Origin of the sequence: Salipiger marinus, assembly GCF_035481585.1 — a bacterium.
In the GTDB taxonomy this organism is placed as follows: domain Bacteria; phylum Pseudomonadota; class Alphaproteobacteria; order Rhodobacterales; family Rhodobacteraceae; genus Salipiger; species Salipiger marinus.
The window spans coordinates 569,709-624,904 of record NZ_JAYKSL010000001.1 but is presented as its reverse complement, the minus strand read 5'-3'; the positions used below and the strand labels follow the sequence as shown (position 1 = coordinate 624,904).

At 67.3% G+C, this 55,196-nt stretch carries 54 protein-coding genes and 1 pseudogene; 22 read left to right on the top strand and 33 right to left on the bottom strand.

Annotated elements, in window-relative coordinates:
• Positions 1 to 99 precede the first annotated feature (99 nt).
• Positions 100 to 549, top strand: a complete 450-nt coding sequence (locus VK682_RS03035; protein ID WP_230795111.1) for a DUF302 domain-containing protein — start codon at positions 100 to 102, stop codon at positions 547 to 549.
• Positions 550 to 714: 165 nt separating this feature from the next.
• Positions 715 to 1,191, top strand: coding sequence for a fasciclin domain-containing protein (locus tag VK682_RS03030; protein ID WP_230795109.1), 477 nt, complete (start codon positions 715 to 717; stop codon positions 1,189 to 1,191).
• A 109-nt stretch (positions 1,192 to 1,300) separates the two neighbouring features.
• Here VK682_RS03030 and clpB read toward each other — a convergent pair whose 3' ends face one another.
• Positions 1,301 to 3,916: an ATP-dependent chaperone ClpB gene (clpB, locus tag VK682_RS03025; RefSeq protein ID WP_230795108.1), complete on the bottom strand. Its 2,616-nt coding sequence runs from the start codon at positions 3,914 to 3,916 to the stop codon at positions 1,301 to 1,303.
• 200 nt (positions 3,917 to 4,116) lie between these two features.
• Here clpB and VK682_RS03020 point away from each other — a divergent pair, with 200 nt between their 5' ends.
• Positions 4,117 to 4,398: a hypothetical protein gene (locus tag VK682_RS03020; protein WP_089847788.1), complete on the top strand. Its 282-nt coding sequence runs from the start codon at positions 4,117 to 4,119 to the stop codon at positions 4,396 to 4,398.
• Between the two features lie 75 nt (positions 4,399 to 4,473).
• On the top strand, positions 4,474 to 5,169 hold the full coding sequence (gene pyrF / locus VK682_RS03015; RefSeq protein ID WP_230795106.1) for an orotidine-5'-phosphate decarboxylase: 696 nt from the start codon (positions 4,474 to 4,476) through the stop codon (positions 5,167 to 5,169).
• Here pyrF and VK682_RS03010 read toward each other — a convergent pair.
• Together VK682_RS03010 and VK682_RS03005 are read right to left on the bottom strand one after the other, a co-directional pair.
• Complete coding sequence (locus VK682_RS03010; RefSeq protein WP_230795103.1) at positions 5,166 to 5,438, bottom strand: NfeD family protein; 273 nt, start codon at positions 5,436 to 5,438, stop codon at positions 5,166 to 5,168. The two genes, pyrF and VK682_RS03010, sit on opposite strands and share 4 nt — an antisense overlap.
• Positions 5,438 to 6,330 (bottom strand): annotated as a pseudogene (locus VK682_RS03005) (SPFH domain-containing protein). Before VK682_RS03005 ends, VK682_RS03010 begins: the two are co-directional and overlap by 1 nt.
• Before the next feature lie 181 nt (positions 6,331 to 6,511).
• Between VK682_RS03005 and VK682_RS03000 the strand changes: the two are divergent.
• Positions 6,512 to 6,826: a hypothetical protein gene (locus tag VK682_RS03000; RefSeq protein ID WP_230795099.1), complete on the top strand. Its 315-nt coding sequence runs from the start codon at positions 6,512 to 6,514 to the stop codon at positions 6,824 to 6,826.
• A 31-nt stretch (positions 6,827 to 6,857) separates the two neighbouring features.
• On the opposite strand, the gene VK682_RS02995 is transcribed toward VK682_RS03000, so the two are convergent.
• A complete protein-coding gene (locus tag VK682_RS02995; protein WP_324781387.1) occupies positions 6,858 to 7,247 on the bottom strand; it encodes an NUDIX hydrolase in 390 nt (129 codons plus the stop codon).
• Between the two features lie 67 nt (positions 7,248 to 7,314).
• On the opposite strand from VK682_RS02995, the gene VK682_RS02990 reads away from it, so the two are divergent.
• Positions 7,315 to 8,568 (top strand): DNA polymerase IV, encoded by a 1,254-nt coding sequence (locus tag VK682_RS02990; RefSeq protein WP_230795097.1) that lies wholly within the window; start codon positions 7,315 to 7,317, stop codon positions 8,566 to 8,568.
• On the opposite strand, the gene VK682_RS02985 is transcribed toward VK682_RS02990, so the two are convergent.
• The 5 genes from VK682_RS02985 to VK682_RS02965 form a co-directional block, all read right to left on the bottom strand.
• A complete protein-coding gene (locus VK682_RS02985) occupies positions 8,565 to 8,894 on the bottom strand; it encodes a DUF3775 domain-containing protein (protein ID WP_230795096.1) in 330 nt (109 codons plus the stop codon). The genes VK682_RS02990 and VK682_RS02985 overlap by 4 nt on opposite strands.
• A gap of 69 nt (positions 8,895 to 8,963) precedes the next feature.
• Positions 8,964 to 10,085, bottom strand: a complete 1,122-nt coding sequence (locus VK682_RS02980) for a DNA recombination protein RmuC (RefSeq protein WP_230795095.1) — start codon at positions 10,083 to 10,085, stop codon at positions 8,964 to 8,966.
• A complete protein-coding gene (gene mutL, locus VK682_RS02975) occupies positions 10,082 to 11,947 on the bottom strand; it encodes a DNA mismatch repair endonuclease MutL (protein ID WP_324781386.1) in 1,866 nt (621 codons plus the stop codon). Before mutL ends, VK682_RS02980 begins: the two co-directional genes overlap by 4 nt.
• A 31-nt stretch (positions 11,948 to 11,978) precedes the next feature.
• The gene (locus VK682_RS02970; RefSeq protein WP_089847770.1) at positions 11,979 to 12,356 is read right to left on the bottom strand and encodes a YigZ family protein; all 378 of its coding nucleotides are present in this window, start codon (positions 12,354 to 12,356) and stop codon (positions 11,979 to 11,981) included.
• A 9-nt stretch (positions 12,357 to 12,365) separates the two neighbouring features.
• Positions 12,366 to 13,454, bottom strand: coding sequence for a bifunctional transcriptional activator/DNA repair enzyme AdaA (locus VK682_RS02965; RefSeq protein ID WP_230795091.1), 1,089 nt, complete (start codon positions 13,452 to 13,454; stop codon positions 12,366 to 12,368).
• Positions 13,455 to 13,607: 153 nt separating this feature from the next.
• Here VK682_RS02965 and VK682_RS02960 point away from each other — a divergent pair, with 153 nt between their 5' ends.
• On the top strand, positions 13,608 to 13,982 hold the full coding sequence (locus VK682_RS02960; protein ID WP_230795090.1) for a rhodanese-like domain-containing protein: 375 nt from the start codon (positions 13,608 to 13,610) through the stop codon (positions 13,980 to 13,982).
• A gap of 44 nt (positions 13,983 to 14,026) precedes the next feature.
• Here the strand turns inward: VK682_RS02960 and VK682_RS02955 are convergent, their stop codons facing one another.
• Together VK682_RS02955 and VK682_RS02950 are read right to left on the bottom strand one after the other, a co-directional pair.
• Entirely contained in the window at positions 14,027 to 15,427 is a 1,401-nt protein-coding gene (locus VK682_RS02955; protein ID WP_089847764.1) for an aspartate aminotransferase family protein, read from the bottom strand.
• Between the two features lie 70 nt (positions 15,428 to 15,497).
• A complete protein-coding gene (locus VK682_RS02950) occupies positions 15,498 to 16,151 on the bottom strand; it encodes a GntR family transcriptional regulator (RefSeq protein ID WP_230795089.1) in 654 nt (217 codons plus the stop codon).
• 155 nt (positions 16,152 to 16,306) lie between these two features.
• Between VK682_RS02950 and VK682_RS02945 the strand changes: the two genes are divergently transcribed.
• Genes VK682_RS02945 through VK682_RS02925 form a run of 5 tightly spaced genes read left to right on the top strand, consistent with a single transcriptional unit; the run spans position 16,307 to position 21,620 of the window.
• Entirely contained in the window at positions 16,307 to 17,392 is a 1,086-nt protein-coding gene (locus VK682_RS02945; RefSeq protein ID WP_230795088.1) for a polyamine ABC transporter substrate-binding protein, read from the top strand.
• 58 nt (positions 17,393 to 17,450) lie between these two features.
• Positions 17,451 to 18,572 (top strand): ABC transporter ATP-binding protein, encoded by a 1,122-nt coding sequence (locus tag VK682_RS02940; RefSeq protein WP_230795087.1) that lies wholly within the window; start codon positions 17,451 to 17,453, stop codon positions 18,570 to 18,572.
• 3 nt (positions 18,573 to 18,575) lie between these two features.
• Entirely contained in the window at positions 18,576 to 19,466 is an 891-nt protein-coding gene (locus tag VK682_RS02935; protein WP_089847756.1) for an ABC transporter permease subunit, read from the top strand.
• Entirely contained in the window at positions 19,463 to 20,281 is an 819-nt protein-coding gene (locus VK682_RS02930) for an ABC transporter permease (RefSeq protein ID WP_089847754.1), read from the top strand. Before VK682_RS02935 ends, VK682_RS02930 begins: the two co-directional genes overlap by 4 nt.
• 22 nt (positions 20,282 to 20,303) lie before the next feature.
• Complete coding sequence (locus tag VK682_RS02925) at positions 20,304 to 21,620, top strand: NAD(P)/FAD-dependent oxidoreductase (RefSeq protein ID WP_230795085.1); 1,317 nt, start codon at positions 20,304 to 20,306, stop codon at positions 21,618 to 21,620.
• A 314-nt stretch (positions 21,621 to 21,934) separates the two neighbouring features.
• Here VK682_RS02925 and VK682_RS02920 read toward each other — a convergent pair whose 3' ends face one another.
• From VK682_RS02920 to VK682_RS02905, 4 genes are all read right to left on the bottom strand, one after another.
• Positions 21,935 to 22,852 carry a DMT family transporter gene (locus VK682_RS02920; protein ID WP_089847750.1) on the bottom strand — a complete coding sequence of 306 codons (918 nt, stop codon included), beginning with the start codon at positions 22,850 to 22,852 and terminating at the stop codon, positions 21,935 to 21,937.
• A 56-nt stretch (positions 22,853 to 22,908) separates the two neighbouring features.
• Complete coding sequence (locus tag VK682_RS02915; RefSeq protein WP_230795084.1) at positions 22,909 to 23,301, bottom strand: hypothetical protein; 393 nt, start codon at positions 23,299 to 23,301, stop codon at positions 22,909 to 22,911.
• A gap of 12 nt (positions 23,302 to 23,313) precedes the next feature.
• Positions 23,314 to 24,090: a DUF6478 family protein gene (locus VK682_RS02910; protein ID WP_230795083.1), complete on the bottom strand. Its 777-nt coding sequence runs from the start codon at positions 24,088 to 24,090 to the stop codon at positions 23,314 to 23,316.
• A gap of 64 nt (positions 24,091 to 24,154) precedes the next feature.
• A complete protein-coding gene (locus tag VK682_RS02905) occupies positions 24,155 to 24,754 on the bottom strand; it encodes a dihydroxy-acid dehydratase (RefSeq protein ID WP_230795082.1) in 600 nt (199 codons plus the stop codon).
• 208 nt (positions 24,755 to 24,962) lie between these two features.
• Between VK682_RS02905 and VK682_RS02900 the strand changes: the two genes are divergently transcribed.
• The 3 genes from VK682_RS02900 (at position 24,963) to VK682_RS02890 (ending at position 28,136) form a co-directional block, all read left to right on the top strand.
• Positions 24,963 to 25,829: a CPBP family intramembrane glutamic endopeptidase gene (locus VK682_RS02900; protein WP_230795076.1), complete on the top strand. Its 867-nt coding sequence runs from the start codon at positions 24,963 to 24,965 to the stop codon at positions 25,827 to 25,829.
• Positions 25,830 to 25,911: 82 nt separating this feature from the next.
• Entirely contained in the window at positions 25,912 to 26,862 is a 951-nt protein-coding gene (gene accD / locus VK682_RS02895; protein WP_089847740.1) for an acetyl-CoA carboxylase, carboxyltransferase subunit beta, read from the top strand.
• A 35-nt stretch (positions 26,863 to 26,897) separates the two neighbouring features.
• The gene (locus VK682_RS02890) at positions 26,898 to 28,136 is read left to right on the top strand and encodes a bifunctional folylpolyglutamate synthase/dihydrofolate synthase (protein WP_230795132.1); all 1,239 of its coding nucleotides are present in this window, start codon (positions 26,898 to 26,900) and stop codon (positions 28,134 to 28,136) included.
• A 334-nt stretch (positions 28,137 to 28,470) separates the two neighbouring features.
• On the opposite strand, the gene zapE is transcribed toward VK682_RS02890, so the two are convergent.
• Positions 28,471 to 29,532, bottom strand: a complete 1,062-nt coding sequence (gene zapE, locus VK682_RS02885; RefSeq protein ID WP_230795074.1) for a cell division protein ZapE — start codon at positions 29,530 to 29,532, stop codon at positions 28,471 to 28,473.
• A gap of 137 nt (positions 29,533 to 29,669) precedes the next feature.
• Between zapE and VK682_RS02880 the strand changes: the two genes are divergently transcribed.
• Positions 29,670 to 30,908, top strand: coding sequence for an MFS transporter (locus VK682_RS02880; RefSeq protein WP_230795072.1), 1,239 nt, complete (start codon positions 29,670 to 29,672; stop codon positions 30,906 to 30,908).
• 55 nt (positions 30,909 to 30,963) lie between these two features.
• Here VK682_RS02880 and VK682_RS02875 read toward each other — a convergent pair whose 3' ends face one another.
• Genes VK682_RS02875 through VK682_RS02855 form a run of 5 tightly spaced genes read right to left on the bottom strand, consistent with a single transcriptional unit; the run spans position 30,964 to position 34,048 of the window.
• A complete protein-coding gene (locus tag VK682_RS02875) occupies positions 30,964 to 31,584 on the bottom strand; it encodes an HAD-IA family hydrolase (protein ID WP_230795070.1) in 621 nt (206 codons plus the stop codon).
• Positions 31,585 to 31,587: 3 nt separating this feature from the next.
• On the bottom strand, positions 31,588 to 32,034 hold the full coding sequence (locus tag VK682_RS02870) for a YaiI/YqxD family protein (RefSeq protein WP_089847733.1): 447 nt from the start codon (positions 32,032 to 32,034) through the stop codon (positions 31,588 to 31,590).
• Positions 32,031 to 32,861: an S-formylglutathione hydrolase gene (gene fghA / locus VK682_RS02865; protein ID WP_230795068.1), complete on the bottom strand. Its 831-nt coding sequence runs from the start codon at positions 32,859 to 32,861 to the stop codon at positions 32,031 to 32,033. Before fghA ends, VK682_RS02870 begins: the two co-directional genes overlap by 4 nt.
• 54 nt (positions 32,862 to 32,915) lie before the next feature.
• Positions 32,916 to 33,842 (bottom strand): AEC family transporter, encoded by a 927-nt coding sequence (locus VK682_RS02860; protein WP_230795067.1) that lies wholly within the window; start codon positions 33,840 to 33,842, stop codon positions 32,916 to 32,918.
• Positions 33,843 to 33,868: 26 nt separating this feature from the next.
• On the bottom strand, positions 33,869 to 34,048 hold the full coding sequence (locus VK682_RS02855; protein WP_089847727.1) for a zinc-finger domain-containing protein: 180 nt from the start codon (positions 34,046 to 34,048) through the stop codon (positions 33,869 to 33,871).
• Positions 34,049 to 34,123: 75 nt separating this feature from the next.
• On the opposite strand from VK682_RS02855, the gene VK682_RS02850 reads away from it, so the two are divergent.
• Positions 34,124 to 35,050 (top strand): ABC transporter ATP-binding protein, encoded by a 927-nt coding sequence (locus tag VK682_RS02850; protein WP_089847725.1) that lies wholly within the window; start codon positions 34,124 to 34,126, stop codon positions 35,048 to 35,050.
• Between the two features lie 71 nt (positions 35,051 to 35,121).
• Here the strand turns inward: VK682_RS02850 and VK682_RS02845 are convergent, their stop codons facing one another.
• From VK682_RS02845 to VK682_RS02815, 7 genes are all read right to left on the bottom strand, one after another.
• Entirely contained in the window at positions 35,122 to 37,281 is a 2,160-nt protein-coding gene (locus VK682_RS02845) for an esterase-like activity of phytase family protein (protein WP_230795066.1), read from the bottom strand.
• 141 nt (positions 37,282 to 37,422) lie between these two features.
• The gene (locus VK682_RS02840) at positions 37,423 to 37,896 is read right to left on the bottom strand and encodes an Hsp20 family protein (protein WP_230795065.1); all 474 of its coding nucleotides are present in this window, start codon (positions 37,894 to 37,896) and stop codon (positions 37,423 to 37,425) included.
• A gap of 138 nt (positions 37,897 to 38,034) precedes the next feature.
• Positions 38,035 to 38,850 carry a trypsin-like serine peptidase gene (locus VK682_RS02835; RefSeq protein WP_230795059.1) on the bottom strand — a complete coding sequence of 272 codons (816 nt, stop codon included), beginning with the start codon at positions 38,848 to 38,850 and terminating at the stop codon, positions 38,035 to 38,037.
• Between the two features lie 5 nt (positions 38,851 to 38,855).
• Complete coding sequence (locus VK682_RS02830; protein WP_230795131.1) at positions 38,856 to 39,635, bottom strand: trypsin-like serine peptidase; 780 nt, start codon at positions 39,633 to 39,635, stop codon at positions 38,856 to 38,858.
• 71 nt (positions 39,636 to 39,706) lie between these two features.
• Positions 39,707 to 40,996, bottom strand: a complete 1,290-nt coding sequence (gene glcF / locus VK682_RS02825) for a glycolate oxidase subunit GlcF (RefSeq protein ID WP_230795057.1) — start codon at positions 40,994 to 40,996, stop codon at positions 39,707 to 39,709.
• Positions 40,997 to 41,006: 10 nt separating this feature from the next.
• Positions 41,007 to 42,101: an FAD-binding protein gene (locus VK682_RS02820; RefSeq protein ID WP_230795056.1), complete on the bottom strand. Its 1,095-nt coding sequence runs from the start codon at positions 42,099 to 42,101 to the stop codon at positions 41,007 to 41,009.
• A gap of 78 nt (positions 42,102 to 42,179) precedes the next feature.
• Positions 42,180 to 43,628: an FAD-linked oxidase C-terminal domain-containing protein gene (locus VK682_RS02815; RefSeq protein WP_230795053.1), complete on the bottom strand. Its 1,449-nt coding sequence runs from the start codon at positions 43,626 to 43,628 to the stop codon at positions 42,180 to 42,182.
• A 118-nt stretch (positions 43,629 to 43,746) separates the two neighbouring features.
• Here VK682_RS02815 and VK682_RS02810 point away from each other — a divergent pair, with 118 nt between their 5' ends.
• Both VK682_RS02810 and VK682_RS02805 read left to right on the top strand, forming a co-directional pair.
• Entirely contained in the window at positions 43,747 to 44,157 is a 411-nt protein-coding gene (locus VK682_RS02810; protein WP_089847712.1) for a CopD family protein, read from the top strand.
• A gap of 15 nt (positions 44,158 to 44,172) precedes the next feature.
• The gene (locus VK682_RS02805) at positions 44,173 to 44,871 is read left to right on the top strand and encodes a DUF599 domain-containing protein (protein WP_230795051.1); all 699 of its coding nucleotides are present in this window, start codon (positions 44,173 to 44,175) and stop codon (positions 44,869 to 44,871) included.
• Here VK682_RS02805 and VK682_RS02800 read toward each other — a convergent pair.
• The 4 genes from VK682_RS02800 to VK682_RS02785 are packed head-to-tail and all read right to left on the bottom strand — an operon-like array spanning position 44,868 to position 51,566.
• The gene (locus VK682_RS02800; protein ID WP_230795049.1) at positions 44,868 to 46,925 is read right to left on the bottom strand and encodes a glutamine amidotransferase; all 2,058 of its coding nucleotides are present in this window, start codon (positions 46,923 to 46,925) and stop codon (positions 44,868 to 44,870) included. The two genes, VK682_RS02805 and VK682_RS02800, sit on opposite strands and share 4 nt — an antisense overlap.
• Positions 46,922 to 49,693: a DUF4159 domain-containing protein gene (locus tag VK682_RS02795; protein ID WP_230795047.1), complete on the bottom strand. Its 2,772-nt coding sequence runs from the start codon at positions 49,691 to 49,693 to the stop codon at positions 46,922 to 46,924. The genes VK682_RS02800 and VK682_RS02795 overlap by 4 nt, the downstream gene beginning before the upstream one ends.
• A complete protein-coding gene (locus VK682_RS02790) occupies positions 49,690 to 50,568 on the bottom strand; it encodes a DUF58 domain-containing protein (protein ID WP_089847704.1) in 879 nt (292 codons plus the stop codon). The genes VK682_RS02795 and VK682_RS02790 overlap by 4 nt, the downstream gene beginning before the upstream one ends.
• Positions 50,565 to 51,566: an AAA family ATPase gene (locus VK682_RS02785; RefSeq protein WP_230795045.1), complete on the bottom strand. Its 1,002-nt coding sequence runs from the start codon at positions 51,564 to 51,566 to the stop codon at positions 50,565 to 50,567. Before VK682_RS02785 ends, VK682_RS02790 begins: the two co-directional genes overlap by 4 nt.
• Positions 51,567 to 51,634: 68 nt before the next feature.
• On the opposite strand from VK682_RS02785, the gene VK682_RS02780 reads away from it, so the two are divergent.
• The gene (locus VK682_RS02780) at positions 51,635 to 52,225 is read left to right on the top strand and encodes a DUF1285 domain-containing protein (protein ID WP_230795043.1); all 591 of its coding nucleotides are present in this window, start codon (positions 51,635 to 51,637) and stop codon (positions 52,223 to 52,225) included.
• A gap of 6 nt (positions 52,226 to 52,231) precedes the next feature.
• Here VK682_RS02780 and VK682_RS02775 read toward each other — a convergent pair whose 3' ends face one another.
• The gene (locus VK682_RS02775) at positions 52,232 to 53,050 is read right to left on the bottom strand and encodes a sulfotransferase family protein (protein ID WP_230795041.1); all 819 of its coding nucleotides are present in this window, start codon (positions 53,048 to 53,050) and stop codon (positions 52,232 to 52,234) included.
• 141 nt (positions 53,051 to 53,191) lie between these two features.
• On the opposite strand from VK682_RS02775, the gene VK682_RS02770 reads away from it, so the two are divergent.
• Together VK682_RS02770 and VK682_RS02765 are read left to right on the top strand one after the other, a co-directional pair.
• The gene (locus tag VK682_RS02770) at positions 53,192 to 54,769 is read left to right on the top strand and encodes a DUF5928 domain-containing protein (RefSeq protein WP_324781385.1); all 1,578 of its coding nucleotides are present in this window, start codon (positions 53,192 to 53,194) and stop codon (positions 54,767 to 54,769) included.
• Between the two features lie 9 nt (positions 54,770 to 54,778).
• Positions 54,779 to 55,147: an HIT domain-containing protein gene (locus VK682_RS02765; protein WP_230795038.1), complete on the top strand. Its 369-nt coding sequence runs from the start codon at positions 54,779 to 54,781 to the stop codon at positions 55,145 to 55,147.
• The last annotated feature ends 49 nt before the right edge of the window (positions 55,148 to 55,196 follow it).

Sequence of the window (55,196 nt, the reverse complement as noted above, 5' to 3'; positions counted from 1 at the left end):
GCCCCTCTACATATTCATTGAACTGCATCAGTCATATCGTCAGGATAGGGCGACACAGTGACAACCGCCGCACGGATCGGCAACCAAGGGAGGAATATCATGAAAAATCTTTTTGCAGGGCTGGTGGTTGCGGCGCTTGTCGCAGGGCCGGTCGCGGCGCAGGAAGCGGTGATCACCTATGACACCGACCAGAGCTTCGACGACGTGATCTTCGGGCTGGAAAACGCCATCCTGGACGAAGGGCTGGTGGTCGATCACATCAGCCATACCGGCGACATGCTGGAACGCACCCGCGCCGATCTGGGCTCTGACGTGGTGCTGTTCGAACAGGCCGACATCTACAGCTTCTGTTCTGCGCAGCTGTCGCGCGAGGTGATGGAGGCCGATCCGATGAACATCGTCTACTGCCCCTACCACATCTTCGTCATGGTCCGGCCAGAGTCCCCCGATACCACCACCGTGGGTTTCCGCAGCTTTCCCGAAGGCGAGATGAAGAAGATCGAGGCGCTGCTGGACGGCATCGCGCGCAGCGCCGTGGGGCTGGAGTGATAACGACCCGCTGACGCTGCGTCACGAAGACTCTATTGGACCCGGCGCAGGGCTGCGGCTTAGCGCGGCGCCTGCCCCGGTCAAGACCCTCTGCTGCGGGAATTGCGATGATCCGTCCCGAAGATGCCGCCGTAACCCCGGTACCTTCAACCAAGGAGATCACCCATGTTCCGCAGAACCTATCTCGCCCTGACCGCAGCAGCCTTCATCGCGACCCCGGCTTTTGCCCAGAGCGACTCCGACATCGTGGAAACCGCACAGGCGGCAGGCAGCTTCTCGACCCTGCTCGCCGCAGCCGAAGCCGCAGGCCTTGTGGACACGCTGAAGGGCGACGGCCCCTTCACCGTCTTCGCGCCCACCGACGAGGCCTTCGCCGCCCTGCCGGAAGGCACCGTCGACACCCTGCTGCAGCCTGAGAACAAGGATCAGCTGACCTCCATCCTGACCTACCACGTCGTGCCGGGCAAGGTGATGTCCACCGACCTGACCAACGGCATGGAAGCCGAGACCGTTCAGGGCTCCATGGTCACCATCATGACCGAAGGCGGCGTGACCGTGGACGGCGCCAATGTGGTGACGGCGGATGTCGAAGCCTCCAACGGCGTGATCCACGTGATCGACGCCGTCATCATGCCGGAGTGATCCCGCCCTTCGGATCCGGGCGGGCGCGCACCGCCTCCGCCCGGACCCCGAAACAGCAGAAAGGCCCGCCGGTTGGCGGGCCTTTCCCATGTCTGGCATGGTGTCAGGGTCAGTGGACCACGGCATCATCCGGGCGGGGGCGGTTGCTGGCGCCCAGCCGTTCCCCGATCACCAGACCGTCGGCGCCTGCGGTCACCGGCACCACCGCGCCATCCAGCAGATCCCCGGCCAGGATCATCTCCGCCAGCGGATCCTGCAGCGCGCGCTGGATCACCCGCTTCAGCGGACGTGCGCCAAAGACCGGATCATAGCCTTCCTCGGCCAGCCATTTCCGCGCCGCATCGTCCAGATCCAGCCGCATCTTGCGGGCCGCGAGCCGTTTCAGCAGCCGCGCCATTTGGATGTCGACGATGCCGGACATATCCGCCCGCTTCAGCCGGTCAAAGACGATGATCTCGTCCAGCCGGTTGAGGAATTCGGGCCGGAAATGCGCCCGCACCGCATCCATCACGTCGCGCCGCGCGGCGGCACTGTCGGATCCTTCGGGCAGCAGGCTCAGCGCCTGCGACCCGAGGTTGGAGGTCAGCACGATCAGCGTCTGCTTGAAATCCACGGTGCGGCCCTGACCATCGGTCAGCACGCCGTCATCCAGAACCTGCAGCAGCACGTTGAACACGTCGGGATGCGCCTTTTCAACCTCGTCGAACAGCACCACCTGATAGGGACGGCGCCGCACGGCTTCGGTCAGCACCCCGCCTTCGTCATAACCGACATAGCCCGGAGGCGCGCCGATCAGACGGGCGACGGAATGCTTCTCCATGAATTCGGACATGTCGACCCGCACCATGGCGCTGTCATCGTCGAACAGGAACTCCGCCACCGCCTTCGTCAGCTCGGTCTTGCCCACGCCGGTCGGCCCAAGGAACAGAAAACTGCCCAGCGGGCGGTTCTCGTCATTCAGCCCGGCCCGCGCCCGCCGCACGGCATTGGCCACCGCAGTCACCGCCTGATTCTGGCCGACGACCCGCTTGTGCAGGCCCTCTTCCATGCGCAGCAGCTTCTCGCGCTCGCCTTCCAGCATGCGGCTGGTCGGGATGCCGGTCCAGCGTTCCACCACCTCGGCGATCTGCTCGGGGCGCACGGCCTCTTCGACCATCACGTCGCCCTCGGCGCTTTCCGCCTCGGCCAGCTTCTTCTCGATCTCGGGGATGCGGCCATATTGCAGCTCCCCCGCCTTGGCGAAGTTGCCCTCGCGCTTGGCGATCTCCAGATCGGCGCGCATCCGGTCCAGCTGTTCCTTCAGCTCGCGGGCCGCAGACAGCTTGTCGCGCTCCGCCTGCCATTGCGCGGTCATCTCGGCGGACCGTTCCTCGACCTCGGCCAGTTCACGCTCCAGCTTGTCCAGCCGGTCCTTGGAGGCCTGATCGTCCTCCATCTTCAGCGCCTCGACCTCGATCTGCATCTGCAGGATCTGCCGGTCAAGCTGGTCCAGTTCTTCGGGCTTGCTGTCCACTTCCATGCGCAGACGGCTGGCCGCCTCGTCCATCAGGTCGATGGCCTTGTCGGGCAAGAACCGGTCGGTGATGTAGCGATGCGACAGCGTCGCCGCCGCCACCAGCGCGGAGTCAGAGATCCGCACGCCGTGGTGCAGTTCGTATTTCTCCTTGATGCCGCGCAGGATGCTGATCGTATCCTCCACCGTCGGCTCCTGCACCATCACCGGCTGGAACCGCCGGGCCAGCGCCGCGTCCTTTTCCACATGCTTGCGGTATTCATCCAGCGTGGTGGCGCCGACGCAATGCAGCTCCCCCCGCGCCAGAGCAGGCTTCAGCAGGTTGGACGCATCCATCGCGCCTTCCGCCTTGCCCGCGCCAACCAGCGTGTGCATCTCGTCGATGAACAGGATGATTTCCCCCGCAGCCGAGGTCACCTCGTTCAGGATCGCTTTCAGCCGTTCCTCGAATTCACCGCGATACTTGGCGCCCGCGATCAGCGAGCCCATGTCCAGCGCCAAGAGCCGCTTGTTGCGCAGGCTTTCCGGCACATCGCCATTGACGATGCGCAGCGCCAGCCCTTCGGCGATGGCGGTCTTGCCCACGCCCGGCTCGCCGATCAGCACCGGGTTGTTCTTGGTCCGGCGGCTGAGCACCTGCATGGAGCGGCGGATTTCCTCGTCGCGCCCGATGATGGGGTCGATCTTGCCCTCGCGCGCCGCCTCGGTCAGGTCGCGGGCATATTTCTTCAGCGCGTCATACCCTTCCTCGGCAGAGGCGGTGTCGGCGGTGCGGCCCTTGCGCAGATCCTCGATCGCGCTGTTCAGCTTCTGCGGGGTCACGGCGCCCGCTTCCAGCGCCTCCTTGGCGGCGGATTTCTCGATGGCGAGCGCCATCAGGATCCGTTCCACCGGCACGAAGCTGTCACCCGCCTTCTTGGCGATCTTTTCGGCCTCGTCCAGAACGCGAGCGGTGGCCGTGTCCAGATAGATCTGGCCGGAATCGCCGCCCACCTTGGGGATGCGCGCCAGCTTCTGCGCCAGCATCTCGGTCACGCGCGCGGGCGCGCCGCCAGCCCGCGTGATGAGATTGGAGGCAAGCCCCTGATCGTCATCCATCAGCGCTTTCAGAATATGTTCGGGCGCCAGCCGCTGGTGGCTTTCCCGCATGGCGATCGTCTGGGCGGCCTGGATAAAGCCGCGCGACCGCTCCGTGAACTTGTCCAAGTTCATCGTCTCTCTCCTTTGACAAGCGCCCGACCGGGATCCGGGATGCCTGCCTTGCAGCACATCCCATCGTCGGGCCTCGCAATGGAAAATGGTCGTGCTAAGCTGGCGCTTCAAGAGCATGTGACCGGGAAAAACGCGCAAGGACAGGGAACAACACACCCTCTTAATGCGTTTGCGCTACGGTTCGGGAAGGAGGGCAGATCATGGAAACTGAACGCGCCGTTTATGACGGCATCGACACCACCGCAGACGATGGCATGGGCGCTGGCAGCGTGTCGCTGACTGCCCGCAATGGCCGGATCCTGATCACCCGCACGGCGGGTGCGGCGCCGGATCCGTGGCATCTGGCGCAGCACCGTCAGGTCCTGGCCCGCGCCATCAAGCAGGTGATGCGCCGCCCGGATCAGGCCCCCGCCAAAGCCAGCAGCGCCGAAGACCTGAACTTCGACCCCGCGCTGGCGGAACGGACCCGGCCACAGCCGTGATCCCGGCCACAATGGGTTGACGCAGGCCATGCCTGCCCGCAAGAGGGGCGCGTCCCAAACCCGGAGCGCCCCCAGATGTCTGATGACCGCCTGATTGTTGCCCTTGACGTGCCCAATGCCCTGCAGGGGCTCGCCGTTGCCGACCAGCTGGGGGATGCCGTGTCCTTCTACAAGATCGGGCTCGGGATGCTCACAGGTGGCGGTCTGGCACTGGCCAACGAGCTGAAGCAGGAGCGCGGCAAGCGCATCTTTCTGGACATGAAGCTGTTCGACATCGGCCAGACCGTGGAAAACGCCGTGGCCGGGCTGGCGCAGTATGACCTTGATTTCCTGACCGTGCATGGTGATCCGCATGTGGTCCGCGCCGCCAAGGAAGGCGCGCGCGGCAAGGACATGAAAATCCTCGCCGTCACCATCCTCACCTCGCTCGACCGCGCCGATCTGGATGCAAGCCTGATCCGCGAGGGGGCTATTCCCGATCTGGTGGTGGAACGCGCCGCCCGCGCCTTCGAGGCGGGCGCCGACGGCATCATCGCCTCCCCGAACGAGGCGGCGGCGATCCGCGCCCTGCCCGAAGCGGCGGGCAAGCTGATCGTCACCCCCGGCGTGCGTCCGGCAGGCGCGGCGGATGACGACCAGAAACGCATCGCCACCCCGGCCCGCGCCATCGCTGCGGGGGCCGATCACATCGTGGTGGGCCGTCCGATCTGGCGCGCGCCTGCGCCCCGCGACGCGGCAGAGGCGATTCTGGCGGAACTGCGCGGCGCCTAATCCTCGTTGATGTCACGGGTCACGATGCGGGTCTGCCCCTTGCGCAGACCCGTTCCGCGCCGCAGCGCCACCCATGCCAGCAGCGACACCGCCGCGCAGATCAGCAGAAGCCACGGCAGTCCCGCCTGAAATCCGGCCAGCAGCGCCAGCCCCACCGCCAGCGCCCCCACCGCGAACCCCAGCAGGATGTAGACCGGCGCCAGCATCTCCAGCGCCAGCAGCACCAGCGCCGCGCCGATCCAGATCCACCACAGCTGCGCCCAGCCCATCAGGCCCGGCCCTTCAGCAGCGAAAACGCATCCGCAAACACGTCAAGCGCGCTGGCGGGCAGCACCACGGTCTGCTTGCCCGCGCCCTGCCCCAGCGCCACCAGCGCCTCCACCTGTTTCAGCGCCACCTGATACTGCGCCGCCTCAAGGCCGTTTTCGGCGATGGCGGCGGCCACCACCTGCGTGGCATAGGCCTCGGCCTCCGCCGAGATGCGCCGCGCCTTGGCCTGCTGTTCGGCAGCGTAAAGCTGCGCATCGGCGGCCAGTTCCACGGCGCGCTTGCGGCCCTCGGCCTCGGTCACCTGCGCGCGGCGGGCGCGCTCGGCGTTGAGCTGCTGCAGCATCGCCTCGCGCGTCTGCTGGTCAAGGTTCACGTCCAGCAGTTCGGCCCGCGTCACCTCGATCCCCCAGTCATCCACCGCATCCATCACGCTGGACTTGATGGTGGCGATCAGCGCCGACCGGTTGGACTGCACCTCGTCCAGTTCCATCTTGCCAATCTCGGCCCGCACGATACCCGCCACGGTGGTGGCGATGGCCGCATCCACATCGCGGATCCGGTAGACGGTCTTTTCCGGCTCCAGAATGCGGTAGAAGACGCTGGTTTCCACCTCCACCAGCGCGTTGTCGGTGGTGATGGCATCCTGACTGGCGGTCGGCAGCTGCCGTTCAAGGATCGACACCTTGTGCGCGACCCGGTCCAGAAACGGCACGATCAGATTGATCCCCGGCCCCAGCACGGCGCGCAGCCGCCCGAACCGTTCCACCACATGTTTTCCGCCTGCGGCACGATCCGCACCCCCAGCAGAACGCACAGGATCACAAATCCCGCCAGCAGCAGGATCACCAGATTCTGCCCCAGCAGTTCCAGCCAGATGTCTTCCGGACTCATCCTGCGACTCCAATCCCTTAAGCCAAATCCAGATCATAGTATGCCGGGGGCAACAGCGCCCGGAAAGCTCTTTCATCGGCACGTTTTTCGCTTGACTTCACGGCCTCGTGCGCGCAGCCGCCCGGAACTTCTGCGTAAGGGCGCGCGTTTGGTCCATAATCGACAGGCAGGAGATCATCTCATGACCGAGAGTCAGACCCAGATCGGCGATATGCGCTACAACGCGGCGGAGCAGCGGTTCGAGGTGCTTGTTACCTTTCACACCGATGCCGGGCGCGTGCGCGTGGCCAGCAGCTTTGACGCGCCGGTGACGACGCAGCCCGATGCGGCGGAACGGGTGCTTCTGGCCCGGGCACTGGCCGCGCTGGATCAGCCCGGCACGCTGCAGTCGCGCATGACGATGGAAAACAGCAGCCAGCGCGACGTGATGCGTCCCCGGGCCATGGGTGACGAGCGCCGCAAGTCTGGCTGGCTGTCGTGGTTCCGCGCAGCCTGAGGCGGCTGCGAACCCTGCCGCCAGCGGCGGCTCAGCCCTGCGCCAGATAAAGGCGCAGGATGTCGCGGAAATGCGGGATCGCATCGTCCCTTGCGGCAAATTCCTCGGGACGCATCAGCAGCCAGCCCTCGCCCTCGCCGCCAAAACGCACCTCGCGGACCGTGGCGCCGGGCAGATGCGCGGCAACGAACCAGTTGTCCCCGTGCTGATGCCGCCAGACCAGCGCTGCATCCGGCACCACCAGCCCCACCTCCTCGCAGGTTTCGCGCAACGCGCAGGCTTCGGGCGTCTCCGCGCCTTCGCGCCCGCCGCCGGGGAAATCCAGAAAGCCGGGCCAAGGGATGCCGGGGGTATGATCCCGCCGCAGCACCAGCAGATCGGCGCCGAGAAACAGGATCAGTTTCGCTCCGGAAAAGCTCACGCGATGGTCTCCGGCCCGGAAGGGGCGTATGCTGCGCAGATAACCACTCCCGCCGGAAATGCCAGCCATGCCTGCGCTCTGCCGCGATTGTCTGACCGAATTTGATCTTGGGTCGCGCTGTCCCGCCTGCGGACGGCCCCGTATTGTGCGCCATGCCGAACTGTGGGATCTGTCCATCGCCCATATGGACTGCGACGCCTTCTATGCCAGCGTGGAAAAGCGCGAGAATCCGGATCTGGCCGACAAGCCGGTGATCATCGGCGGCGGCAAGCGCGGCGTGGTCTCCACCGCCTGTTACGTGGCCCGCATCCGGGGCGTGCGCTCTGCCATGCCGATGTTTCAGGCGCTGAAGCTTTGCCCCGATGCGGTGGTGCTGAAACCCCGAATGGCGCTTTACGCGGACGTGTCGCGCCGCATCCGCGCGATGATGGAGGATCTGACCCCCGCCATCGAACCGCTGTCGCTGGACGAGGCGTTTCTGGATCTGTCCGGCACCGCGCGGCTGCATGGCCACCCGCCCGCCATGATGATGGCCCGGCTGGTCAAGCGGATGCGTGACGAGCTGGGCGTGACCGGATCCGTGGGTCTGTCGCATAACAAGTTTCTGGCCAAGATCGCCTCTGATCTCGACAAGCCGCACGGGTTTTCGGTGATTGGCCGCACTGAGACGCAGGAGTTTCTGCGGCCAAGGCCGGTGCGGCTGATCTGGGGGGTGGGTCTTGCCTCGCAGGAGGCGCTGGAGCGGGCGGGCATCCGCACCTTCGAGGATCTGCTGCGCTGGGACCAGCGCGATCTGGTGGCCCGCTTCGGCGGCATGGGGGACCGGCTGTGGCATCTGGCGCGAGGGCAGGATCACCGCCGCGTCACCCGCGATTCCCCGATAAAATCCATCTCCAACGAAACGACCTTTGCCGAAGACACCGCCGATCCCGACCTGCTGGACGGTCATCTGTGGCGCATGTGCGAAAAGGTGTCCGACCGCGCCAAGGCCAAGGGGCTGGCGGGGCGCGTCGTCACGCTTAAGGTCAAGCGGTCGGATTTCCGCACCCTGACCCGGCGGCAGTCGCTGGCGGATGCCACGCAGATGGCCGACCGCATCTACCGCACCGCCCGCGCGCTGCTGGATCCGCTGGGCAAGGAAGGCCCGTGGCGGCTGCTGGGGGCGGGAATTTCGGATCTGGTGCCCGCCGATCAGGCGGACCGGGGCGGCGACCTGCTGGATCCCGATGCGGGCAAGCGCGCCGCCGCCGAACGCGCCACCGATGCCATCCGCGCAAAATTCGGCGACGATGCCATCGTCAAGGGCCGCGCCCTGCGTTAGCTGCCGCGGGTCAGCAGCTCGTCCTCCTCGTCCTCGGGATCATAGCCCAGGGCCTCCAGCCCGGCTTCCAGATGGTCGGCCAGATGCGGCGTGCCGATCAGGTAATCGGCGGTGGGGGTGGAGGCTTCGGAAAGTGCTGTGCCATAGGCCTCCTGCCAGTCCTCGGCCTCGAACACCTCGCGACCGACCCACATGATCGCGACCAGAGCGGCCTTTTCCTCGTCGCTCATAGACCGGATGAAGCCGCGCAGTTCCCCTTCGGCCCGGTCAAGCTCACGGGCCATCAGGATCACGGCGGCGACTTTGCGAACGCTGATTTCTTCCATGACGGGTCTCCTTTCCCCGCCACCTTGCGGGCAGAAGACGGCGCCGTCCTTGATCCTGCGCAAACGCGGTCAGACCGGGGCGGGGCGCGCCTCGGGGACCAGATCCTCGAAATCGAAGTTATCAAGCCGCTGCGCCCGGCGCCCGGCCTTTTCGGCGCTGATCCGGATTTCGGCCAGATCGCGCGCCGCCATGCCGAAATGCCGGTCAAGGTTTTCGACCCGCCCGCCCAGCCGGTCCACATCCTGATGCAGCAGCGCCAGTTCGCGCCGGATCGCCCCCGCCTGTTCGCGCATCCGCGCATCTTTCAGCACGGCGCGCAGCGTGTTCAGCGTGGCCATGCAGGTGGTGGGTGACACGATCCAGACCCGCAGGCCAAAGCCTTCGCGCACGATCTCGGGGAAATTGCCATGCAGTTCGGCATAGACCGCTTCCGAGGGCAGGAACATCAGCGCGCTGTCCGCCGTCTCTCCCTCGATGATGTAGCGGTCGGAAATGTCGCGCACATGGCGGCGCACCGACATGCGGAAGCCCTGCGCGGCGCGCTGCCGGGCCTCGGGCGTTTCGGCGCGGCGCAGCGCCTCATAGGATTCCAGCGGGAATTTGGCATCCACCACCATGGCGCCGGGGGGTCCGGGCAGCTTGATCAGGCAATCCGCCCGCCGCCCGTTCGACAGCGTGGCCTGCAGCACATAGCTGTCGCGCGGCAGCGCCTTCGACACGATGTCATTCAGCTGGATTTCGCCAAAAGCGCCACGGGTCTGCTTGTTGGACAGGATGTCCTGCAGCGACAGCACGTCGCCCGACAGGCGGGTGATGTTTTCCTGTGCGCGGTCGATGGTTTTCAGCCGTTCCTGCAGTTCCCCCAGCGAATGGGCGGTGCGCCGCGCGGTGCCGTGCAGGCTTTCGGCCATGTTCTGCTGCACCAGCGCCAGACGCTGCTCCATCAGCTGCAGCATGGCGGTCTGGCTCTGCACCTGCGCCTCGCTGACATGATGCAGCCCGCCCGCCAGCCGGTCCTGCCCCTCGGCCAAGGCCTGCACCCGCTGCGCCAGCTGGCTGAGCGGATAGCCCAGCCGGGCGGCGCGGTTGGAGGCGCGGATCGACAGGATCAGCAGCAGCGCCAGCAGCGCGCCGCCCAACCCCGCCCACAGCAGCGGGTCATCCAGCGCGATCTGCCAGCCCTCGGTCATGTGCGCCCGAACAGCCGTTCGATGTCACTGAGTTTCAGTTCCACATAGGTGGGGCGGCCATGGTTGCACTGGCCGGAATGCGGCGTCGCCTCCATCTCGCGCAGCAGCGCGTTCATTTCCTCGGCGCGCATCACCCGCCCCGACCGGATGGAGCCATGGCAGGCCACCCGGCTCAGGATCGCCTCCAGCTTTTCCTGCACCAGCTGGCTGCTGCCAAAATCGGCCAGTTCGTCAAGAATGTCGCGCAGCAGGGCGGTGGCATTGACCTCGCCCAGAATCGCGGGCGTCTCGCGCACTGCCAGCGCGGAGCCGCCAAAGGCTTCCACCGTCAGCCCCATGCGGGACAGGTCATCGGCAATGTCCAGCAGCCGCCCCTGATCCTCGGCGGACAGCTCCACGATCTCGGGGATCAGCAGCGCCTGCGCGGGCACGCCCCGTTCGGCCATCTGGCGCTTGAGCTTTTCATAGACCAGCCGCTCATGCGCGGCGTGCTGGTCGACAATGACCACGCCATCTTCGGTCTGGGCGATGATGTAGTTTTCATGCACCTGCCCGCGCGCGGCGCCAAGCGGCAGATGGCGCGGCTCTGGCCTGTCCTCTGCGGCAGGCGCGGGGGCGGGGGCGGGCGCGGGATCGACCACGCGACCGGAATAGGCGCCCGAAAACTCGGAAAACCCCTGCGGCGCCTGCGCGGCATAGGCGGCGCTGCGCGCGGCGGCAGAGGGCCGGTCCATCTGATAGACGCGCGGCGCGCCTGAAGGCGTGGCGGCAGGTTCGGGACGGAAGGCCCCCAGCGTCGCCCCCGCCACGGTGGTGGAGGCGCGGTGCCCGGCCTCGGCCAGACCATGCCGCAGCGCCGACACGATCAGCCCGCGCACCAGACCCGGCTCGCGGAACCGCACCTCGGATTTGGCGGGATGCACGTTCACATCCACAAGATGCGGCGCGCAGTCGACAAACAGCGCCACCGCCGGATGCCGGTCGCGGCTGAGGAAATCGGCATAGGCGCCGCGCAGCGCGCCATAAAGCAGCTTGTCCTGCACCGGGCGGCCATTGACGAACAGATGCTGCGCCACCGAAGATCCGCGCGAATAGGTGGGCAGCGCCGCATAGCCGGTCAGCCGGAACCCGTCGCGTTCGGCATCGATGGGCAGGGCGTTGTCGGTAAAGTCTGCCCCCAGCACCTGCGCCAGCCGCCCGCGCAGCGCGTCGAACAGATCGCCCGGCACCGCATCGGCCCGGAAGCTCACGCGGTCGCGCCCCTCGGACACGTCGCGCAGGGTGAAGCCCACCGAAGGCTCGGCCATGGCCAACCGCTTGAGCCCTTCGGCCACGGCCATCATCTCGGCCCGGTCGGTGCGCAGAAATTTCAGCCGCGCGGGTGTGGCGAAGAACAGATCGCGCAGCGTGACCACCGTGCCCTGGTTCAGCGCGGCGGGCCGGATGTCACCCACGACACCGCCATTCACCGTAATCTCGGCGCCGTCCAGCCCCTCGGCGCGGCTCTGGATGGTCAGCCGCCCCACCGCCCCCAGCGAGGGCAGCGCCTCGCCACGAAAGCCGAAGCTGTGGATGGCCAGCAGATCGCTGCCGTCAATCTTGGAGGTGGCATGCCGCGACAGCGCCAGCGGCAGATCCTCGGGCGCCATGCCGCAGCCGTCATCCGTGACCCGGATCAGCGTCTTGCCACCATCGGCAATATCCACGGTGATGCGCCGCGCGCCCGCGTCGATGGCGTTTTCCACCAGTTCCTTGACCGCAGAGGCGGGCCGTTCCACCACCTCGCCCGCCGCGATGCGGTTGACGGCGGCCTCGTCCAGCTGGCGGATGACAGGGCGCATGTTGGGGCTATGGCTATTCATGCCACCAGACCTAGCAGAGCTGCAGCGATTCTCAAACGGGCTTTCCCCCGCTCTCCTCGGTGGTCCGCGCGTCGAGATACAGCCGCACCGCGTCCTGCACATGGCGGAACCGGTCGCCGCCCAGATGCTTGCCGCCATACCAGCGTGTCACCACCACGATATGGTCGCGCAGGCCCTCGCGTTCCAGCATGCGCAGGATCACCATGCCCGCGCCGCTTTCGCCATCGTCATTCTTCAGCGGCACGTCGCCCAGCAGGACCGCCCATGTGTTATGCGTGGCCTTGGCGAATTTCTTGGCGCGCTTCAGATCCTTCAGAAAGGCGCGCGCCTCTTCCTCCGAGGTGCAGGGCCCGCCAGAGACGGCATAGCGCGAGCCGCGGTCGCTGATGATGTTCTCAAGGATGCGCATGGGCTGCGCCTATGCCTGCGGGCGGTCCGGTGCAAGCCCCGGAGGCGGGCTGCGATAGCCGCGCTCGATCTCCAGCAGGCGCTGCTTGCGCCACAGCCCGCCGCCATAGCCGGTCAGCGCGCCATCGGCGCCAATCACCCGGTGGCAGGGGATGACCAGCGCGATCTGGTTGGCGCCATTGGCCTGCGCCACGGCGCGCACCGCCTGCGGACGGCCCAGATCCTGCGCCAGCGCGCCATAGCTGCGGGTCTGTCCGGGCGGAATGGCGCGCAGCGCCTGCCAGACCTGCCGGGTGAACGGCGTGCCATGCAGCGCCAGCGGCGTGTCGAACCGCGCCGAGCTGCCCGCAAAGAACCGCGCCAGTTCGGCGCGGATCTGGTCCGAAGGATCGAAGCGGCCCAGCCCGATCTCGCCGCCCGCCGCCTTGGCGAGCCGGGCCAGTTCGGCGGGCAGCGCCTTGCGGTCCATGAATTCCAGCAGATGCAGATGGCGCGCGTCGCAGACCGACAGCATGTCCCCCAAGGGCGTGGCGATCCAGTCGGCGCGCAGCAGCGCGTCTTGGCGCAGACTGCCCGGCGCGCGGCCCAGCAGCCGGGCAAAGGCCGCCCGGAACGCGCTGGCCGACTCGAACCCCGCCTCCAGCTGCGCCGCGATGACCGGGCCGCCGCTGGCCAGCGTGGTGAAGCCTTCGCGCAGCCGCCGGTGGCGGGCCATCTCCAGAAAGGTCATGCCGAACTGCCGCTTGAACACCCGCCGCACGGTAGAGGGATCAAGCCCCAGCGCCACCAGATCGGGTTCGCCCCAGCGGCGGGCCGGATCCTGGTCCAGCGCGGCCAGAAGCTGCTGGATCACCGGATCGCCCGCCGCCATGGGCGCCAGCGGATGGCAGCGTTTGCAGGGCCGGAACCCCGCCGCCAGACAGGCGGCCACACTATCGTGAAAGCTGCAATTGGCCCGCAGCGGTTTGCGCGCGGGACAGGTCAGGCGGCAGAAGATGCCGGTGGAGGCGACACAGACCCAGACCTGCCCGTCATAGGCCGGATCGCGGTCCAGAAGCGCCTGATAAAGCGTGTCGGAGGGGGGCATGGGGAACAGCATGGCGCCATCCTGCCACGGATCGGCGCGGCATGGCGCCGGAAATCGGGCAGCGCTTGCGGAAATTTCCGCGCCGCCAACCCCCTTGCCAAGCGCGGCGGCGGGGCCAAGTCTCGGTCAAGGATTCGGAAAACCAGATATGACAGGAGACAGCGCATGAAAACCGAAGATGCAGGCAGCAGCGTTCTGGAAACATGGACCGTGGAGGAGGTGGCAGAGGCTTTTGACCGCAACGAGATCGTGCTGATCGATGTGCGCACGCCGCAGGAATACATGTTCGAACATGTCGAAGGCGCGCTGCTGATGCCGATGGCGTTTTTCCGCGCCGAAAAGCTGCCCGGCCAGAGCGACAAGCGCATCGTCTTCCATTGCGGATCGGGCGTGCGGTCGGAAAAGGTCGCCCGCGCCGCCATGGCCGCAGGCTTTGACCGGATCGCCCATATGGAAGGCGGGTTCGGCGCGTGGAAGGCGGCGAAAAAGCCCTATATCGGCACCAACATGGCCACCGGCGCCCCCACGCCCATGGGCTGAGCCGGATCGCGCGCGCCCCGGCCCCCCGGGGCGCGCGAAAATCTTTAGCGGCGTCCGGCCTTCATCAGCCCCTGCGCCTTCAGTTCGGCATGGGCCTCGTCCAGCGCCGTCCATGCGCGGGAAATCAGGATGTCGATTTCCTCTTTGCTGATGACCAGCGGCGGCGAGATGATCATGCGGTCATAGACGTGACGCATGATGAGGTTGTTGGCAAAGCAGCGTTCCCGCGTGATGTAGCCCGCCGTGCCAGCCTCGGCCTCGAAGGGCGCGCGGCTGGCCTTGTCCGGCGTCAGCGCCAGCGAGCCCATCATGCCGACGATGCGCGCCTCGCCCACCAGCGGATGCTCGGCCAGTGCTTCGAACTTGGTCTTGAGATAGGGGCCGGTGTCGTCGCGCACCCGCTCCACGATCTTTTCTTCCTGCAGGATGCGCAGGTTTTCCAGCGCCACGGCAGAGGCGACGGGATGGCCGGAATAGGTGTAACCGTGGTTGAATTCGGTCTTGGCGATCACGCCCGCCACCTCGTCCGACAGGATCGACCCGCCGATCGGCTGGTAGCCCGAGGACAGGCCCTTGGCGATGGTCATGATGTCGGGGCGGATGCCCACGGTTTCCGATCCGAACCACGCGCCGGTGCGCCCGAAGCCGCAGATCACCTCGTCCGCGATCAGCAGGATGCCGTATTTGTCGACGATGCGCTGCACCTCGGGCCAGTAGGTCGAGGGCGGAATGATCACGCCGCCTGCGCCCTGAATCGGCTCCGCGATAAAGGCGGCGACGCGGTGCGGGCCGATCTCCTCGATCGCCGCTTCCAGCTGCCGCGCGCGTTCCAGCCCGAATTCCTCGGGGGTCATGTCGCCGCCTTCGTTATACCAATGCGGCTGGTCGATATGGTGAATGCCGGGAATCGGCATCCCGCCCTGCGCGTGCATGCCCTTCATGCCGCCAAGGCTGCCCGACCCGACCGAAGAGCCGTGATAGCCGTTCCAGCGGGAAATGATCACGTCGCGCTGCGGCTCGCCCTTTTCCTGCCAGTAGGTGCGCACCAGCCGCAGGTTGGTGTCATTGGCCTCTGACCCCGAAGAGGCGAAGAACACGGTGTTCAGATCGCCCGGCGCCAGTTCCGCGATCTTGGCGGCAAGCTGGATCACCGGCACATGGGTCGTCTGGAAGAAGGTGTTGTAATAGGGCAGTTCCAGCATCTGGCGCTGCGCCACATCGGCCAGTTCACGGCGGCCATAGCCCACATTCACGCACCAGAGCCCGGCCATGCCGTCAAGGATGCGCTCGCCCTCGCTGTCGGTCAGCCAGCAGCCTTCGGCGCGGGTGATGACCCGGGCGCCCTTGCGCGCCAGATCCTGCGCGGTGGTGAAAGGGTGCATGTGATGCGCGGCGTCCAGCGCCTGCAGTTCGGATGTCGGGGAATTGACGGAGACAAGCGTCATGTCGGCCACCTTTCAGGGAGGAGATATGTTGGCGCCGATAATATGATCAAATTATCTGAGGTCAATCGAATCAGATCAGCCCCTCCCGGATCTGGGTCATGCCCTGCACCACGTCCCCTTCCATGGCGCGGGCGGCGGCATCGGGGTCGGCCTCGGTCAGCGCCTCCAGCAGATCCTTGTGGCGATCCGGCAGGTTGCGGGTGCCGAACTGGCCGCAGACCACGCGCAGCGACGGCCCAAAACGCAGCCACAGCCCGTCGACCAGCTCGGTCAGGATCGGCGCCTGCGCCAGCGCGTTCAACTCGGCGTGAAAGCGGTGATTCTCCTCCAGATAGCCGCGCACGTCACCCCGGGCGATGGCCCGGTCCAGCCGCGCGTCGGTCGCGCGCAGCAGCGCCACCTCCGCCGCTCCGCAATGCTGCGCCGCGCGCCGCGCCAGCTGCGGTTCCAGCGCCACGCGGGCCACGGTCAGCTGGTCCACCGCCGCCGCATCCAGCACCGGCACCACGATCCGCCGGTTGCCGCGAAAGGCCAGCGCGCCCTCGGCGATCAGACGGCGCAGCGCCTCGCGCACCGGGGTCATGCCCGCCTGCAGCTCGTCGACCAGCCCCTGAATGGTCACCGCCTGCCCCGGCTCCAGTTCGCCGAACAGCACCATCTCGCGCAGGCGGCGATATACCACCTCATGCGCAGGCGGTCCCGCGCCCTCTGCCCTAACATTCATCGCCTGCCTCCAGATTGACCAATGGTCGCTCAGCCTCATCTTGCACGCTGCACCGGCCCGTGAAAACATCACCATAGTTGCCAAACGGGGCAGCGTTTGATCAAATTCACAAGCCACGGGGCGGCTATAGACCCCAACACCGACGGGAGCAAAGTATGAAGACACCCCTTCTGAGTTTCACCGCCACACTGGCGCTGCTCGCCACTGCGGCGCAGGCCCAAGAGGTCCGCGTCTACAACTGGTCGGACTATATCGACGAATCGCTGCTGGAGAAATTCGAGTCCGAAACCGGAATCGACCTGATCTATGACGTGTTCGACAGCAACGAGGTTCTGGAAACCAAGATGCTGGCCGGATCCTCCGGGTATGACGTGGTTGTGCCGACCGGCAGCTTCCTGCAGCGTCAGATCATGGCAGGAGCCTTCCAGAAGCTCGACAAGTCGAAGCTGCCCAATCTGGAAAACATGTGGGACGTGATCGAAGAGCGCACCGCGCAATACGACCCCGATAACGAATATTCCGTCAATTACATGTGGGGCACCACCGGGATTGGCGTGAATGTGAACAAGGTCAAGGAAGTGCTGGGCGAAGACGCGCCCATCGACAGCCTCGATCTGATCTTCGATCCGGCGAACATGGAAAAGCTGGCCGCCTGCGGCGTTTATTTCCTTGATGCGCCGGTCGAGGTGATTCCCGCCGTGCTGAAATACATCGGCGAGGATCCCGATTCCAAGGATCCCGAAGTCATCGCCAAGACCGAACCGGTGCTGATGGCGGTGCGGCCCTATATCTCCAAGTTCCACTCCTCGGAATATATCAACGCGCTGGCCAATGGCGACATCTGCGTGGCCTTCGGCTGGTCGGGTGACGTGCTGCAGGCCCGCGACCGCGCCGCCGAGGCCGACAATGGCGTCGAGGTGGTCTATAACGCGCCCAAGGAAGGCGCGCTGATGTGGTTCGACCAGATGGCGATTCCGGTGGATGCGCCCAATCCCGATGCGGCCCATACCTTCCTGAACTTCATCATGGATCCGGAAAACATGGCCGCCGCGTCCAACTACGTCTATTATGCCAATGGCAACGAGGCGTCGCAGGAATTCCTGAACGAGGACGTGATCGAAGACACGGCGATCTATCCCGACGCGGAGACGCTGGAGAACCTCTATACCTTCACGCCCTATGACCAGCGTCTGAACCGCGATGTGACGCGGCTCTGGACCAAGGTGAAATCGGGCGCCTGAGCCCGCCCTCCGGCCCGCGCCCTTCGGGACGCGGGCCTTTTCAGCACAGGATACCTGCATGGCTCAGACCGTTTTCGCCCCCTGGACCGATCCGGACCAGAAACCCATCATCGAATTCCGCAATGTCACGAAGACATTCGGAGACTTCACCGCGATTCACGACCTGTCGCTGAACATCTACGAGCGGGAGTTTTTTGCGCTGCTGGGGCCGTCGGGCTGCGGCAAGACCACGATGATGCGGATGCTCGCCGGGTTCGAGACCGTCAGCTCCGGCCATATCTTCCTGTCGGGGCAGGATATCGGGGCCATTCCGCCCAACAAGCGCCCGGTCAACATGATGTTCCAGAGCTACGCGCTGTTTCCGCATCTGTCGGTCTGGGAAAACATCGCCTTCGGGCTGAAACGGGAATCGCGCGACCGCGACCAGATCGCCGCGCGGGTCGAGGAAATGCTGCGCCTCACCCGGCTCACCAAGTTCGCCAAACGCAAGCCGCACCAGATCTCGGGCGGGCAGCGGCAGCGCGTGGCGCTGGCCCGCAGTCTGGCCAAGGCGCCGAAGCTGCTCCTGCTGGACGAACCGCTGGGCGCGCTGGACCGCAAGCTGCGCGAGGAAACGCAGTTCGAACTGATGGACATTCAGGAAAAGACTGGCACCACCTTCGTGATCGTCACCCACGATCAGGAAGAGGCGATGACCGTCGCCTCCCGCATCGCGGTGATGGACGAGGGCCATCTGGTGCAGGTCGCCACCCCCGCCGAAATCTACGAGGCCCCGAACAGCGTCTATGTCGCGGATTTTATCGGTGACGTGAACATCCTGCAGGGCCGTGCCACGCCGCAGGGCGACGGCGTGTCGATCGACTGGGCCGAAGGCCAGCCGCCGATCCGCGCTGCCACCGACACGACGTTCAGCCCCGGTCAGGCCTGCCATTTTGCCGTGCGCCCCGAAAAGGTGACCATCGACGTGGAGCGGCCCGACCGCCCCAACACCTTCCGCGGCAAGGTCATCGACATCGCCTATCTGGGCAACATCTCCACTTATCACGTCGAACTGGCGGGTGGGCACCGGATGAAGGCGCAGATGGTCAATGCCCGCCGTCTGGCCAACCGCCAGATCACATGGGAGGACGAGGTCTGGGTCGGGTTCACCGACACCGCCGGCGTCGTGCTGGAGGAATAGCCGATGCGCCGCTTCGTTCTCATCGCCGTTCCCTATCTGTGGCTTCTGGCGCTGTTCCTTGTCCCCTTCCTGATCGTGCTCAAGATCTCGCTGTCGGATGTGGCGCTGGCCCGGCCCCCCTACATGCCGCAGCTCGACCTGACGCAGGGGCTGGACGGCCTGCTTACCTTCTTCTCGGACCTGGATTTCGAGAATTTCGTCTTTCTCAGCACCGACTCGCTTTACTGGCAGGCCTATCTCAGCTCGCTGCAGATCGCGGTGGTTTCTACCCTGCTGACGCTCTGCGTGGGCTACCCCATCGCCTATGGCATGGCGCGGGCGCCGCGCGAATGGCGGCCCACCCTGCTGATGCTGGTGATCCTGCCGTTCTGGACCTCGTTCCTGATCCGGGTCTATTCGTGGATGGGGATCCTGTCGACCGAAGGCGTGCTCAATCAGGTCCTGCTGTTTCTGGGCGTCATCGACACGCCGCTGCAGATCATGAACACCAAGACCGCCGTCTATATCGGCATCGTCTACACCTACCTGCCCTTCATGATCCTGCCGATCTATTCCGCGCTGGAAAAGCTGGATGAATCGCTGCTGGAAGCGGCCGAGGATCTGGGCTGTTCCCGGATGGAGGCGTTCTGGCTGATCACTTGGCCGCTGTCGCGCAACGGCATCATCGCGGGCTGCTTTCTGGTCTTCATCCCCGCCATCGGCGAATTCGTCATCCCCTCGCTTCTGGGCGGGTCGGACACGCTGATGATCGGCAAGGTGCTGTGGGAGGAATTCTTCTCCAACCGCGACTGGCCGGTGGCCTCGGCGGTGGCGGTGATCCTGCTGCTGATCCTCATCATTCCCATCGTGCTGTTCCAGCGCAACGAGCAAAAACAGCGGGAGGCCGAGGGATGAGACGCTTTTCCTGGTTCAACACCACCTCTCTGACGCTGGGCTTTGCCTTTCTCTACCTGCCCATGATCCTGCTGGTGGTCTACAGCTTCAACGAAAGCCGTCTGGTCACGGTCTGGGCGGGCTTCTCCACCAAATGGTATGGCGAACTGCTGCGCGATCAGGCCTTTCTGGACGCGGCATGGGTGACGGTGAAGGTGGCGGTGTTCTCCTCCACCCTCGCCACGGTGCTGGGCACCATGGCGGCCTATGTGCTGGTGCGCGCGGGGCGGTTTTCCGGGCGCACGCTGTTTTCCGGCATGATCTACGCGCCGCTCGTCATGCCGGAGGTGATCACCGGCCTGTCGCTGCTGCTGCTCTTCATCGGGCTCAACATCGACCGGGGCGTGTTCACCATCGTGCTGGCCCATACCACCTTCGCCATGTGCTACGTCTCGGTGGTGGTGTCCTCGCGGCTCACCTCCTTCGACCGCTCGCTGGAAGAGGCGGCGCTGGATCTGGGCTGCTCCGCGTTCGAGGCGTTCCGGCTGGTCACCCTGCCGATCATCGCGCCTGCGGTGATCTCGGGCTGGCTGCTGGCCTTCACCCTGTCGCTGGACGATCTGGTCATCGCCAGCTTCACCACCGGCCCCTCGGCGACCACCCTGCCCATCAAGATCTTCTCCGCCGTGCGTCTGGGGGTCAGCCCGCAGATCAACGCGCTGTCCACCCTGATGATCGCCGTGGTCACGGTGGGGGTGGTGGCCGCCTCGATCATCACCAAACGCGCCGCCGTGTCGCAGGCCCGCGACGAACAGGCGGCCATCCGGGCGGAATAACCAGAAAGACCATCGGGCAGACATGAAACGCATTTACGAAGCCGCGGCCTACGGGCCGCAGGGCGCCTGTTTCTGGGCGGACACCGTGCCGCCCGGCAGCTGGCCCGCCCTGCCCGGCTCCCGCCAGACCGAAGTCGCCGTGATCGGCGGCGGCTTCACCGGGCTTTCCGCAGCGCTGCATCTGGCGCAGGCGGGCGTGCAGGTCACCCTGCTGGAGGCGGATCACCCCGGCTATGGCGCCTCGGGGCGCAATGGCGGCTTCTGCTGTCTGGGCGGCGCCAAGGCCCCGGCCTCCGTCCTGCGCAAGCGCTTCGGCGACGCCGGGCTGCGCGAGTGGCGGGCCTGCGAGAAGGCCGCGATCGACACGGTCGCGGATCTGCTGCAGACCCATTCCATCGATGCCGACACCCATTCCAAGGGCGAAACCCTGCTCGCCCACAGCCCCCGCGCCTGGCAGAAGCTGCAGGCCGAGGCGCAGGAGATCCCCGCCCTTTACGGTGTCACGCCGCAGCTCACCGGTGCCGGCGATCTGGCCGCCGAAGGTCTGGCCGGGCCCTTTCACGGCGCGCTGACCGTGCCCTTGGGCTTCGCGCTCAACCCGCGCAAATATCACGCGGGCCTCGCCCGGGCCGCGCAGCAGGCGGGGGCCACGCTTCACGCCCATAGCCCCGTCACCCGGCTGCGCCCCATCGCGGGCCGCTGGCAGCTCGACACCGCCGCAGGCAGCGTGACGGCGGACCGGGTGCTGCTCGCCACCAACGGCTATTCCTCCGAGGATCTGCCCGACTGGCTCGCCGCCCGCTATCTGCCGGTGCAGTCCAGCGTCATCGTCACCGCGCCGCTGACCGAGGCGCAGCTGCAGGCGCAGGGCTGGACCTCGCGCCAGATGGCCTATGACACCCGGCAGCTGCTGCATTATTTCCGCCTGCTGCCCGACAACCGCTTCCTCTTCGGGATGCGCGGCGGGCTCACCGCCACGCCGCGCGCGCAGGCCGCGATCTCGCGCCGCATCCGCCGCGAATTCACCGCCATGTTCCCGGCATGGCGGGACGTGCAGATCACCCATGAATGGGCGGGGCTGGTCTGCCTGATGGCCAATCTCACCCCCTATGCCGGGCCGGTGCCGGGCCATCCCGGCCTCTTCGCGGGCATGGGCTATCACGGCAATGGCATCGCCATGGGCAGCCATGTCGGCAGGCTGATGGCGGACATGATCCGCGGCGCGCCGCCCCCGCTGCCCGCGGCGCTCCGCACCCCGCCCGCGCGCTTTCCGCTGGGCCGCCTGCGCCGCGCCCTGCTGGCGCCCGCCTATGTCACGGCAGCCCTCTTCGATCTCTGAGGCNTGCCCGCGGCGCTCCGCACCCCGCCCGCGCGCTTTCCGCTGGGCCGCCTGCGCCGCGCCCTGCTGGCGCCCGCCTATGTCACGGCAGCCCTCTTCGATCTCTGAGGCTTCATCTTGCCCCTAAACTCCGGGGGAGTCTGCGCGCCAGCGCAGACGGGGGCAGAGCCCCCCTTTCATGACGTATGTCTGCCTGTGGCAGACGGGCATGACATATGTCTGCCTGTGGCAGACGGGGGCAGAGCCCCCCTTCCATAGCGTATGTCTGCCTGTGGCAGACGGGGGCAGCGCCCCCCTCGACCGCGCCGCGGGGATCAGCCCTGCGGGGTCATCCCCTGCCGGGCCTTGAACGATTTCACCCCCAGCGCATGTTCGCGCAGGATGATGGCGACACCCGAGGCGATGACCACCGCCGATCCCACCAGCATCCACACCGTCGGCACGTCGGAAAACACCACATAGCCGATCAGGATCGCCACAAGGATCGACGCATAGTCGAAAGGCGCCAGCAGCGCCGCCTCGCCATGGCGGTAGCCTGCGGTCAGGCAGATCTGCGCCACCCCGCCGATCAGCCCCGACCCCACCAGCAGCGCCAGATCCGCAGGCCCCGGCATCACCCAGCCAAAGGGGATGGTCAGCAGCGACAGCAGCGTCGCGGTCAGCGAGAAATAGAACACGATGGCGGCGGTCTGTTCGGTCGCCACCATGCGGCGGATATGGATCTGCACCAGCGCCCGCAGCACCGCCGAGGCCATCATGAAGATCACCCCCCACAGCACCGCCCGGTTCACGTCCGACACGGTCAGAAGCGGCCACATCACGATGACCACGCCCACCAGCCCCATCAGAACCGCGCTCATGCGGAAAATCCGCACCTTTTCCCCCAGCAGCACGGCGGCAAAGATCACCGTCAGCAGCGGCCCGGCATAGCTCAGCGCGGTGACCTCGGGCAGCGGCAGCAGGCCCAGTGCGGCAAAGTTGAACCCCATGGCGCCCGCGCCCACGATGCCGCGCAGGAAATGCGCCGACACGCTTTTTACCCGCAGCCCGCTCGACAGCTCGCGCCGCCACAGGATCCAGACAAGGATCACCGGCATGGCAAAGAAAGAGCGGAAGAACACTGTCTGCCCGGTGGGCACCTCGTCCGAGGCGGCCTTGATCAGCGCCGACATCACGACAAACAGCACGACAGAGGCAAGTTTCAGCGCAATGCCGAGCAGGGGCGAGGGCATAAGAACTCCGGATGAGGCGACCGGCTCAGCTTGGACGCTGGCAGCGGGAAGGTCAATCAACCTGACCGGGTTTTACCGCTGTCCAGACAGTGCTGACGGAATGCCCGCTTGAGCAGGTCAAGCTCCGCCCGCAGCAGCGAGATCTCGGCGCGCAGGTCATCGTCCAGCGCCTCGCCCGCGATCAGGGCAAAGCTGTCCAGCCGCGCGCCGCTTTCCGCGTCGCGGATCACGAAGGTGCGGACCCCGTCCCCCACCGCCTCCACCGGCACCGGTACGTCCAGCGCCCAGCATCCCGGATCGGCGGTTTCGGTCAAGGTCACGCCGCGCAGCGGCACCTCTTCCAGCGTCACCACCACCTCCGGGGCGGAGGTGCCGCGCGCCTCCCCCACCAGCAGCCCCTGCCAGATCCCGTCGCGAAAGCGCGTCTTGGTCAGCGTGTAAGCGCTCATCCCGTCTCTCCGTCACAGCTCCGCCCGGGGGCGGCGGCAAAAGGTCAGATCGCGCAGGATCACCTGAGACATCTCCGGCCCCTCGAAGATCAGGTCCAGCCACAGGTGATCGACGCGCTTCTCGTTCAGCCGGGCATAGGCCAGATCGAATTCGACCCGCGCCCTGTCGCCCTGCAGGGGCAGTTCGCGCACGATCTGTTCGGTATTGGGACCGTGGCGGATGTTGAGCCGGGCGAGGATCTCCACCGGGCGCTCCATCTCCACCAGCGCCTCGACCCGCAGCAGATGCCGCCGCTTCAGCCCCTGCGCCGCCGCCTCGGGCAGATCAACGGCCAGCGACAGATAGGATCCCTCGAACCGGAACACCTCCAGCTTCAGGCCGCAGGCGGCAAGATCGGCATCCCGCGTGTTGCGGATCTGGCGCAGGACGATGTCGGCGCGCGGACAGTCGTGAAACAGCACCGTCCCTTCCGCCAGCCGTGCCGGAGAACGGGCCCGGCACAGGCCCTGCACCGGCAGCGGCCCGCACCACGGATCCGGACGCCACGCCCAGTCGGCATCCTGCGGGCGCGGAAAGGCCTGTGATCCGATCAGCGGCAGTGCCAGCCGCGCCTCGGCCACCTGCAGCAACCGGTCCAGCCGGGTTTTCAGACGCCGGGCGGCGGCCCGCTGGCGGCGCAGACGCGGCAGATCGGTCTCTGGCGCGGCCTCGGCGGCGCGACCCCAGCGCCGCAGCGCCACGGCGGTCATCACCCGATCCAGCCATCCGTCCCTGCTGCCTGCCGCCATGCCCTGTGGCTCCTCGCCTGCGCGCCCGCGCGCTGTCCTGTTGTCCCGGCCCGCCGGGGCCGGGTCAGTTCCCGGCGTCCGCCTCAGCCGGGGCGGCGCTGGCCGCGGCCATCCGGTCCTGCATCTGCAGCAGCATCTCGGCTCCGGCCTCCTCGGCCAGCGGGCTGCCCTCTGGCGCATAAAGCGCCAGCGCCACCAGACGCGATCCCTGCCGGTACACCGCCCGCCAGTAGCGCGGATCGCCCGCCTCCAGCACGGCATCGCCGCCGCTCGCCAGATGGGCCAGCGCCACGCCGTCCTGTTCCCTGCCGCCGATCAGCCGCTGGCCCGCCTGCGCCGCCATCACCCCCGGGCTGGGCAGGGCCGCCGTCGCCTGTCGTGGTCCAACCGTCACCGTCATCACGGCAGGCTCCACCATCGGGCCGGTCTCGCCATCGCTGAGAATGCGGCAGGAGGCGACCACGGCAAAGTTGCGTCCGGGCCGCCGCGCCAGTGTCACCGGATCCACGCAATAGCCTTCGGGGCCAATCGCCACCACATCGCCCGACACCAGCGCCGCCCGCGCCAGCGGCGCCGACCCGGCGCTGCCTCCGGCCACCGGGGCCACACAGCCCGACAGAACACCCGCGACGGCATATGCCGCAAAGCTCAGCCCATGGCGCATGACGCCTGTCCCCCCGCCCTGTATCTGCTCCCGTATCGGGATAGCGAAGCCCTTGACGTGGCACAAGAAAGAATACCCCCCAGCCGGGGCGGAGTTGACATCCCGGCACATTCGCGCCCTTCTGGCCGGTATGGGGCGGACATTTCCGGCATGCCAGCAGGCGCCGCAGCCTTCCCCCGGGACATGTTTTCAGCAGATCGCAGGGCATATGAGCTACCGGTCCTTCACCCTCCTGACCGCTGCCGCACGCCGCCCCGAGATCTGGCGGCTGGCGCTGGGGCTGCTGCTGGCGGTCGTGGTGACCTTTGGTCTGGCGCAGGTGCTGCTGGGTCTGCTGCTGCCCTTGGCGGGCACGGACAGCCTGAACGTGGACGACTCGCCGCTTGGCCTTCTGGTGCTGCTGCTCTCCATGGGGGCCATGGCGGCGGGGGCGGCGGTCAGCGCGCGGCTGCTGCACGGGCGCCCCTTCCTCAGCCTGATCGGCCCGCCCGGGCTGGCGCTGCGGCAGGGCCTGCGGGTGGCCGTGGCGCTGGCCCTGCTCAGCGCCGCCATCGTGCTGCTGCCGCCATGGCCGCTGTCGGCGGATCTGCAGCCGGGCCTGCCGCCCGTGACGTGGCTGGCGCTGCTGCCGCTGACGCTGCTGGCGCTTCTGGTGCAGACCGGCAGCGAAGAAATCCTGTTCCGCGGCTATCTGCAAAGCCAGCTTGCCGCGCGCCTGCCTTGGCCTGCGGTCTGGCTGGTGCTGCCTTCGGCGCTTTTTGCACTGGGTCACCACGCGCCCGCCATCTATGGCGCCAATGCGGGGCTGGTCACGCTCTGGGCCTTTGTCTTCGGGCTGGCCATGGCCGACCTGACGGCGCGCAGCGGCACGCTGGGACCTGCCATCGCCTTTCATTTCGTCAACAACTTCATGGCGATAGGCCTGATCGCCCCGCAGGGCGACATGGCGGGGCTCGCGCTGTATCTCTGGCCCTTCGACACCGGGGACACCAGCGCCATGCGCGCCATGCTGCTGCCGGATCTGATGACTCTGGGGCTGGGCTGGCTGGCCGCGCGGCTGGCCTTGCGGGTCTGAGCCTGCGCGCGCGATTGCATTTCCCCCGACCGCGGCTTAAGTCACCCGCAATCAAAGCCGCTCCGGGTAAGGGCCGCAACGCATGAACTGGATCACCAACTACGTCCGTCCGCGGATCAACTCGATCTTCTCGCGCCGCGAGATGCCAGAGAACCTGTGGACGAAATGTGACGCTTGCGGAACGATGCTGTTCCACCGCGAACTGACGGACAACCTTGGCGTCTGCACCAATTGCGGACACCATATGCACATCACGCCGCGCGCACGCTTCACCGCGCTGTTCGATGGCGGCATCTTCTCGGAAATCGACGTGCCGGAGCCGCTGGCCGATCCGCTGCATTTCCGCGACCAGAAGAAATACCCCGACCGGATGCGCACGGCGCAGAAAACCACCGGCGAAAAAGAGGCGATGCTGGTCGCCGCCGGGGAAATCGGACGCACCCCCATCATTGCCGCCGCGCAGGATTTTTCCTTCATGGGCGGGTCGATGGGCATGTATGTCGGCAATGCCATCATCAAGGCCGCCGAACAGGCGGTGAAATCCAAGCGCCCGCTGGTGCTGTTCTCCGCCGCCGGGGGCGCGCGGATGCAGGAGGGCATCCTGTCGCTGATGCAGATGCCGCGCACCACCGTGGCCGTGCAGATGCTGCGCGAGGCGGGGCTGCCCTATGTCGTGGTGCTGACCCATCCCACCACCGGCGGCGTCACCGCATCTTATGCCATGCTGGGCGATGTCCAGATCGCGGAGCCGGGCGCGCTGATCTGTTTCGCCGGACCGCGCGTCATCGAACAGACCATCCGCGAAAAGCTGCCCGAAGGCTTCCAGCGCGCCGAATACCTGCTGGAACATGGCATGCTGGACCGGGTGACCGACCGCCGCCGCCTGCGCGCCGAACTGGTGACGATCCTGCGCATGCTGATGGGCATGCCGCCGCCCGTCGCGGGCGACCTGCCCTCCCCCGAGTCGGAGGCTGCGGCAGAAGCGGTGCCCGCCCCTGCCGCCGCTCCCGCAAAGAAGAAGCCCGCCAAGTGAGCACCGCTGCCGGTTCGGATGTCCTCCTTGACCGGATGATGTCTCTGCATCCCAAGATCATCGACCTGACGCTGGACCGGGTGTGGCGCCTTCTGGCGGCGCTGGACCATCCCGAACGCGACCTTCCGCCGGTGATCCATCTGGCGGGCACCAACGGCAAGGGCAGCACGCAGGCGATGATCCGCGCCGGGCTGGAGGCGGCAGGCCAGAGCGTGCACGCCTATACCTCGCCGCATCTGGTGCGCTTTCACGAACGCATCCGCGTGGCCGGGGATCTGATCGACGAAGCAGCGCTGAGCGCCGCGCTGGATGAATGCTGGCACGCCAATGGCGGCGACCAGATCACCTATTTCGAGATCACCACCTGCGCCGCCTTTCTGGCCTTCGCGCGCACCCGCGCCGATGTCACGCTGCTGGAAACGGGGCTTGGCGGGCGGCTGGATGCAACGAACGTGGTGGAGACGCCCGCGCTGACCATCCTCACCCCCATCTCCTATGACCATCAGCAGTATCTGGGCGAGACCCTGACCGAGATCGCGGGCGAAAAGGCCGGGATCCTGAAACGCGGCGTGCCCTGCATCGTCGGCCCGCAGGATGGCGAGGCGCTGGAGGCGATCGAGGCGCGCGCCGCCCGTCTGGGTGCCCCGCTGCTGGCCTATGGCCAGCACTGGCATGTCTGGGAAGAACGCGGGCGGCTGGTCTATCAGGATGAAACCGGGCTGCTGGATCTGCCGCTGCCCAACCTGCCCGGCCCGCATCAGATCGCCAATGCCGGGGCGGCGCTCGCCGCGCTGCGCCATCTGGGCCATGACGAGGCCGCCTGCGAGGCGGCGGTGACCCGTGCCGACTGGCCCGCCCGGATGCAGCGCCTGCGCCGGGGCCCGCTGGCCAAGGCCGCGCCCGAGGCGGAACTGTGGCTGGATGGCGGGCACAACCCCGCCGCCGGAGAGGCGCTGGCCGATCTGCTGGAACACATGCCGCGCAGGCCCACCCACCTGATCTGCGGCATGCTCAACACCAAGGACGTGTCCGGCTACCTGCGCCCGCTGGCGCGGGTGGTGGACAGCCTCACCGCCGTGTCGATCCCCGACGCGCCCGCCACGCTCTCTGCCGACCAGACCGCCGAGGCGGGCAGCGCCGTGGGTCTGGCCAGCATCACCGCCCCCGATGTGTCCAGCGCGCTGGACACCATCATCGCGCGTGATCCTGCCGCGCGGGTGCTGATCTGCGGCTCGCTTTACCTTGCCGGGACCGTGCTGCGCGACAATGGCTGAAGGCCCGCGCCGCTAGTGCTGGTGATTCGCGCAATCCCGCCTGCCTCAGCTCGTGCCAGTAACTATATGTTGACTGATTCGCTGCGTCTCGCATAAGGTCAGCCCAAGGCCACGCGCAGATTGCACACCCGCTCGCGGCACCATCGGGGCAGATCACTCAGAAAAACAACACCGCGTCCGGACGCCGTCCGCGCGCATCTGTCCCGCACCGACAGAGTCCGGTCGCAGTGATGCGGAACCGGACACAGGATCAGGCAGAAGACCCAAAATCGAGCCACCTTGGAGGGCCCCTCGCGGGGCCCTTCCTTCTGTCAGCGCCTGCTCGGCGACAGGATCAGCCCGGCTCGCCCCAGCGCGCATCCTGCATTTCGCGCAGGCGGCTGGCGGTGCGTTCGAATTCAAACGCGCCGGTGCCTTCGACATACAGGCTTTCGGGCTCGTCCACGGCGCTGATGATGACCTTCACCTTCGCCTCGTACAGCGCGTCGACCAGCGTCACGAAGCGCTTCGCCTCGTTGAAGTTGCTGCGGCCCAGCCGGGGGATGTTCTCGATCACCAGCATCCGCACCGCCTCGGCCAGCGCCAGATAGTCGGCAGGCCCCAGCGGCTGGCCGCAGAGATCGTAGAACGACGCGCGCGCGATGCCGTTGGAATAGCGGGGCAGTTCCACCCGGCGGCCCTTGACGGTCAGCACCAGCGGCTCTTCGCGGCCTTGGGTCAGCTCCGACCACAGCGCGTCGATCTTCGCGCGCGAGGCATCGTTCACCGGCGTGAAATAGACCTGCGTGCCCTTCAGACGGTCCTGCCGATGATCCCGGTCAGAGGCCAGTTCGCGCACCACCAGCCGCTCCTTGATCAGCGCGATGAAGGGCAGGAACAGCTGCCGGTTCAGCCCGTCCTTGTAAAGATCGTCCGGCACCCGGTTCGAGGTGGTGACCACGACCGTTCCCGCATCGAACAGCTGCTGGAACAGCCGCCCCACCAGCATCGCATCGGCGATGTCGGTGATCTGCATCTCGTCAAAGGCCAGCACCTTGACCGCATCGCTGACGCGGCGGGCCATGGGGATCACCGGATCCTCCACGCCTTCGCCACGCAGGCGGTGCAGATCGGCCTGCATTTCCTGCATGAAGGCATGGAAATGCACCCGGCGCACCGGAACGGACAGGCTGTCGACAAACAGATCCATCAGCATGGATTTGCCGCGCCCCACCCCGCCCCAGAGGTACAGCCCCTTCGGCGGTTCGGGCGCACGGCGGAACAGCCCGCGCTTCACCGGCTTTGCCAGTTCGGCGCGGATGCGCTCCAGCTCGGGCAGGGTGTCTTCCTGCGCGGGGTCACGCGTCAGGCGGCCCTCGGCCACCCTTGCGTCGTAAAGGTCGGTCAGCGTGGTCATGTCCGCGCCATAGCGCGGCCCGGCGGCTTTGTGTAGAGCCCGCGCGCATCACGGAAGATGATCCCCGTCATCACCAAATCGGGATTGACCCCGTGACATCGCCCCGTAAGGCTGGCGCGCGAGCAGGAGTTCCCCGCATGACCAAACCCTCCATCTTCACGCCCGTCCTCGTGACCGGCTGTGTCATCATCCTGATTTCCTTCGCCGTGCGCGCCAGCTTCGGGGTGTTCCAGATCCCCATCGCCGAGGAATTCGGCTGGCCCCGCGCCGAGTTCAGCCTTGCCATCGCCATCCAGAACCTTGCCTGGGGCATCGGGCAGCCGCTGTTCGGGGCGCTGGCGGAACGTATCGGCGACCGGAAGGCCATCGTCATGGGAGCGCTGCTGTATGCGCTGGGGCTGGTGCTGTCGAGCTTTGCCGCCGATCCGTTCTCGATGCAGGCCTATGAGGTGCTGGTGGGCTTCGGCGTGGCAGGCACCGGCTTTGGCGTGATCCTTGCCGTGGTGGGCCGCGCCTCGTCCGAGGAGAACCGGTCCATGTCGCTGGCCATCGCCACGGCGGCGGGCAGCGCCGGGCAGGTCTTCGGCGCGCCGGTGGCCGAGGCCCTGCTGGGCATCATGCCGTGGCAGTCGGTGTTTCTGGTCTTTGCCGTGGCGATCCTTGCCATGCTGCTGGCGCTGCCGATGATGCGCGCGCCCGCCCCGGCCAGCCGGGCGGAGCTGGAAGAAAGCATGGGCACCATCCTGACCCGCGCCTTCCGCGATCCGTCCTTTGCGCTGATCTTTCTGGGGTTCTTCTCCTGCGGCTACCAGCTTGCCTTCGTCACCGCGCATTTCCCCGCCTTTGTCGAGGAAATGTGCGGCCCCATCGATCCGGGCGGGATGCTGCATGCCGTGGGCATCACCACCACCTCGGCGCTTGGCGCGTGGTCCATCGCGCTGATCGGGGTGGCGAATGTGGCGGGCACGCTGATGGCGGGCTGGGCGGGCAAACGCTGGCAGCGCAAATACCTGCTGGCGGGCATCTACACCGCGCGGACCATCGTGGCGGGCACCTTCATCCTGATGCCGATCACCCCCACCTCGGTGATCCTGTTTTCGCTGCTGATGGGCTCGCTGTGGCTGGCCACCGTGCCGCTGACCTCGGGGCTGGTCGCGCATCTTTACGGGCTGCGCTACATGGGCACGCTTTATGGCGTGGTGTTCTTCAGCCACCAGTTGGGCGGGTTCCTTGGCGTGTGGCTGGGCGGGCGGATGTATGACATCTACGGCAATTACACGCTGGTCTGGTGGATCGGCGTCGGTGTCGGCGCGCTGAGCGCCATCGTCCACCTGCCGATCCGGGAAAACCGCACGCCCGTGCCGCAGGCGGCCTGAGCGACAGGCGGCGCGGCCTTGGCCGCGCCCGCCAGCGTGACAGAGGCGGCGCGGCTCAGGCCGCGGCGCGTGCGGGCAGCAGCCCGTGACCGATCAGGCAATCCTCCCAGCCCTCCGGACCCCGGAACGGATGCACCTGCCAGCCGCGCGCGGCGGCGGTGGCGATGTTGTCGTCGCGGTCATCGGTGAACAGCAGGCTTTCCGGCGGCAGGCCGCAGTCGCGCTCCACCTGCTCGAAAATCTCGTGCCCCGGCTTGATGACTTTCATATGGCCCGACACATAGCGGCGGTCGAATTCGGTCAGGAAAGGATAGGCCGGTTCGGCCAGATCAAAGGTGCCGATGCCGAAATTGGTCAGCGCAAAGACCGGCACGCCCCGCGCCCGCAGCCGCCGCAGCAGCGCCACCGATCCGGGGATTTCCGGGGTTGCCAGATCCAGCCAGTTGTCGTGCCAGTGGCGGATATGCTCCGCCCAGTCGGGATAAAGCTCGGCAGTGGCATAGACCACCTCGCGGAAATCCTCGCCCCGGTCGATGCGGTCGTTCATCGCGTGCAGATCCACCTCGGCGAACAGCGCGCGGCGGCGGTCCTCCCCCAGCACGCGGTCGAAATACCGCTCCGGCGCCCATTCGATCAGCACGTTGCCGATGTCGAAAACCACAGCCCTGATGGACATGCCCTAGCCTTTTGCTGCGCGGATCTCGCGTTCCAGTGCATCCAGAAACCGCGACCGGTCCGCCTTGGTAAAGCCCTTGCCGCTGCCCGCGCGGAACGGGTCCGCCGCGCGCAGGTCGGCCATCAGATCGCGCATGGCAAGCTGCGCGCCGATATTGCCCTGATCCAGCCGTGACCCGTCGGGGCGCAGCACCCGCGCGCCGCCTTCGACGCAGCGCGCGGCCAGCGGGATGTCGTTGGTCACCACCACATCGCCCGCGCCCGCCCGGTCGGCGATCCACTTGTCGGCCTCGTCCGGCCCGGCGGACACGGTGACCATCTGCACCAGCGGGTTGCGCGAGGGGCGCAGCCCGCCATTCGACACCAGCACCATGGTCCAGCCGTGACGGGTGGCCACGCGTTCGGCCTCGTCCTTGACCGGGCAGGCATCGGCGTCGATGTAAAGCGTCACGCCCGCAGCGCCTCGGCGTGGAAGTCGATGTGATCCCGCATGAAGGAGGCCACGAAGAAATAGCTGTGGTCATAGCCTGCCTGCATGCGGAAGGTCGCAGGCTGGCGCCGCGCCGCGATGGCATGGGCCAGCGCCTCGGGCTTCAACAGATCCAGAAACTGGTCCTGCGCGCCCTGATCCACCAGCAGCGGCCCGGCAAAGCCGCGTTCCGTCATCAGCAGCGTGGAATCATGGGCCTCCCATGCGGCGCTGTCCTCGCCCAGATAGGCGCCAAGCTGCTTGCGGCCCCAGTCGCTCTGCGTCGGGTTGGCGATGGGGGCAAAGGCCGAGACCGAACGGAAGCGGTCCGGCAGGGTCAGCGCCAGCGTCAGCGCGCCATGCCCGCCCATGGAATGGCCGGTGATGCTTTGCCGGTCCATGTCCAGCGGGAATTCGGCGGCCAGCAGCGCGGGCAGGTCCGTGGCGATGTAATCCCACATGCGGAAATGCGGCGCCCAGGGATCCTGCGTGGCATTGACGTAAAAGCCCGCGCCCTGCCCCAGATCATAGGCTTCGTCATCGGCCACGCCCGGCCCGCGCGGCGAGGTGTCGGGGAACACCACCGCCACGCCTGCCGCTGCGGCCCAAGCCTGCGCCCCGGCCTTGGTCATGGCGTTGTCATGGGTGCAGGTCAGGCCCGACAGATACCACAGCACCGGCACCTTGCCCGTCTGCGCCTGCGGCGGCAGATACAGGCCAAAGGTCATGTCACAGGCGCAGGACTCCGACCTGTGGGTATAGACGCCCTGAACGCCCCCGAAGCTGCGGTTTTCCGATTTGGTCAACATGGCCGATCCTCCGTTTGCGGACATGGCTACCGCGCCGCGCCCGCAGCGGCAAGCCTAGGGCGCCACCCATGCGATCACCGCGCTGACCGTCAGGATGCTGGCCGCCGTCGAGATCAGGATGGAGGCCGACACCCGCTGCGGCGCGATGCCGTAATGCTGCGCAAGGATGAAGATGTTGCCCGCCACCGGCAGCGACGCGGCAGAGACCACCACCGCCGCCTGAAAGCCGCTGACCGGGATCAGCCAGAACGCCGCCAGCGCCACAAAGGCGGGATGCAGCACCAGCTTGCAGAAGCTGAGCCAGCCCGCCACCTCCAGCCGTTCCGCGCTTTTGGTGGCGAGCGACGCGCCGATGGCAAAGAGCGCGCCGGGGGTCGCGGCATTGCCCAGCAGGGTCAGGAAGTCATTGGCGACCGCAGGCAGGGTCAGCCCGCTGGCCGACACCGCCAGCCCCGCCAGAACCGATACGATCATGGGGTTCTTGACCAGCCCCAGCGCCACGGTGCGCAGCGTGCCGGGCGACAGCCGCCCGTCGCGCGACCCGGTGACAAGGATCACCAGCAGCGAAGAGAACACGATGAGGTCGATGGACAGCACAAGGATGATCGGCGCCACCGCCGCCTGCCCCAGCAGCACCGCCAGCATCGGCACGCCCAGAAAGCCGGTATTGCCGATGGCGGCGCATTGCGCCTCGATCGCGGTGGTGGCCACGTCCTGCCGCCGCCACAGCCCGGCGGCGGTGGCAATGGCATAGACCGCCGCCGTGCCGGTCAGATAGGCCAGCGCCAGCTGCGGGTCGAAAATCTCGGCGATGGACAGGTTCGCGGAGAAGCGGAACAGCATCGCCGACAGCGCGAAGTAAAAGACAAAGCGCGTCAGCGCGGCACTGGCCGCCTCTGAAAAGAACCGCATCCGGGCCGCGCCATAGCCCAGCCCGATCACCGCAAAAAACGGCAGGGTTTTCAGAAGGACGGCAAGCACCGCTCCGGCTCAGGGCTGCCGGAGGGTCAGACCTTGCCCTCGAAATCGCGGTGGACGTATTTCGCGTCGCAATAGGGGCATTCCACGAAGCCCGTCTGCTGCGGGATGGTCAGCCAGACCCTTGGATGGCCAAGCGCGCCCTCGCCGCCATCGCAGGCGATGCGGTGGCTGTCGACGATTTTGGTCTCGGGTGCCTCGGTGGCCATTGGTCCGGTTCCCTTTTTGCTGTCGGTGCACTACCTGCGTTATGAGACAAGTGGCAGACAGGAGCAAGGCTCGGCATGACGCAGGATGCGATCCGGATCGAGGGTCTGCGCAAGACCTATGCAGGCGGGAAACAGGCGCTGAAGGGCATTGACCTTGCCGTGCCCGAAGGGTCGATCTTTGGCCTGCTGGGGCCCAATGGCGCGGGAAAATCGACGCTGATCAACATTCTGGCCGGGCTGGTGTTGAAAACGGCGGGCAAGGTCACGATCTGGGGCTGGGATCAGGACCGCAACCCGCGCCAGTCCCGCGCCGCCATCGGGGTCATGCCGCAGGAGCTGAACCTTGACCCGTTCTTCCCGCCGCGCGCCGCGCTGGAGGTGCAGGCGGGGCTTTATGGCGTGCCGAAAAAGGACCGGCGCACCGAAGAGATCCTCGAGATGATCGGGCTGTCCGACAAGGCCGAAGCCTATGCCCGCACCCTGTCGGGGGGCATGCGGCGCAGGCTTCTGCTGGGCAAGGCGCTGGTCCACCAGCCGCATATCCTTGTGCTGGACGAACCCACCGCCGGGGTGGACATCGAACTGCGGCAGATGCTGTGGCGCAACGTGCGCCGTCTCAATCAGGAGACGGGCATGACCATCATCCTGACCACGCATTACCTCGAAGAGGCCGAACAGATGTGCGACGAGATCGCCATCATCAACCATGGCGAGGTGGTGGCACGCGACAGCACCGCCAACCTGCTGGGCCAGCTTGACGCCAAGACCATGGTGATCACGCCCGAAAGTGATCCCGTCACCCTGCCGCAGGGCCCCGGCATCACCGCCGAACGGCGCGAGGGCGGGCTGATCGCGCTCAGCTACCGGGCGCGGGAAACCTCTGCCGAACAGGTGCTGCAGCTGATCCACACGCAGGGCATCCGGCTGCGCGACGTGCGCACCGAACAGGCGGATCTGGAGGATGTGTTTCTGGAACTGACCCGCAGCACCCCCGCCGCCTGATCCGCCCGTCCCCGGAACGGCAAACGCCGCGCGGGTTCCCGCGCGGCGTTCCTGTCTCTATCAGGTCCGGATCAGTCCTGCGTGAAGCTCCAGAGGAACGTCTCGCCCGAGCTGTCATCGGTGCCGTCATTGTCGGTGGACACCCAGAAGGTGCCGTCTGCGGTGATGGCCAGACCTTCGACCTTGTCGACCACATAGCCGCCCCAGCCTTTCAGGTCGGGGATCAGGTCGCGCACTTCGGTCTTGGTCACCACGGGCAGCTCGCTGCCGGGGGCGGCGGGCACCATTTCAGCGGCGGGCACGCTGTAGATCTTCTTGATCTTGGCGGCATCGCCGATCTGGTTGTCGCGTTCCACGACATAGACCTGATCGCCATGGGCGACGATGTCCGACAGACCGACCCAGCCGGTTTCCGCAGTGGCGATGGGGTAATGCACGGCGCCCCATTCTTCGGACTCGAGGTTGTAGGAGATCAGCTTGACATGGCCCGCCGGGTCATTGCCCCATTCGCGCTGCACGGCCATCCACAGCGTGCCGTCCAGCAGGGTGATGCCTTCGAAGCCGAACCGCTTCTGACCTTCCAGCAGCGCTTCGGGCAGGCCGATCTCTTTCTCGATCTCGCCCTCGGCATTCACGTGATAGATGGCATGCGGCACCAGCTTGGCCGCATCGCCTTCGGAGGCGATCCAGAAACCGCCTTCGCCATCGGTGGTGATGCCTTCCATGTCCAGCTTCTGCGCCGGATGGCCGCCCCGGGTCACCGGCAGCGCCTTGGTGATGCGCGCGGGCTTTTCCGACACGTCGATGGTGAAGATGGTGGGCTGATAGGCAAAGAAGCTGTCATTGACGGCGTAAAGCATGCCGTCCTCGCCCGCGACCATGCCGGAATTGGCCCCCCAGCCGATCAGCTCGTCCGCCCCTTCGGAGGTGATAGTCGGATAGGCCGGCGCGCCGTCCTGCAGTTCGTAGATCATGACATGGGCGCGCACGCCGCCGTCTTCCACCAGATCCACCTCGTTGGCGGTGGCGACCAGCCCCCGCTCCGGGATGGCGATGGCGCCTTCCGGGGAAATGCCCGAGGGCAGCATCTGCTTCAGCACCGGCGCTGCAGGGTCGGTCATGTCATAGACCCCGACCACCGAGGCGCGTTCCGCCAGCAGGAACATGTAAGGCACGCCGTCAAAGGTGCCCAGTTCCATGCCTTCGGGTTCCACGCCCTTGGCATCCGACCGCTTGTCCGGATAGTGGCCGACCATGGCCACGGCATGTTCGAACGACGCACCGGATTCGTGAACCAGCGTGCCGTCTTTCTTGAACACGGTGAAGCCGCGCGCGCCGCCATCCATGTCGCCTTCATTGGCGATGACCAGCGTGTCGCTGTCGATCCACTGCACCGCGTCGGGCTCGCGCGGGCGGGCGTCCTGACTGTCGGTGAAGGTGATCGCGCCACGCTCGTCGGTGGTGTCGATCTCGGTCAGATCCACCGCCCCGGCGGAGAAATGGCTCTGCACTTCGCCGGCCTTGTTCAGCACGACGATGTGGTTGTTTTCCTGCAGCGTGACGACGATCTCGCCCGCCTCGTTCACGTCGACGAATTCGGGCTCGGGATCTTCGGGCGCCACCTCGGCAAGACCGGTCACATCCGCCTTCACCAGACTGTCGCAGACCGCCAGACCGTCGACCACGTCAAGGATCGCCACATAGCCTGCGGGCATCTGCGGCACGCGGCCATCGCCCGCGTCCTCGTCCCGCTCGTTTTCGATGGCCACGGCGACAAAGCTGCCATCCTTGGCCAGAGCCGAGGAATCGGGCTGACCGCCCAGATCGCATTCCTGCGCGATCTCGCCGGAGACCGCATCCAGCACCACCAGCTTGCCCGAGGGGTTGGTGAAGCTTTCCGAGGTGTTCACGCCGACAAAGGCATGGTTGCCCAGCACGGTGACCGAGGTGGGCTCGCCGTCCACCGCCACATTGCCAAGCGGCTTGGGCGCTGCGGCGTCACTGATGTCGATGCGACCGACCACGCCCAGCGGGCTGTCGGTATAGACCAGCACCATGCCATCTTCGGTGGCAGAGATGATCTCGGCGGAGCTGGTGCGCGCCTTGTCCTCGCCTTCGGCCATGTTCAGCGGCGTGGCGAAGCTGGCAATGCGGTTGAAGCTGGTATCGGCCAGCGCGGCCCCGGCGGAAAGCGCCAGAACCGACGTCAGGCACAGCGTGCGGATGGGCATGGAACGGATCCCCCTGTGTTGTCCGGTTCCTGCCATGCGCCGCTGACGTAACGTCCGCATGATGTCTTCATGACAGACACATGACAGCAAAAAGCCCCGGCGCTTCCGCCGGGGCCAGCCTGTGCCAAAGGGCGCGCGGAATCAGTTCACCGTCTGCGCGTCCAGCAGGTCTTTCTGCGTCTGCACGTCCTCCGCGCGGGCGATGGCGATGCGCCGGGGCTTCAGCGCCTCGGGGATCTCGCGCTTCAGGTCGATATGCAGCATGCCGTTTTCGTGGCTGGCGCCCGTCACGCGCACATGATCGGCCAGCGTGAAGCGGCGTTCAAAGGCGCGGGTGGCGATGCCGCGGTGCAGGAAGCTGCGGCCTTCGTCAGCCTCGGACTTGCGGGCCGACACGACAAGCGCGTGCTCTTTCACCTCGACCGACAGATCGGCCTCGGCAAAACCTGCCACGGCGATGGAGATGCGGTAGGCATCATCGGCGGTCTTTTCGATGTTGTAGGGGGGATAGCTGGGCTGGGCCACGTCGCTGGCCAGCACCCGGTCCATCAGGTCGGCGATCTGGTCAAAGCCGACGGTTGCGCGATAAAGCGGCGCAAGATCGAAGTGTCGCATGGGAATCCTCCGTAAAGCGATACCGTAAGTGCGGCGCCTTCCCTTGGGGGACAGGCGTCTGGATCACCGGAGCCCTGTCGCAGGCACCCCGGTGCAGTTTAGGTGGGAAGCCGCCCCGCCGCTGTCAAGAACCCCGCCTCAGGGCTGCGGCACCCGCACGAACCGCGCCGCCATGCCGCCGCGCCCGTCACCCACGCTGACGCGGCGCGCCCCTGCGCTGACCGGGGTCTGCGCCTCTGTCCCGCGCAGCCGCGCCGACAGATCCGCCACCAGCGCGGGCAGGCTTGGCCCCATCGCATGCCCCGTGCCCTGCCCCGGATCGCTCGCCACCGAGATCACCGACAGGATGCGCAGCCGCCCCGCCTCGCGCACAAAGACCGGCGCCCCCGACGATCCCCAAGTCACGCTGCAGTCGAATTCCAGAATTCCGACCGCATACCGGCCCGTCATGGCGCAGGCGGGCTGACGCGACAGCACCTCCTCGCGCCCGCGACCATAGGACAGCAGGCTGACCGCCGTGCCTTCGGGGGGCGTGTCATGGATGCGGAACGGATCGGCCTCGGCCACGCTGACCGGCGCCTCCAGCTTCAGCAGCGCCACGTCATGGGCGATGGCCTCCGCCCCCAGCCTCTGCCCCGGCTGCTGCACATAGCCGGAGGGCGCCACCCAGTGCCGCACCCGCTGCGCCACGATCTGCGTGCCGCGATGATAGCCCGCGCGGAACACCATGCCTGCGGCGGGCAGCGGCGCGCCGGTGGTGCGGTCATGCACGCAATGCGCGGCGGTCAGCACCACATCCCGCGCGATCAGCGCGCCGGTGCAGAACCCGCCGGGCAGATCAAGCCGCCCCACCGCCTCCCAGCCCAGCAGGTCGCCGCGCTGGTCCAGCACGTCCAGCCGCGCGCCCTGCGCCATGGCCGCGCCGCCCGCAACCGCCAGCAGCAGCGCCGCCACATATGTCAGGGCCGCACGAATTTTGCCCCCGTCTCCCGCCGGTTTCCGGCGACCAGCGGGCGGAACACCGGCGTCTCGGCGGCGATGGCCTCGCGCAGCGGCACCAGCGCCGCCGCCACCGGCGCACCCAGCGACACCGGCCTACCCCCCGCCTCGGCCTTGGCGGAAATGATCGACACGATGCGCGGCTGCCCCCCGGCAAAGGAAAACACCGGCGCGCCGGAACTGCCGAAATCCACCGAACAGGACAGCACCAGCATGTCCTGCTGCCGGTCCATCACATCGCACATCTCCTGCAGCGAGGGCGCCTCGGACCGGTCGCGGGCATAGGACACCACGCCCAGCTCGTCGCCATGATCGGGCATCGGCCCCAGCGCAAAAGGGGTGATCGTGGTGTTGCGCACCGCATGCTGCAGCCGCAGCAGCGCCACATCCTGCCGCACCCGCTCCGGCCCGGCGGGGGCTGTAAAATCATAGCCCGGCAGTGGCACCGCGCTGCGCACCCGGCGATAGGCCGCCGCCCGCCCGTTGCGCCAGCCCGCCAGAAACTGGATCTCCGACACCGGCACCCGCGCGCCGCTTTCCGCGTCAAACAGGCAATGCGCGGCGGTCAGCACCAGATCCGGCGCGATCAGCGCCCCGGTGCAGAAGGCCTTGCCGCCGATCTCGATCCGGCCAACCGCTTCCCAGCCGCGCCCGTCCTCCCGGCTCGACATGGAAAACAGCCCGCTGTCCTGCGCCCCTGCGGACGCAGCCAGCAGACACAGCACCAGCGCGGCGAGCATCTTCACAGGGGACAGTCTCCTTTGTCTTGCGTACAGACTGCCACCCTGATTTGTCGAAAATTGGGCACAGATCAGAGATCGGCCAACGCAGGCGGCACCGGCCCGCCGGTCGCCCAGTCCAAGAGCTGCACCGTATGCACCACCGGCACGCCGGTGCCCGACCCGATCTGCATCATGCAGCCGATATTGCCCGCCGCGATCACCTGCGGCGCCTTCGCCTCCAGCGTCGCGACCTTGCGCCGCTTCAGCTCGCCGGAAATCTCGGGCTGCATCAGGTTGTAGGTGCCCGCGCTGCCGCAGCACAGATGCGGATCGGCGGGCTCCACCACCTCGAATCCGGCACGTTTCAGCAGATCCTTGGGCGCGGTCTTCACCTTCTGCCCGTGCTGCAGCGAACAGGCGGCGTGATAGACCACGCGCAGCCCTTTCGGCGCGCCTTCGGGCAGGCCCAGCTTCACCAGCAGTTCCGACACGTCCAGCGCCCGGGCCGAGATTTCCGCCGCCTCCGCCGCCAGCGGCCCGCTGCGGAACATATGGCCGTAATCCTTGACCGTGGTGCCGCAGCCAGAGGTGTTGATGACGATGGCCTCCAGCCCCTCGCCCCGGATTTCGGCCATCCACGCGTGGATGTTCGCCGCCGCCGAGCCATGCGCCTCGGCCTCGCGGCCCATGTGATGGGTCAGCGCCCCGCAGCAGCCCGCGCCCTTGGCCACCACCACCTCGCAGCCCAGCCGGGTCAGCAGCCGGATCGTGGCATCGTTGATGTCGGTATCAAGCGCCTTCTGCGCGCAGCCGGTCATCAGCGCGACGCGCATCCGCCGCGGCCCTGCGGGGGCAAAGCTCTGCGGATCGTCATTGCGGCTGACCGGCGGAATCCGCGCGGGCACCATGTCCAGCATCGCGCGCAGCCGCGCATCGGGCATCAGCCCGCGCAGGGGCCGCCCCAGCTTCGCCGCCGCCAGCGCCAGCCGGAAGCGCATCGGATGCGGCAGGATCCGCGCCAGCAGCCAGCGCAGCGCCCGGTCCGGCCACGGCCTGCGATAGCGTTCCTCGATATAGGCGCGGGCATGGTCCACCAGATGCATGTAATGCACCCCCGACGGACAGGTGGTCATGCAGGCCAGACAGGACAGGCAGCGGTCGATATGGGTGACGGTCTTTTCATCCGGCACCCGCTCGTTTTCCAGCATGTCCTTGATCAGGTAGATGCGCCCGCGCGGGCTGTCCAGCTCGTCGCCCAGCACCTGATAGGTGGGACAGGTGGCGGTGCAGAATCCGCAATGCACGCAGGACCGCAGGATCTGGTTGGCCCGCGCCGTGCCCGGATCGGCAAGCTGCGCCTCGGTGAACTTGGTCTGCATCGGCGCTCCTTCAGGATGTCATCAGGCCGGGATTGAGGATGCCGCGCGGATCGAACCGCTGCCGCAGCCCGGCGGACAGCGCCGCCACCGGCGCCGGTTCGGGATGAAAGGCGGCACAGCCCCCGCCCCGCAGCAGCGTGGCATGGCCGCGAAACACCCCCAGCCGGGCGCGCGCATCCACGCCCTCGGGCAGCAGCGCCCAGACGAGCCCGCCGCCCCAGTCGTAAAGCAGCGCCTCCGCCCCCAGCCGCGCGGCCAGCGCCGGCGCCTCCGAGGGCGTGACCGACAGCCGCCAGACCGCCCCCGCCCGCCCGTGAAACGGCGCCACGTCGCGCAGGCCGGGCCACGGCCCTTCGCCTTCGACCACCTCCGCCGCAACATCGGCAAAAAGCGCGCGCAGCCGCTCCATGCGATAGGCCACCGACCGCGCGAAGCCTTCGATGCGCAGATAGCTGCGCGGCCCGTCCCCGGCCCCCGGATCATGCGCCGCCCCGGTCACCTCATAGGGCGAGCCCAGCCCCCGCGCCAGCGCCGCCACCGCAGCCCGGTCGTCAAGCCCGTGCAGCACCAGCGTGGCACTGACCTCGGGACGCGGCAGCACCTTCAGGCTGACCTCGCTCAGCACGCCCAAGGTGCCGCAGGCGCCCGCCATCAGCTTGACCAGATCATAGCCGGTGACGTTCTTCATCACCCGCCCGCCATTGCGCACCACCTGCCCGCGGCCATCGACAAAGCGCACCCCCAGCAGGAAATCCCGGCAGGCCCCCGCCGCGATCCGCCGCGGGCCCGAGCCATTGGCCGCCACCACGCCGCCCAGCGTGCTGTCGCCGCCGCGTCCCAGCAGCCCGCGCAGATCCGGCGGCTCAAACGCCAGCCGCTGCCCCTCCGCCGCCAGCGCCGCCTCCACCTCGGCCAGAGGCGTGCCCGCCCGCGCCACCAGCGTCAGCGCCCCCGGCTCATAAAGCGTGATGCCCGCAAGCCCACCCGTCTCCAGCACGGTGCCCGCAACCGCGCCCACCCCGCGCGTGCCGCCGCCCCGGATCAGAAGCGGCCCCTCGGCCCCGGCAATCTCTGCGGCCAGCTCGGCCTCGCTCTCAGGTCTCATGGTCCCGCTCTTCATCTTGCCCGATAAACTCCGGGGGAGTCCGCGGCACGCGGACGGGGGCAGAGCCCCCTTTTCCCCTTATTCCGCCGCCAGCGCCACGCTCCGGCGCGGCTCCGACACGTCCAGCGGAAACACCTTGGCGGGGTTCAGCAGCCAGCGCGGATCGAACACGTCCTTCACCGCCATCTGCGCCTCCAGATCGGCGGGGGCATATTGCACGCTCATCAGGTCGCGCTTTTCGATGCCCACGCCATGCTCGCCGGTCAGGCAGCCGCCCACCTCGACGCAGAGCTTCAGGATCTCCGCCCCGAACGCCTCGCACAGCTCCAGCTGGCCGGGCGTATTGGCGTCGAACAGGATCAGCGGATGCATGTTGCCATCCCCCGCATGGAACACGTTCGCCACCTTCAGCCCGAACTCTTCGGACAGGCCCGCGATGCGGCGCAGCACCTCCGGCAGCGCGGTCACCGGGATGGTGCCGTCAAGGCACATGTAATCGTTGATCTGCCCCATGGCGCCAAAGGCCGATTTGCGGCCCAGCCAGATGCGCCCGGCCTCGTCGGCATCGCGCGCCTCGCGCAGCTCCACCGGGTCATGCCGCCGCGCGATGGCAAGGATCAGCGCCAGCTGCTCGTCGATCTCGTCGGGCGACCCTTCGACCTCGACGATCAGCAGCGCCTCGCACATCGGGTATCCGGCATGGGCGAAGGCCTCGCAGGCCTCGATGCAGGGCCGGTCCATGAATTCGATGGCGACCGGCAGCACCCCCGCTTTGATGATGTCGGACACGCAGGCCCCGGCCACCTCGTTGCTGTCAAACCCCATCAGCACCGGGCGCGCGCCTTCGGGCTTGCGCAGGATGCGCAGACTCGCTTCGGTCACCACGCCCAGCTGGCCTTCGGATCCGCAGACCACCCCCAGCAGATCCAGCCCCGGCGCGTCCAGATGCGCGCCGCCCAGCTCCACCACGGTGCCATCCATCAGCACGAGCGTCACGCCCAGCAGGTTGTTGGTGGTCACGCCATATTTCAGGCAATGCGCGCCCCCCGAATTCATCGCGATATTACCCGCGATGGCGCAGGCCAGCTGCGAGGACGGATCGGGCGCATAGAAAAAATCCTCCTCCGCCACGGCGCCGCTGACCGACAGGTTGGTGCGCCCGGTCTGCACCCGGATCACCCGGTTGGTGTAATCGGTCTCCAGCACCTCGGTCATGCGCGACACGCCAAGGATCACCGCATCCGCCGTGGGCAGCGCCCCCCCGGCGAGCGAGGTGCCGGATCCGCGCGGCACCACCGGCACGCCTTCCTCGTGGCAGATCCGCAGCACCGCCGACACCTCCTCGGTGGAGCCAGGCAGCACGACGCAGAGCGGCGGACAGCGATAGGCGGTCAGCGCGTCGCATTCATAGGCCCGCGTCTCGGCAAGCTCGGAGATCACCGCAGTCTCGGGCAGGACGGTGCGCAAGCGCGCCACGATCTGGGCCTTGCGGGCAAGGATGCGGGCGTCGGGGGCTGGCATCTGCATGGGCGTCACTCCTGAATTGGTAAAGTCATATAACCAATTTGCCGGTAAAGCCAAGCAGAATTGCCGCAGCCTTCTGCCCGGTCTTGCGCGGCGTCCCGGAATGATAACAGGTAAGCGCATGGACTGGCTCAAGATCATTCACCTGCTTGCCGTGATGGGATGGATGACCTCCATCTTCGCGGTGCCCCGCGCGCTGATCTACTGGAAACGCGAACATGCCCGGCTGGGCGATTTCGGCCCTCTGGGCGACCTGACCATCCGGCTTTACCGCTTTTCGGCGGGGCTGGGGGTGATCGCGCTGATCACCGGCATCTGGCTGGGCTGGATCTGGGGCTTTCCGGCATGGCTGCATCTGAAGATCGGGCTCGTGCTGCTGCTGGTGGTGCATTACGTCTGGACCGGGCGCATGGTGCTGCTGGCCAAGCGCGGCATCTTTCGCGAAAGCGACATGTTCCTGCGCATCTTCAATGAAATCAGCGTGTTTGTGGTGATCGCGGTGCTTTGGGCCGTGGTCGTCAAACCGTTCTGACCGGGGGGCAGGGGCATGCTGGATCCGCTGGACTATTTCAGCCTGCTGGATCTGGGGGCGGTGGCGCTGCTGCTCGCCGCGTGGCTGCTGACCTCCTTCGCCATCGAAAACGCGCCAAAGCGCCGCCCCTCGGTGTCGGTGCTGATGGCGCGCTACCGCCGGATCTGGATGCGGCAGTTCGTCCGGCGCGATCCGCGCATCTTCGATTCGCAGATCGTCGGCTCGCTGCGGCAGAGCACGGCATTTTTCGCCTCCACCTCGATGATCGCCATCGGCGGGATCTTTGCCCTGCTGGGCAATCCCGAACGGCTGCGCGGCGTGGCCGAGGATCTGTCGCCCGGCACCGATCCGGTGCTGGTCTGGGAGGCGAAGCTGCTGCTGATCCTGCTGTTCGCCGCCAATGCCTTTCTGAAATTTGTCTGGTCCAACCGGCTTTTCGGCTACTGCTCGGTGATGATGGGGGCGGTGCCCAATGATACCAGCCCGCTGGCCTTTGCCCGCGCCGCCAAGGCGGCGGAGCTGAACATCCTCGCCGCGCGCAGCTACAATCGCGGGCTGCGCTCGGTCTATTTCGGCATCGGATCCACCGCGTGGCTTCTGGGCACGGTGCCGCTGCTGATCGCCACGCTGATCAGCAGCGCGGTGATCCTGCGGCGCGAATTCACCTCGCGCTCGCGCGAGGCGCTGCTGGCGGTGGAGCCGGAGGGCGATTAAGCCCGCCGTCCTTCGCGGCGTCCCTCGCGCAGCCACGCCCCCACGATGAAGCCCGCCGCCAGCAGCAGCACCAGCCATGGCGGCAGCAGCGGCAGACGCGTCACGTCCATCGTTTCATAGGCTTCGCGCGGGGTGATCCCCAGCCAGCCCCGGCCTGCGGCGGGGCGGCCCGCCCCCACGGCGCGGATGGTGGGCAGCCCTTCCTCGATCCGGGCGGTGCCGCCGCGCATGCTGTCCAGAACCGGCTCCAGCGCTTCGGCGCTGGCGATGGTCTGCTCGAATTCACGGGGGGCGGCGGGACCAAGCCCGATCACCGTCTCCTGCTCGCCCTCGGTCAGCCGGTACAGCCCGATCTCGGGGCCCTGATAAGTCGCCTCGAACCGGCCCGGCGCCACTTCGGACAGGGTCACCGTCTCTTCGGTGCCGTCGGGGCGGGTCACGGTGACCTCTCCCACATCCTCTTCCAGCGTGCGGCGGATGATGCGCATGCTCTGGCCGGTGGCTTCGGCCCAAAGCGCCTCTTCCTCCAGCTCCGGTTCCTTCATCATCCAGTGCGCCAGCCGCCGCAGCAGTTCCAGCTGCGGCCCGCCGCCTTCGAACCCGCGCGACCACAGCCACGCCTGATCCGAGGCCAGAAGCGCCACGCGCCCCTCGCCCACCCGGTCCAGCACCAGCAGCGGGCGGTCTTCTGGGCCCGCCATCACCACCTCGGCGCTGTCGCGCGGCGTCACCTCGATCTGGCGCATCCAGCGGCCCCAGCTGTCCGCACCGGTCAGCCCCGCCGTCACCGGATGACGCTCGCCCAGTTCGGTGACCTGCGGGCGGAAGCCTTCGCCCAGCACCCGCGCGGTGGGTTCGGCAGGCAGCACCTCGCCCAAGGGCGAGCGGAACAGACTGTCCGCCGAGGCAAAATCCGGCCCCGCCGCCACCAGCACCGCGCCGCCGGTTTCGACATAGTTGCGCACATTGTCCAGATAGATGGCGGGCAGGATGCCGCGCCGCTTGTAGCGGTCAAAGATGATGAGGTCGAAATCCTCGATCTTTTCCAGAAACAGCTCGCGCGTCGGGAAGGCGATCAGCGACAGTTCGGTGACCGGCACGCCATCCTGTTTCTCCGGCGGGCGCAGGATGGTGAAATGCACCAGATCCACGGAACTGTCGGATTTCAGCAGGTTGCGCCATGTGCGGCTGCCCGCATGTGGCTCGCCCGACACCAGCAGCACGCGCAGCCGGTCGCGCACGCCGTTGATCTGCACCAGCGCGGTGTTGTTGCGGTCGGTCAGCTCGCCCTCGGCGGTGGGGGTGGTGAACTGGATCACGTTCAGCCCGCCATGCGGCAGGGTCACGGGCAGATCCACATCCTGCCCCACCGGCACCGTCACCTGCTGCGGCGCCCCGCCATCGACCGAGATCTGCAGCGCCGTTTCGGTGGCGCCGGGGGCGGCGCCCTCGTCCTCGATCCGCAGGGTCAGGGTCACCGGCTCGCCCAGAATGGCAAAGGCGGGGGCGTTGCGCACGATCAGGCGGCGGTCCCAGTCGGTGTCGCGCCCCGACAGCAGCAGATGCAGGGGCGCGGGCAGATCGGGCGCACGGTCCAGATCGTGCAGCCGCCCGTCGGACAGCAGGAAGATGCCCGCGATGCGGCCCCGCGGCTCTTCGGCCAGCGCCTCGGTCAGGGCGGTCATCAGCAGGGTGCCGCTGTCGCCCTCGCCATCGCCCACCTCGATGCGGCGCACCTCGGTGTTGGGGCGGGCGGCCAGCCGCGCCTCCATCGTCTCGGCGGCGGCGGCGGTGGTGTCCATGCGGTCGCCCAGATCCTGCGAGGCGCTCTGATCCACCAGCATCAGCACGATGTCCGACAGCGCCGCGCGATCCTCTTCCTGAAACGACGGCTGCGCCAAGGCCGCGACCAGCACCACGGCAGCGGCAAAGCGCAGCGCCCAGCCGGGCAGGCCCCGCCACAGCGCCAGCGCCACACCAGCGGCGGCAAGCGCCCCAAGCACCGCGATCAGCGGCCAAGGCAGCAGCGGGTCAAACACGATCTTTCCGGTCATTGGCCCAACCTGTCAAGCAGCGCAGGCACATGGACCTGATCGGATTTATAGTTCCCGGTCAGCACATGCATGACCAGATTGACCCCGAAACGATAGGCGATCTCGCGCTGGCGTTCCCCGGCAAAGCCCGAGCCGATGCGCACCATGGGCGCGCCATTCTCCTCGACCGCCCATGCGGAGGCCCAGTCATTGCCGCCGATCACCACCGGCGTCACGTTGTCGTTGAGGTTGCGGAACGGCATGCCTTCGATCAGTTCGGCATCGGGGGGCGCCGCCTCGACCCAGACATCGCGGCTGTTGTAGCGACCGGGGAAATCCTGCAGCAGATAGAAGGTGCGGGTCAGGACGTGATCCTGCGGCACCGGCTCCAGCGGCGGAATGTCCAGCGGCGCGGCCAGTTCGCGCAGCTTGCGCCCTTCGGGGCTGGCGGCGCCAAATCCCGCCACATCGGCATCGCGCGTGTCAAACAGGATCATCCCGCCCGAACGCAGATATTCGTTGAGCTTGGCATAGGCTTCGGCAGAAGGCTGCGGCTGCGACGGCGTGACCGGCCAGTAGAGCAGCGGGAAAAACGCCAGTTCGTCGCGTTCCAGATCCACCCCCATCGGCTCGGCAGGTTCGACCGAGGTGCGGAAGAACAGCGTCTGCGTCAGCCCGCGCAGCCCCGCGCCCGCCACCTCGTCAAGGCGCGGATCGCCGGTCAGCACATGGGCCAGCGTCACCTCGGCTGTGGCGGCCCGGGCGAAATCATCCGCCTCTGGCGTCGCCTCCTGCGCGCGGCCCTGCACCGGCGCCACGGCCAGCGCCAGCAGCAGCACCATTGCCGCGCGTGCCCCACGCAGCCGCCCCGACAGCGCGAGCGAGGCCACCACATCGGCCAGCAGCAGGGCGATGGCCAGCGCCAGCAGCCAGCCCGAAAGCGGCGTTTCCTGCGGGCGCGACAGGCCTTCGACGGGAACGGAGTCGGGCCACATCATGGGCTCCAATACGGTTTCTTGGGTGACGACATTGCGGGCAAGGCTGCGATCCTCGCCCTGATAAAGACCGGGGCGCAGATCCGGCCCCAGCGCTGCGGCCAGCAGATCCTCGCCCGCGACACCGGGCAGCGTGCCCGCATCACCCACCGCGCCAAAGGCATCCAGCACCCGGACCGGCTGCCAGACCGTGCCCGCCAGATCCTCGGGCGCGGGGGTGGCGGGCATGGCCGAAATCGCCAGCCGTTCCAGCATCTGCACGAACAGCCCCGACAGCGGCAGGGTCGACCATTCGGCATTCGCGGTGACATGGACCAGCACCACCTGCCCCTGCCCGACCCGCTTGCGCGTGACCAAGGGCGTGCCGTCGGTCAGCTGCGCGATGACGCGCGAGGCCAGCGTGGGATCGGGCTGCGCCATGACCTGACTGGTCACGGTCACATCTTCGGGGATGGCGAGCCCGGCAAAGGGGCTGTCTTCGGGGAAAGGCGCCAGCGTCTTGGGTTCGCCCCAGCTCATCGCCCCGCCGACGGACCGCCCGCCCGCGCGCAGCCGCACCGGCATCAGCGGATCCTCGGTTTCGCGCGACACGTCAGAGCCGGCAAGCCGCGGCCCGGCAAAGCGCAGCAGCGTGCCGCCCTGATCCAGCCAGTCGGTGACGCCCTGCGCCTCGGCGGGCGACAGCGTGGCGACATCGGCGAGCACGATCACATCGGGATTGGCGGGCAGCACATCGCTCAGCGCGCCTTCGAGGATGTCGGCATCCGCCTCCAGCGCGCGGTGCAGGTAATGCAGCGGCGACAGCAGTTCCAGCCCCTCGCGGTTTTCCGACCCTGCGATCAGCGCCACCTCGCGGCGGCGCAGGCTGTCATCGGGCAGGGTCACGGCCCCGGCGCTGCGCGCACCCTCCACCTCGAACCGGGTGATGCGGGCGCGCAGTTCGGCAGGCAGCGACAGATCCAGTTCGGCTTCGGTGGCATCCCCGGCAAAGGTCAGCGGCGCGCGCACCAGCACCGCCGGATTGCCCGCAGGATCAAGCCCGTGGCCAAGGATCTGCACCTCGGTCTCGGGCCCTGCCCGCAGGCGGCGCGCGGTCAGCCGCACATGGCCTTCCTCGAACCGGGCGGGATGCAGCGCGTAAAGGCTGCGCGGGCTTTCGAACACCGTCAGATCGCCGCGCTGCTCCAGCGCCGCCAGCAGGGGGGCGCGGCTGTCACGGTCCAGCCCGTCGGACATCCAGTAGCTGTCAAAGCCGCTTTCGGGCAGCAGATCCAGCGCCGTGGCGATCTGCGGCTCATCCGGCTGCCACGGTTCGGGGCGCAGCCCGGTCAGGCGCGCGCGCAGCACGGCGGCCTGCTGGAACTGCACCGGTTCGGGCGCGGTCAGGCGCAGCAGCGCCACGGGGCGGCTTTCGCGTTCGGCGCGGGCCAGCAGCGATTCAAGCGCCATCTGTTCGGCACGCCAGTCGCGCGCGCTGGCCCAGCTGGCATCCATCACCACCAGCAGCGGCCCGCTGCCCGCAACCTGCCCGTCCTCCTCGGGGTTCAGCACCGGCCCCGCCAGCCCGACGATCACCGCCGCCACCGCCAGCATCCGCAGCAGCAGCAGCCACCACGGCGTGCGGTCGGTGACCTGATCCTCGTCGCGCAGACCCAGAAGCAGCACCACGCCGGGAAACAGCCGCCGGATCGGCGCGGGCGGCACCGCGCGCAGGATCACCCACAGCACCGGCAGCGCCAAGAGGCCCAGCAGCAGCCAAGGGGCGGTAAAGCCCAAGGGGCCCAGCAGCGTCATCCGTGGCCTCCGTCCATCGCGCGCCAGATCCACAGAAGGGCATTCTGCGCGCTGTCATTGGTGTGATGGCACAGATAGTGCCAGCCGGTCAGCCGCGACAGATGATCCAGCCGCGCCTTGCGGTCGGCCAGCCGGGCCAGATATTTCTCGCGCAGATCGCCCGCCTTCAGCGTTTCATGGGCAATGGTGCCGCCCACGCTCTGAAAGATGGTGCGCCCGGCGAAGGGAAAGTTTTCCTCGGCGGGATCCAGCACCTGCAGCAGCACGCCACGCACGCCCCGGTCGGCGGCCTTGGTCAGCGCCGCCTCGATCGGGTCCAGATCGCCAAGGAAATCCGACACAAAAATGGCGCGGGCATGCGGGATCATGCCGCGCGCCTCGGGGGCGGAATAATCCGCCTCGCCCTCTTCGGCCAAGGCCTCGGCCAGCCGCAGGATCTGCACGTCGCCGTTGCGGGGCGGCAGCGCCCAGCCGGTCAGGCCCACGCGTTCGCCGCCGCGCACCAGCAGGATCGCCGCCGCAAGCGCCACCAGCCGGGCGCGATCCGCCTTGGAGGGCAGGTTGCGGTCGGAGGCGAAGCGCAGCGAGGCGCCGCCATCCACCCAAAGCTGCACGCTCTGCGCGATCTGCCATTCCCGTTCGCGCACGAACTGCTCATCCCCGCGCCCGGAGCGGCGCCAGTCGATGCTGCGCCACGTGTCGCCGGGGCGCAGCGGACGGTATTGCCAGAAATCATCGCCCAGACCCGCACGCCTGCGGCCATGTTCGCCCAGCAGAACGGTGCCCGCCAGCTGGTCGGCCCGGGCCAGCAGCGCGGGAAAGCGGCTGGCTTCTTCCTGCGCGTGCTGGCGAAGCTGGGCGATGTCGGACGTCAAGCCGCAGCCTCGGCGCGGGTCAGATCCGCGGTCACCTCGTCGATGAGCCTTCCAAGGCTTTCGCCGCGCGCCCGCGCCGAGAAGGTCAGCGCCATGCGGTGCACCAGCACCGGGCGCGCCATGTCCAGCACATCCTCGGGCGACGGCGCCAGACGGCCCTGCAGCAGCGCCCGGGCCCGCACGGTCAGCATCAGCGCCTGCGCCGCACGCGGCCCCGGCCCCCAAGCCACGGTGTCGCGCACACGCGCACCCGCAGAGGCATCGCCGGGGCGGAAGGCGCGCACCAGATCAAGGATCATCTCCACCACCGCGTCGCCCACCGGCATCCGCCGCAGCAGATGCTGCGCCGCGCGCAGGGTTTCGGCATCAAAGACGCGCGGCGCCTCGGCCTCTTCAACACCGGTGGTCGCCAGCAGGATGTCGCGTTCGGTCTTGCGGTCGGGATAGGCCACGTCGATCTGCACAAGGAACCGGTCCAGCTGCGCCTCCGGCAGCGGATAGGTGCCTTCCTGTTCGATGGGGTTCTGGGTGGCCAGCACATGGAAAGGCAGGTCCAGCTTGCGGGTCTGGCCGCCGATGGTCACCGATTTCTCCTGCATCGCCTGCAGCAGCGCCGACTGGGTGCGCGGCGAGGCGCGGTTGATCTCGTCCGCCATCAGCAGCTGGCAGAAGATCGGACCGGGCAGGAACTTGAAGGCGCGCGAGCCGTCCGCCCCCGTTTCCAGCACCTCGGATCCCAGAATGTCGGCGGGCATCAGGTCCGGCGTGAACTGCACGCGGTTGCCATCCAGCCCCATGACGGTGGACAGCGTTTCCACCAGCCGCGTCTTGCCCAGACCGGGCAGGCCGATCAGCAGCGCATGCCCCCCGCACAGCAGCGAGGCCAGCGTCAGATCCACCACGCGTTCCTGACCGATGAAGCGGCGGGTGATCGCGGACTTCGCTGCGGCAAGCTTGTCTTCCAGCGCCTCGATCTCGGCAACCAGGTCTTCGGCCATCTGGGACTCCCTTGCTTTCCCTGTTCGGTGGGCCAACTGTATCCCGGGCAAGGAAAATGGCAAAAGCAATGACGACACAAAACTTCGTGACGCCCTCGGCAGAGGGGATCGCCGCCGCCGCACGCGCCGCCGGAGGCAAGGGCCTGCCGCCCGTAGACCGCTGGAACCCGCCCTTTTGTGGTGATCTGGACATGCGGATCGCCCGCGACGGCACATGGTTCTACATGGGCAGCCCGATTGGCCGCCCCGAACTGGTCAGGCTGTTCTCCTCCATCCTGAAGAAGGAAGACGGTGCCTATTATCTGGTCACTCCGGTGGAAAAGGTCCGAATCACCGTCGAGGACGTGCCCTTCGTCGCCACCGATTTCGAAGCAGAACACAGCGGACGCGATCAGATCCTGACCTTTCAGACCCATGTGGGCGATTATGCCGTGGCGGGGCCGGACCATCCGATCCGCGTCACCCGCGATGCCGAAACCGGCGAGCCCGCGCCCTATATCCACATCCGCGCCGATCTGGAGGCGCTGATCGACCGCAAGAGCTTTTACCGGCTGGCCGAGCTTGGCGCGCATCATCCGCAGGACGGCGAAAGCTGGTTCGGCCTGTGGTCGGGCGGCGTGTTCTTTCCGATGATCCCCTCGGCCGACCTGCCGGACTAGGCGCGCTTAGTCCCCCAGCTTGGCGTGCACCTCGTCCAGATCGATCTCCGCCAGCGGCATCTTGTTGGCGGGGTTGTCGACATCGTAGCGGAACAGCTCGAAATCGCGTTTGTAGATTTCGTAGACCAGATGCATCGACAGATCGTCGAAATAATCCTCGACCGGATGGGCGCGTCTGGGTCCGTGGCCTTCGCTTTCGTTGAACCGCGGCATGGTGGCCAGATCCACAGCGTGCGGGGTCTGCACCTGATCCAGCACGCTCTGCATGCCTTCGCTGAACCGCTCGGTCCAGAAGATCCGGTCATAGCGCCCGCCATTGACGATGAAGGTCGAGACATGGCCCGACATCGAGGACCAGTGGATGTCCGGCTCCATCGGACGGCGCCAGCGCACCGTGTCGCGCACGAACAGCAGGAAGCGGCGGAAGCTGCGGATCTGGTCGAACTCCTCCGTGCCGTCCTCGCCGCCGACCTCGATGCCGTATTTCTGGATCAGCAGCGGCACCAGATTGCCGCGATAACGGCGGCCATTGCGCTGGATGCCGCAGATCTTGTCGAAAAACGACGACAGGACACGGGCATAGGGGTTGCGCACGCAGGTAAAGGCATAGGACCGCCGCGCCGCCACATTGGCCGAGATCACCGGCTGGCTGTGCTCCTGCGCCCATTTGTGCAGGCCCTCGGTCGCATCGTGGATGTCGCCGTCATAGAACCGGCCATGATCCGACCGGAACATGATCTGCCCGATGGTGGAGCAGGCGCATTTCGGCACCACCCGATAGACCATGCTTTCGCTTTCGGTCATCCATGTGCCCGGAAAACCCATTCTATCCCGCCTCCATCCCCTGCCCCGCTTGTCGCGGCCCTGTCCGACATGCAAGAAACCAAATGAGCCGGGGTAGTTCAACGTCCGTCGCGCCGGAACCCGCGCGATCATCGGATCCAAAGGGGGCCCATCGTTTCCGGAATGGCGAAGATTGCCTTCATCCTGCTCTGTCACAGGGATCCGGACGCGGTCATCCGTCAGGCCACCAGCCTGACCGCCGCAGGCGACTGCATGGCGATCCATTTCGACGCGCGCGCCCCAAAGGCCGACTATGACCGCATCCGCAGCGCGCTGGCCGACAACCCCAGCGTGACCTTCACCAGGACGCGCATCCGCTGCGGCTGGGGCCAGTGGTCGCTGGTCAAGGCCACGCTGGCCGCCGCCCGCGCCGCGCTGGCGGCCTTTCCGCGCGCGACCCATCTGTACATGCTCTCGGGCGACTGCATGGCCATCAAGCCTGCGGACTATGCCCATGCCTTCCTTGACCGGCACGACGCCGATTTCATCGAAAGCAGCGATTTCTTCACCTCCGGCTGGATCCGCACCGGCTGGGTCGAGGAACGGCTGACCTATCGCCACTGGTTCAACGAACGCACGCAGAAGACGCTGTTCTATGCCAGCTTCGCGCTGCAGAAACGGCTGGGCCTGACCCGCGCCATCCCCCGCGATCTGGAAATGATGATCGGCTCGCAATGGTGGTGCCTGCGGCGCGGCACGGTGGAGGCGATCCTCGGCTTCTGCCGCAGCCGCCCCGACGTGATCCGCTTCTTCCGCAGCACATGGATCCCGGACGAGACGTTTTTCCAGACGCTGGTGCGCCATCTGGTCCCAGAGACAGAGATCGAAAGCCGCACGCTGACCTTTCTGCTCTTCACCGATTACGGCATGCCGGTGGTGTTCCATAACGACCAGTATGACCTGCTTCTGGCGCAGGATTACCTGTTCGCGCGCAAGATCAGCCCATATGCGCGGGATCTGCGGCGCAGGCTGGGGGTGCTTTACGCCTCCGAAGGCCTGCCGCTGCGGATCTCGGACGAGGGGCGGTCGCTGTTCCGCTTCCTCACCTCGCGCGGGCGCATCGGCCGCCGCTTCGCGCCCCGGATCTGGGAAGCCGAAAGCACGCTGGGCCATGACCGCAGCCTGCTGATCGTGGTCTGCCGCAAACGGCAGGTCGCGGACCGCCTGCTGCGCGCGGTGGCGGCGCAGACCGGCCTGCCCTGCATCGGCTATCTTTTCACCGACGAAAGCTGCGCCCTGCCCGATCTGGGCGGGCTGCAGTCCACGCTGGCCAAGCGTCACCGCCACCGGCGGGCGCTGCTGCGGATGCTCTTCGACTATTACGGCAGCGCCCGTCTGGTGATCTGCCTCGACCCCGCCAATCTTGACCTGATGCAGGATTTCTGCCGCGACAGCGCGCCCGCGCGGCTGCTGGAGATCGACTGCCGCCTCTCCGACAGCGACCTGATCCGCCACGCGACAGAGGCGGGGCTTGCCTCCGCGCAGACCCCGGCGGACCGTCTGGCCCACCTGCTGCCAGCGCTGCGCAATGACATCCGGCATCAGAGCGACCAGATCCGCGAGGCCGGATTTGACCATCACCTGCTCCTGCGCGACACCGACCCGCCCGAGACGCAGGCCCGCGCCGTGGCGCAGTTCCTGTCGGTGTCCGACGACACCGCCCGGGCCATCACCCGGACCACCCCCCTGTTTGCAGACTGAGAGGACAGCATGCCCTATTCCTATGACGACCAGAACATCTTCGCCAAGATCCTGCGCGGCGAGATCCCCAATGACACGGTGCTGGAGACCGGGCACAGCCTCGCCTTCCGCGACATCCGCCCGCAGGCGCCCACCCATGTGCTGGTGATCCCCAAGGGCGCCTATGTCTGCTACGACGATTTTGCGCAGAACGCCTCGGATGCCGAAATCCTCGATTACACCCGGGCGATCGGCGAGGTCTGCCGCCTGATGAAGGTCGAGGAAAACGGCTTCCGCCTCATCGCCAATGCCGGGACGGCGGGCGTGCAGGAGGTGCCGCATCTGCATGTCCATATTCTGGCCGGGCGCCCGCTGGGCCGCATGCTCGCCCCGGCCTGACCCCCCCACCGCACAGGAACCGGGCGGGCCACACCCCGCCCCCTTCTTC

What these genes read in the sequence shown, in the direction of transcription:
- VK682_RS03035 (WP_230795111.1), top strand. Translation starts at nt 100, where the DNA reads ATGAAAAATCTTTTTGCAGGGCTGGTGGTTGCGGCGCTTGTCGCAGGG.
- VK682_RS03030 (WP_230795109.1), top strand. Translation starts at nt 715, where the DNA reads ATGTTCCGCAGAACCTATCTCGCCCTGACCGCAGCAGCCTTCATCGCG.
- clpB (WP_230795108.1), bottom strand. Translation starts at nt 3,916, where the DNA reads ATGAACTTGGACAAGTTCACGGAGCGGTCGCGCGGCTTTATCCAGGCC.
- VK682_RS03020 (WP_089847788.1), top strand. Translation starts at nt 4,117, where the DNA reads ATGGAAACTGAACGCGCCGTTTATGACGGCATCGACACCACCGCAGAC.
- pyrF (WP_230795106.1), top strand. Translation starts at nt 4,474, where the DNA reads ATGTCTGATGACCGCCTGATTGTTGCCCTTGACGTGCCCAATGCCCTG.
- VK682_RS03010 (WP_230795103.1), bottom strand. Translation starts at nt 5,438, where the DNA reads ATGGGCTGGGCGCAGCTGTGGTGGATCTGGATCGGCGCGGCGCTGGTG.
- VK682_RS03000 (WP_230795099.1), top strand. Translation starts at nt 6,512, where the DNA reads ATGACCGAGAGTCAGACCCAGATCGGCGATATGCGCTACAACGCGGCG.
- VK682_RS02990 (WP_230795097.1), top strand. Translation starts at nt 7,315, where the DNA reads ATGCCTGCGCTCTGCCGCGATTGTCTGACCGAATTTGATCTTGGGTCG.
- VK682_RS02985 (WP_230795096.1), bottom strand. Translation starts at nt 8,894, where the DNA reads ATGGAAGAAATCAGCGTTCGCAAAGTCGCCGCCGTGATCCTGATGGCC.
- VK682_RS02980 (WP_230795095.1), bottom strand. Translation starts at nt 10,085, where the DNA reads ATGACCGAGGGCTGGCAGATCGCGCTGGATGACCCGCTGCTGTGGGCG.
- mutL (WP_324781386.1), bottom strand. Translation starts at nt 11,947, where the DNA reads ATGAATAGCCATAGCCCCAACATGCGCCCTGTCATCCGCCAGCTGGAC.
- VK682_RS02970 (WP_089847770.1), bottom strand. Translation starts at nt 12,356, where the DNA reads ATGCGCATCCTTGAGAACATCATCAGCGACCGCGGCTCGCGCTATGCC.
- VK682_RS02965 (WP_230795091.1), bottom strand. Translation starts at nt 13,454, where the DNA reads ATGCTGTTCCCCATGCCCCCCTCCGACACGCTTTATCAGGCGCTTCTG.
- VK682_RS02960 (WP_230795090.1), top strand. Translation starts at nt 13,608, where the DNA reads ATGAAAACCGAAGATGCAGGCAGCAGCGTTCTGGAAACATGGACCGTG.
- VK682_RS02955 (WP_089847764.1), bottom strand. Translation starts at nt 15,427, where the DNA reads ATGACGCTTGTCTCCGTCAATTCCCCGACATCCGAACTGCAGGCGCTG.
- VK682_RS02950 (WP_230795089.1), bottom strand. Translation starts at nt 16,151, where the DNA reads ATGAATGTTAGGGCAGAGGGCGCGGGACCGCCTGCGCATGAGGTGGTA.
- VK682_RS02945 (WP_230795088.1), top strand. Translation starts at nt 16,307, where the DNA reads ATGAAGACACCCCTTCTGAGTTTCACCGCCACACTGGCGCTGCTCGCC.
- VK682_RS02940 (WP_230795087.1), top strand. Translation starts at nt 17,451, where the DNA reads ATGGCTCAGACCGTTTTCGCCCCCTGGACCGATCCGGACCAGAAACCC.
- VK682_RS02935 (WP_089847756.1), top strand. Translation starts at nt 18,576, where the DNA reads ATGCGCCGCTTCGTTCTCATCGCCGTTCCCTATCTGTGGCTTCTGGCG.
- VK682_RS02930 (WP_089847754.1), top strand. Translation starts at nt 19,463, where the DNA reads ATGAGACGCTTTTCCTGGTTCAACACCACCTCTCTGACGCTGGGCTTT.
- VK682_RS02925 (WP_230795085.1), top strand. Translation starts at nt 20,304, where the DNA reads ATGAAACGCATTTACGAAGCCGCGGCCTACGGGCCGCAGGGCGCCTGT.
- VK682_RS02920 (WP_089847750.1), bottom strand. Translation starts at nt 22,852, where the DNA reads ATGCCCTCGCCCCTGCTCGGCATTGCGCTGAAACTTGCCTCTGTCGTG.
- VK682_RS02915 (WP_230795084.1), bottom strand. Translation starts at nt 23,301, where the DNA reads ATGAGCGCTTACACGCTGACCAAGACGCGCTTTCGCGACGGGATCTGG.
- VK682_RS02910 (WP_230795083.1), bottom strand. Translation starts at nt 24,090, where the DNA reads ATGGCGGCAGGCAGCAGGGACGGATGGCTGGATCGGGTGATGACCGCC.
- VK682_RS02905 (WP_230795082.1), bottom strand. Translation starts at nt 24,754, where the DNA reads ATGCGCCATGGGCTGAGCTTTGCGGCATATGCCGTCGCGGGTGTTCTG.
- VK682_RS02900 (WP_230795076.1), top strand. Translation starts at nt 24,963, where the DNA reads ATGAGCTACCGGTCCTTCACCCTCCTGACCGCTGCCGCACGCCGCCCC.
- accD (WP_089847740.1), top strand. Translation starts at nt 25,912, where the DNA reads ATGAACTGGATCACCAACTACGTCCGTCCGCGGATCAACTCGATCTTC.
- VK682_RS02890 (WP_230795132.1), top strand. Translation starts at nt 26,898, where the DNA reads ATGATGTCTCTGCATCCCAAGATCATCGACCTGACGCTGGACCGGGTG.
- zapE (WP_230795074.1), bottom strand. Translation starts at nt 29,532, where the DNA reads ATGACCACGCTGACCGACCTTTACGACGCAAGGGTGGCCGAGGGCCGC.
- VK682_RS02880 (WP_230795072.1), top strand. Translation starts at nt 29,670, where the DNA reads ATGACCAAACCCTCCATCTTCACGCCCGTCCTCGTGACCGGCTGTGTC.
- VK682_RS02875 (WP_230795070.1), bottom strand. Translation starts at nt 31,584, where the DNA reads ATGTCCATCAGGGCTGTGGTTTTCGACATCGGCAACGTGCTGATCGAA.
- fghA (WP_230795068.1), bottom strand. Translation starts at nt 32,861, where the DNA reads ATGTTGACCAAATCGGAAAACCGCAGCTTCGGGGGCGTTCAGGGCGTC.
- VK682_RS02855 (WP_089847727.1), bottom strand. Translation starts at nt 34,048, where the DNA reads ATGGCCACCGAGGCACCCGAGACCAAAATCGTCGACAGCCACCGCATC.
- VK682_RS02850 (WP_089847725.1), top strand. Translation starts at nt 34,124, where the DNA reads ATGACGCAGGATGCGATCCGGATCGAGGGTCTGCGCAAGACCTATGCA.
- VK682_RS02845 (WP_230795066.1), bottom strand. Translation starts at nt 37,281, where the DNA reads ATGCCCATCCGCACGCTGTGCCTGACGTCGGTTCTGGCGCTTTCCGCC.
- VK682_RS02840 (WP_230795065.1), bottom strand. Translation starts at nt 37,896, where the DNA reads ATGCGACACTTCGATCTTGCGCCGCTTTATCGCGCAACCGTCGGCTTT.
- VK682_RS02830 (WP_230795131.1), bottom strand. Translation starts at nt 39,635, where the DNA reads ATGCTCGCCGCGCTGGTGCTGTGTCTGCTGGCTGCGTCCGCAGGGGCG.
- glcF (WP_230795057.1), bottom strand. Translation starts at nt 40,996, where the DNA reads ATGCAGACCAAGTTCACCGAGGCGCAGCTTGCCGATCCGGGCACGGCG.
- VK682_RS02820 (WP_230795056.1), bottom strand. Translation starts at nt 42,101, where the DNA reads ATGAGACCTGAGAGCGAGGCCGAGCTGGCCGCAGAGATTGCCGGGGCC.
- VK682_RS02815 (WP_230795053.1), bottom strand. Translation starts at nt 43,628, where the DNA reads ATGCAGATGCCAGCCCCCGACGCCCGCATCCTTGCCCGCAAGGCCCAG.
- VK682_RS02810 (WP_089847712.1), top strand. Translation starts at nt 43,747, where the DNA reads ATGGACTGGCTCAAGATCATTCACCTGCTTGCCGTGATGGGATGGATG.
- VK682_RS02805 (WP_230795051.1), top strand. Translation starts at nt 44,173, where the DNA reads ATGCTGGATCCGCTGGACTATTTCAGCCTGCTGGATCTGGGGGCGGTG.
- VK682_RS02800 (WP_230795049.1), bottom strand. Translation starts at nt 46,925, where the DNA reads ATGACCGGAAAGATCGTGTTTGACCCGCTGCTGCCTTGGCCGCTGATC.
- VK682_RS02795 (WP_230795047.1), bottom strand. Translation starts at nt 49,693, where the DNA reads ATGACGCTGCTGGGCCCCTTGGGCTTTACCGCCCCTTGGCTGCTGCTG.
- VK682_RS02785 (WP_230795045.1), bottom strand. Translation starts at nt 51,566, where the DNA reads ATGGCCGAAGACCTGGTTGCCGAGATCGAGGCGCTGGAAGACAAGCTT.
- VK682_RS02780 (WP_230795043.1), top strand. Translation starts at nt 51,635, where the DNA reads ATGACGACACAAAACTTCGTGACGCCCTCGGCAGAGGGGATCGCCGCC.
- VK682_RS02775 (WP_230795041.1), bottom strand. Translation starts at nt 53,050, where the DNA reads ATGGGTTTTCCGGGCACATGGATGACCGAAAGCGAAAGCATGGTCTAT.
- VK682_RS02770 (WP_324781385.1), top strand. Translation starts at nt 53,192, where the DNA reads ATGGCGAAGATTGCCTTCATCCTGCTCTGTCACAGGGATCCGGACGCG.
- VK682_RS02765 (WP_230795038.1), top strand. Translation starts at nt 54,779, where the DNA reads ATGCCCTATTCCTATGACGACCAGAACATCTTCGCCAAGATCCTGCGC.